The sequence below is a fragment of the Peribacillus frigoritolerans genome (genome assembly GCF_030676415.1).
Lineage (GTDB): Bacteria > Bacillota > Bacilli > Bacillales > DSM-1321 > Peribacillus > Peribacillus frigoritolerans_A.
The window spans coordinates 115,344-173,014 of record NZ_JAUUTW010000002.1 but is presented as its reverse complement, the minus strand read 5'-3'; the positions used below and the strand labels follow the sequence as shown (position 1 = coordinate 173,014).

The window sequence follows — 57,671 nt, the reverse complement described above, 5'->3', positions numbered from 1 at the left end:
TTTGCACCAATAATGGCTTTATTAGCAGGAACCTGCATACCTGTAAGGCGGCTGACCAAATCACTGGTCCTTTTAATTTCATTCAATACAAGATCCGTTCTCGCTTGATAGAAATCTTTACGGATGTAAAGTGCCATAGCCACTTCTTCGAGCGCCACATTTCCGGCACGTTCACCAATTCCGTTGATTGTGCCTTCTACTTGCGTAGCCCCGCCTTCGATGGCAGCCAATGAATTGGCCGTCGCCATTCCAAGATCGTCATGGCAGTGTGCGGATAAACTGACTTTATCAATAGAAGGAACATGTTCACGAAGGTATCTGAAAATGTTTCCGTATTCGATTGGAGCTGCATACCCTACAGTATCCGGGATGTTAATGACCTTGGCACCAGCTTGAATGACCGCTTCAACGATTTCAGCCAAGTAGTCAAGTTCTGTACGGCTTGCATCTTCTGCAGACCATTGCACGATCGGAAAACGTGCTGCCCCGTACTTGACCATTTCAACCGACCTTTCAACCACTTGCTGCTTCGACATTTTCAACTTATATTCACGATGAATGGGCGAAGTGGCGATGAACGTATGCAATCTTGGTTCTGCGCCGCCCCTTAATGAATCCCAAGCTGCATCAATATCTCCTTTTACAGCACGCGCCAGCCCTGTGACAGAGCTGTTTTTGATTTTGCGCGCGATTTCCTGTACGGAGTTGAAGTCCCCTTTGGATGCTGCCGGAAAACCGGCTTCGATAATATCAACACCCAATCTTTCAAGCTGATAAGCAATTTCAAGTTTTTCGGTAAAATTCAAATTTACACCGGCTGATTGCTCCCCATCTCGAAGTGTAGTTTCAAATATATTAATTTTTCGCAACGGCTACCACTTCTTTCTCTTTTTGTTGAGGTTTTACGAATGGCATCATTTTTCTTAATTCACGGCCAACCACTTCGATTTGATGTTGGTTTTCACGATTATTGATAGCATTGAAGACTGGACGATTCGCTTGGTTCTCCAAGATCCATCCTTTAGCGAACTCACCGTCTTGGATGTCTTTCAAGATCGCTTTCATTGCCTCTTTCGTAGTTTCCGTCACAACGCGTGGTCCAGAAACGAAATCTCCCCATTGAGCTGTGTCAGAAATGGAATAGCGCATGTTTTCCATACCGCCTTCATACATAAGGTCGATGATTAATTTAAGTTCATGTAAACACTCGAAATATGCTACTTCCGGTTGGTATCCAGCTTCTGTCAAGGTTTCGAACCCAGCTTTCACAAGGGACGTCAAACCGCCGCAAAGTACAGCCTGCTCTCCAAATAGATCCGTTTCCGTTTCTTCCTGGAAAGTAGTTTCCAAACCGCCAGCTCTTAAAGAACCGATTCCCCGAGCATACGCAAGGGCCAATTCTCTTGCTTCACCCGTAACATTTTGATAGATGGCGAACAATGCCGGCACCCCTGCACCTTGTTCATATGTACGGCGAACAAGATGTCCCGGACCTTTTGGAGCGACTAATAATACATCTACGTCTGCCGGCGGAACGATTTGATTGAAATGGACGTTGAATCCGTGTGCGAACATTAACGCTTGACCTGCACGCAATACCGGTTTGATTTCTTCTTGGTATACTTTCGGCTGAGTTTCATCCGGTAATAGGTTCATGATCACATCTGCCTGTTCAGCGGCTTCTTTCACTGTGTAAACATTAAAGCCGTCTTCCACCGCTTTATCGAAGGATTTACCTTTCCTGATTCCGATGATTACATCTACACCGCTGTCACGTAGGTTTTGTGCGTGTGCGTGTCCTTGTGAACCATATCCGATGACCGCTACCTTTTTATTGTTGAAAAAATTCTCGTTTGCTTCTGCGTTATAATATACTTTTGCCATAATAATTACATCTCCCTTTTCATCATTGTTTTTGTTTTTGTTTTTTTGTTTTGGTTTTTGTTTTTGTTTTATACGATTGTCGCACTCTTAGCGTGTGCAATTTGCATTCCACGTGGGATGGCGGCTGTCCCTGTCCTTGCCAATTCCTTGATGCCATATGGCTTGATCAGTTCAATGAAGGCTTCGATTTTATCCGATTCCCCTGTGATTTGAACTGTCAGGCTATCTTTACTGACATCAATAACTGAAGCCCGGAAGGGTTCGATGACTGAATAAATCTCGGCTCGGGTCTGTGTAGTCACCAATATTTTAATGAGTGCAAGTTCCCTCGCCACAATCGATTGATTCGTAATATCATATACTTTCAAAACATCGATCTGCTTATTCAATTGCTTGGTGATCTGTTCAATGACAGCTTCGTCATCAACATCGACCACAAAGGTCATCCTTGAAATGCCATCCTGTTCGGAAGGTCCGACAGTCATGCCTTCAATGTTATAATTTCTTTTCGTGAACAGGTTCGTAATCCGATTCAGGACGCCTGGCCGGTTGTTCACGGTGAGACTAAGAATTCCCTTCATTGATTAAACTCCTTCCATTTCATCAAGCCCTTTTCCTTGTGCTACCATCGGAAAGACATTTTCGTTTTGTTTTACCCGGAAATCAATCAACACCGGACCATCAGTCTTTAACGCTGCATCCAGGCAGTTGCTTGCTTCTTCCTCCGTCGTCACTTTGTATCCCGGAATTCCATATGCATCGGCCAATTTCACGAAATCCGGATGCGATTGAAAAATACTGTGTGAGAAACGGTTATCATGAAAGAGTTCCTGCCACTGTCTTACCATCCCTAGTGCCCCGTTGTTGACGATGATGATTTTGATTGGCAGATTCATTTCAGCAATGACTGAAAGTTCCTGCAGGCACATCTGGAATCCACCATCCCCCGATATGGAAAGCACCGTCGCTTTCGGATTCGCCAGTTGCGCTCCGAGAGCCGAAGGTAAGCCAAAGCCCATCGTCCCCAATCCACCGGAAGTGACCCATGAATTCGGTTTGTTAAACGGATAGTATTGCGCTGCCCACATTTGATGCTGTCCAACATCCGTCGTAACAATGGCCTCCCCATTCGTTTTTTCATGAAGCATCTGGATGACCCGCTGAGGTTTCAGTACGCCTTCTTCATGTGTATAACGCAATGGGAACTCTTCATTCCATGCAGTCAGCTGTGTTGTCCATTCATCAATTTCAGGTTTCTTGCCGTTTTGCGCAATCAACTCCGCCAGTGCTTCCCTGGCACTTCCGACGACCGGGATTTTTGTCGGCACATTTTTACCGATTTCCGCTGGATCAATATCGATATGGGCCACCGTTGCATGCGGTGCGAATTTCGCTAGATTCCCAGTCAATCGATCATCGAACCTGGCACCGATATTGATTAATAGATCACATTTCGATAACGCCATGTTTGCTGCATAGCAGCCATGCATACCACCCATTCCGATAAAGAGAGGATGTTCCGCCGGAAAGCCCCCAAGACCCAATAAAGTATGAACGACGGGAATGCCTTGCTGCTCGACATATTCCTTTAATAGATGGGAGGCCTTTGCATGCAGGACACCTGCCCCTGCAAGAATGACCGGTCTTTTCGCTCTGCTTACGGCTTCAACTAGCTTTCTGATCTGTAAGTAATTCGGCTTGGTCGTCGGCTGATAGCCAGGGAGATCCATTTCTGGCTCCTTATCCGTCGATACACCTTCTATAATGGCCATATCCTTAGGAATATCGATTAATACTGGACCGGGCCGGCCGCTTGAAGCGATATAAAAAGCTTCTTTTATAATGCGCGGAAGGTCTTCCGGCTTCCTTACCTGATAGTTATGTTTTGTAATCGGGGTAGTAATCCCCAGTACATCAGCTTCCTGGAAAGCATCCGAACCAATTACACTGGTTGCTACCTGACCCGAAATTACCACAAGAGGCAAAGAGTCAATCATTGCATCGGCCAAACCGGTGACAATGTTCGTTGCCCCTGGACCGGATGTGACTATGACCACCCCCGGCTTGCCGGTAATCCTGGCGTATCCTTCCGCTGCATGAATCGCACCTTGTTCGTGCCTAGTCAAAATATGAAAAAGTTCTGAACTGTAAAGCTTGTCATAAATCGGCAATACAGAACCTCCCGGATAACCAAAGATGACTTCAACATTTTCCTTTTTCAATGCATTCAGCAGAAATTCGGCACCACTATAATGTGTCTTTCCACTTTTCCGATCAGCAACAACTGACTTTTGTGTCATTTCGTAAAAACCTCCTTCACTTTTCCATTAAATGTTTTCCTAAGATTCAGAATTTTCAGCTTTTTAAGCATACAAAAAAGCCTTTTCACCCCAAATGTACTTGCACTTGGCAAGTTAAAGGGGTGAAAAGGCTTGATGAGCCACTCCACGGTACCACCCTTTTTCGCATGAAACTCCATGCGCACTTTGAATAGCCTACACTATTCTCTGTTTTGGTAACGGGTACTGGTACGCACCCGTTCAGCCCTACTAGTCTGACGTTCAAGCTGAAACTCCAAGGTGAGTTCATCTTTCGGGACAATACCGGCTCTCAGCTACCCGGCTCTCTGTGACTGCCTTTTTAAAAGACTACTTATCCTCTTCAATGCTTTTCGCATTATTCATATTTTTCGAAACGCTTATGTTTGATGTCTTGTATTTGTGATTATCTTACGTGTATTTCAGGTAGTAGTCAACAGGTTTTTTGAAATTTTTTGATAATTCTAAATTGAAAGATTTGTTGTATACGCTTACATACCTATCATGACCACATTTTATAAAAAAAGTTTTTTCAATTTTTAATTTTTAAAAACATCAGATATCCCATTAAAATTATTAAGTGATAACAAACTTCACCACTGAAATATCCTTGCACTGCCCACATGATGCCAGTCACTAGTAATGGTTTTCTCAAATAGCGGATCATCCATTTTCCCTTTCAGCTTCATTTTCACTGTTCGCTGACGCCACTCTTGATACACAGGATTCGGCCTCATTCCCTTTTGAAGATCTCTCATGGATAAACCACCTGACATTCCAAGATGCAGAAAATCACGGAACTATAAATTCCCTCCCCGAACAAATCCCAGCGATTTTGCCAGGGCTGCAACCCTTGTCCACTTTTCGCCCTCTCACAATGCCCGCTTGCCGTCATCACTAACCATGACAAAAAACTACAGTAAGTCCATAATTATGCAAGGATTGGCCCTCTCTTGCATAAGTCACGATTGGCTTGATCATTCGTCCTGCCTCGTTCATACAATTCATTTTGTTCAGGGAAACTCGATAACCAGCCGTTATTTGAAGAAATATCCCCGCTTCATAAGCTAATATAACCACTTCGAGTATCGTCCCGTTCACGACCGGGTCCATACCGATTCCCAAAGTATTCCTTTTCACGATTCAATAGGGTTTGTACTTTGATGGCCATCCTAGCACCTACCCTATATTAAATGCGAACAACACTGTAGATGGAAAGGCGTTTAATATTATTTTCTTGGTGGATTGAAGGGGTAAAGATTATCTAAAAAAAATGACAAAGGGCTGAACACAGGTGATATTAATCATCCCCTGGTCCAGCCCTCTGGTTCATTTAGCCAATACATCCTCGTATTCTGCATTTTTTTCAAATTGTTTTTGAACAAACGAACATACCGGAACAATTTTCAGTTTTTCCTCCCTTGCGAACCCAATTACCTTTTCAACAAGGGCATTTCCTACCTTTTGCCCGCGAAGCTTGTCAGAAACAACGGTATGATCGACCGTGATTTCATCATCACCTGATTTAAAGAATGTGATTTCCGCTAGTTTCTCACCAGATTCTTCGACAAAAAAAGAACTTTCACCTTTTTTGATATCCACCATCTTGACGACCTCCTTTAAGTTCCTTTTTATCATATCTCACAAAATGGAAATTAAACAAATATTTAAAACGTGATCGAAATTTAAAAAAGCAAAGTACTTCCAACTTTAAAGCTAGGATTGCCCATGTGAAGTTTATTCACAAACTGATGATGGCTGATAAATATTTCTTCAAGGAAGGCAAAGACAAAACTTGCTCGACCTTTTCCTTGCCGCTGATATACCCTTCCGGTAAAACCTTAGTTTTTCCATGGCTGACGTGTACAATACTGAATGAAATTATTTTAAAAGGTTTTAATTACTCTTACGTACCCAAAATGAAATACCATATTTTTCAAGCTTTCGATTTTTAATTACATTTAATTAATGGAAGAAATCTTTCCGTAACGATGTAAGAATAAGTATATAATACTAGAAACTGAAAAAACTGCCCTATATAGGTTAGGACAGTTTTAAGCTTTTATGAAAACAAAATATAAAATGATCATCAATAACAATATGACCATAAAAACAGCGATTAGAATTACGTGCGCACTTGAAGGCTGGAACGTTCCTTCATTGATTTGCCGCTTCTTCTGAAGATAACCGAATGTCGCCAGCACTGTAATCACAAGGCCCAATGCACACGCAAACATCCCCAGCACGATACTGATCAAGTCAATCCGGGCATCCCGATGCACACCAATCGTAAAATGCAGGCTTGTCGCAAGAAAACCAACCCCCACTATCGCAATCACCGTTCTTATCCACGCTAAGAAAGTGCGTTCATTAGCCAGATGCTGCTGGGCATATTTCAATTGGTTTTTCTCCATGTCATCACCTTAATCGAACGTTTTTGATCAACCTAAAAATCAGTCATCTTTTCAGGAGGGAAAAGGCCCTGAACATAGACCCGACAAACATTAGCCCTGCACCGCCGAGCAATAAATATATACATAGCGTTTTATCAATAACATTCAAAGGATAAAGCAAGGCCCCCAGCGCAATGATTGCTCCTATCCCCGTTATGGTCCATCCTATTTTTTTCATTCGCAACTCCTAAAATTAATTATTTAGTGAAGGTCCTCCACGGGTTTCCCCCTATAACAGGTCCCTCATTACTAGCTTAAACCATTTACAAACTAACAACAAGTGAGATCCCCTGATTATCTTCCCACAAAAAAAGAGCCATAAATGACCCCCTATTTTGAACACGCCCAAAATTCAGCCGTTCTTTTTATCCTTTTCCATGTATTCTTTTATTTTTCTTTCTTCCCACTCAGACCCGAAGTTTCCTTGTGCAAGGGTAGTAATTCCGTGTATCAGAACACCAATCCCCCACCCGCCAAGGGGATAAAGGAACCACCAATAACCAGGATTCGTTAAAAGGTTAATCGCAAACAACATGACATTCACCAATACATACACCGTTATATGAATGTAGAATGCCTTAAGGTTTTCGACTCTTTTTTTCGCCCGAAGATATCGATCTCCATTTTCCATCCCAGCACCTCCTAATCATAACACTAAAATATATTACCATTTGCTTCCATAATACCTTATTTATCATAAAGAAATAAGAATGAAATGCATCAAAGGTAAATCAGGAGCTGGGAATCGCGGAGAATCTCTAAAGGCCACGTACAAGTCAGTTGGATTTGATTCTATTGTATCCCCGTTCTTCGTATGGCTGTATTTTTTCCATCCACTTTTCTTCAAGTTTTTTCAATTCCCGTTTAGCATCAAAAAATCCTGTTTCTTTCGGCTTCAATATCTCCAGTACCTCAAAAGAAAAAGCATCTTTCCCATATTGGTTCCACTCACCTTGCAGCACTTTATTGGTGTTCGTTCCGACTTCCAATTCAAATTGTTTCCCCTTCAACGTCTTTAAATTCCCAGTGCTTCCGATAAAGACTTTATTATTTACCGTATTTCTGATTTGGTATACACCTGCTTCAACTTTCGTTTCTTTATATAATTGCTTCAATTCTTTTTTACGATCCATCTTTCTTGCCTCCAGTCTTCATTTCTTCAGCCAATATTGGCTCCCATCAGGCTTTCTATCCAAGAAGCCATATTCTATTAAATATCTTCTCAAAAGAACATGATCATGATAAACGGATCCCAATATTTGATTGATTTCTTTTTCTTCGTATTTCCGCTCATTTTCAAAACGGTTCATAACTTCTTGGAGAATGATCAGCCTTTGTTTTTCCTTTGGCGGGAAAGACTTTAATGATTCCTGACTGCCTTTAGGGAAGTATTTTTTCAGTACAGTCACCTTTTCTTCCTCGGTAACGTTATAACGATCATCGACCATCCTTGCTTTTTGATGGAGCGGGATAAATGCCGGCGCATGTTCATCTTTATCTTTCAAAAGTTCCATCAGGGCTAAAAACAACTTAGCCTGACGCTCTTTCTCTTTCAACACAAAGCGATGGTTCCGAATGGTGGAAGGACTGCCAATTCCCATTTCCTCCTGGACCTCAGCATCATTCTTCCCTTGGTAAAAAAGGCGAAGAAGGCGATTTTGATGGTCCGTGAGACCTGTAAGTTTTTTATCGAGATCAATCAAGTATTCAAAAACGGAGCGGTGTGCATGTTCAATATGAATTCGCATATACCTCTTTGCTTCATAAAGAACCCCATCTTTCGGGTATACTATCCCCTTTTCAATTGCATTTCCGCACAGCAAACAAACATATTGATTCTCACCTTCGATATACCCTTGTTTAAGCTCATCCTGAGATGCGCTCCAAAACATTTCAGCATCCTTCATAAAACAAACACTTCCCTAAAAAGTTTATAATATAATAAACATAATATTAATTTGTTTGCATTGTGTCAATGTTTTTTCTAATTTTTTTATAACTCCAGCAAAGTATCCAAAGATGACCTTGATTGTCAGAGGGGCTTCATATCATACAGCTGTCAGGCGAGTTCACCATCCATTAAACGATTCTAATGGCACTATGCCGATATAGCAGATTGAATAATAAGCGTAATTTCCCATGTCGAAATGGAGCCTTCTTTGTATAATTATCATCTCTCAATAATATGCTATATAAGCGTGAATAAGCTTTAGAGGAGGATATCTTATTGAAAGATGAAAACCATGCGATAGTTCCTTCAATCCATAACTCCGATTTACACAAGGCATTACATCATTTATCTGAACAATTCAAGGTATCACTGCCAGAATTACGCGATACGATTGAATTATTTATACAAAATGCGAAACAGATCAGTGAAGAAGATGATAAAAGTCCACCCGTCGAAGAGTTGAAGACGGCAATAATCAAAAACCGGGAAATCATTAAAAAAATCTCCAAACATTAAATAGGACTTGATAAAAATAAATAAAAAAGGCATCCAATTATGGATGCCTCAGACTGTAGACAAACTCTTGAAATAATTGAGTTTGCCTACAGTTTTTTAGTACTAGTACAATATGAACGTTGATTGGAACTCCCGGCACCCGCTTTCCGCGGGTGGTCGGGAGCCTCCTCGGCGCTCTTTGCGCCTGCCGGGTTTCTCCCTTGGACGCGTTTCCCCACTGGAGTCTCACACGCCTACAGTCTTTTTTGTTATAAATCAGAAGGATTAAAACTTGAGGTGAAGGGTGGTTTCCAATACTTAGGCATCCGATCATGGATAGCTTTTTTCCGAGGAGCATATGAAATTCCTAATATAATTCCTACGTTAGAGCTCAATAAGTATTAGCTAGGCACAAACTTAAGTATTCCTTCCAGATAAACACCTTGTTCTTTTCGTGTGCATTCCCTCAACTTGATTCTTCCTTCTTTTTCTAACTCCTTGGCTAATTGGACCACTTCAGTTCCATCTTCGGTTATTTCGACTGAGAAGAAATTACCCCGAGTGGAAGTTTGAATGAACTTGAATAATCTATCTTTATTCATTTAAACATCTCCTTATTTATAACAAGTTCGACATAAAAGGTCATCCACCTGCGATAAAAATGAAAAAAACTTCTTTCGTTGCACGAACAATAATGGTTCAAAGGATGCAAAACAAAGACATTCTTTTTACATTCATTCAAATTACCCTCATTAACTTAAAAAGTAAAAAAGCCAAAACCTTTAGAAGGTTTTGGCTTTTTAAGTTAGTGTCCCAGGAGAGATTCGAACTCCCGACCGACGCCTTAGAAGGGCGTTGCTCTATCCAGCTGAGCTACTGAGACATTTATGATATAAGTTGCGGTAAAACTTATGTATTACCTTAACTGTTCCCTTAGGACACTTCTTATTATAGTAGGATATCAAAAGAAAGTCAACGGTTTTTCAAAAAAAGTTTTTTTCTTTTTTTATGAACCAGGAAGCGGGGAAAAACGCTTCCTGTTCATTATACATGAAGTCATTCCATTTGATAAGCATTTCTTAGTTCCTCAACGATTTTTCCTTCAAGGTCATAATAGATGATTTCAAGTTGGTCATTTCCAATATCCAAAATGGCATAGGTTTTCTCTTTTCGTCCACGCGGCTGACGTATGCTTCCCGGATTGATGAAGAGCTTGCCGTCAATCAATTCGGAGCCTGCAGCGTGGGAGTGACCAAAGCAAATAATATCCGCCCCTGTCTCTTCACTTTTATAAGATAGGTTCATCAAGGTCCTATTTATGTTATAGAGGTGTCCATGCGTTAGGAAGAAACGCTTGCCTGCGATACTCTCCACAATGTCATTCGGATAAGCCGAATCATAGTCACAATTTCCACGTACGGCTAAGAACTCCGACATGTGAGGGTCATTTCTTTCCAACTCTGAATCACCGCAATGAATCATGGCAGCAACCTCTTGTTTATGACGGTCGGTAATCATGCTGATTTCATGAGTTAAGCCATGACTGTCACTCATTATTAGCACTTTCATCGTCACATTCCTTCTTCCCTTTTTAGAAATAGATCAAGTTTTTCATCTAGAGCCCTCAATGCGTTGGCACGGTGGCTGATTTTGTTTTTTTCCTCTTTTGTCAATTCGGCGTTTGTTTTGCCCTGTTCCTCAACAAAAAAGATGGGATCATAACCAAATCCATTCGTTCCTGAAGGCTGTTCTGTAATCAAGCCTTCCATCGTTCCCGATACCGTAATCGTTTCCTGGTTGGGTGACGCAAGTGCCAACGCGCAATAAAATCTCGCCGTTCTATCCTCTTTTGGCACGCCTTCCAGTTCCCGGAGGACTTTTTCCGTGTTTGCTTCATCACTTTTGGACTCTCCAGCATAGCGCGCAGAATATACGCCTGGACGGCCCTCCAATGCATCTACAATCAATCCGGAATCATCAGCAATGACAAAGTGGCCTAGCTGACGGGCAATGGCCTCTGCCTTCAGGATCGCATTTTCTTCAAAGGTCGTGCCTGTTTCCTCAACATCCGGAGCATCCGGTACATCGAGAAGTGTTTTGACTTCATATCCTTTAGCAGAGAATAAGCTTTCGAACTCCTTGGCTTTCCCTTTATTTTTCGTTGCAATGATTACTGTCTTCATTTCCATTTCACCCTTTTTTATTTTATCGGCACGAGAGCTTTTGGGGCTAAGAAAGATATTGCTGTAACTCGTTATATGTAAAAGCCGCTTCTTCTCCAGTGCCAAACGGACGGATTCAGCGCTGCCTTTCATGATTAACAACGGCCGCTGAATTTTCCAGATAAGTTAAGTCTAACACAACTCCCTCATCTGCAATAACCTGAAACTTATAAACTAACGTTTGTAATTTTCACTATGTTCAATATGGATATTAACTTTTATGTTATTTATTGAAGTCTTATCAAAGGAATTAATAATTTTATTATCCCACTTATTGACATGGTATCTGTATGCCTTTTCACTTATGTTAAAAAGGTCTGTATTGATTTTTCCCCCGTCTCCAATGTCTTCAAAATATCTTCCTTAACTTTTATTTCTACCTTTTTTTCGATTTTTTCGAAATCCAAGTTATCTATATTTTGTTTCAATATTCCATTTGCTCTAACCTCTAAATCATACAAAGGTTTCTTTTCTTGTTCCAAAACTATGATGTTTGTTTTGGGGTTCATGATTTCAACACTTACCTTTTGTTTGTTCAGGGAAAAAAACATCATTGTCGCCCTGTTTTCAACCCATTTTAAACCGATCAAATCTTGTTTACTTACGAACCCTTTATACTGTTGTTTTGATAAAACATAGCCGCCATTCAACGTTGGTATCTTTTTTTCTTTCCCCTTCTCTGAGTAATGATGCTCATTTATGACCAAAGAGGGAATTAAAATGGAACCAACCGGTTGATAAAATTCCGAAACCAGTTCACTGAAGTAATTTCCCCTTTCAAAAATTTATTTATGTAAAAACTTTCTCACGATACGGGAAATTGCTTGGCGGGGGTATTAGTTTTCAACTAATACAATAAGTAAGATTTATAAACAAGGGCTCTAACACTTGGTAATCAATGGTGGAGGTAAAAAAATAAGAGGCAGCTGGTAAGCTGCCTCATTGTGCTATATCTAAATATATTTAAAAACTACCTGTGTTGACTTTCTCTGGACGGACCACTGGTTCGGATAATTTCTTCCCTTCTTCATTAAGAACATCGGCGCTGCCCTGCACTTGCACTTCAACGCTTTCAATTCCTTTCTGTTCCGTTAAAGAAAGGACCAAGGCATCAAGTACTTCCTGTGATACCTTTTTCTCTTTAAAGCTTCCAAGGATATTTTCGTTAAAATTAAGGCTTACCTTACCTTCTGCCACTTTAGGCTCGTCAAGTAAAGCTACATCACTCATGAACCCTGTTTGCAGGTTAGAACCAGAAGGACTCTTCGTTAATTCCTGAATGACTGCTGTTACATTATCAGACACCGTTTCGCTGATCCTGCGCGTCACCGGAACATAATAGGTGTACTCCTCGTCACCGCCTACATAATAAACGGTCAGTGCTTTGGTATTGGAAATGTCGACAACGTCACTCGTATCGATATTGATTCCTGACGACCTTGAGATATTCTCATCTATCGGCGTGCCGTTGACCGGCATTTCGGAAATATCTTCCCCATTAATTCTCATTTGGATTTTATCCACCGAGTCGAATTGTGTCAGGGTCCATGTAATGGCTTGAAGGATTTTAAGTTCATCCTCTTTCTGATAGTTTTTGAACTCCGGCGAAAAGTCCGCCACAGCCACTCCGTCTTTGATGTTCACGCTTATTTGGGTATCGGCAGGAATGACGGCCCTGAACCCATTTGGAAGTTTATCCGTGACTGGTCCATTATCGACAAGGTAATCAAGGGCCTGTTTAGCGACAGCTTCCGATTTAGGAAGTTCCATTGTCTGCGGAACCACATACCCGCTTTTATCAATTAAATATAACTCCGTCTTCACTGTTTTCGATTCAATAGCGCCTTCTTCTCCATCAGTCGCTGGTTTTTCCTCACCATTCGTTTCTGTTTCTTTTAATGAAGATTCATCCTCGACTAATGATACATCCTTTGGTGGATCTATTTCCTTTTTCTCTTCACCGCCAAATAATCCGCAGCCTGAAAGCCAAAAAGAAGATGCCAGAATGGTCACAGCCATTGTTACTTTTGATTTATTGGACATAAAATCACTCCTAGGACAGTTTGTACTCCTATTTATACGAGCCCTAGGAAAAAATAGACCAATTATTTTTCTCTCTGATAATGGAGCTGGGCAATTTGCCCGTACTGCAGCATCTTTGTCAGCTTCATTGGGATTTCTGGACTTCCTGATTGGAACAATCGAATCCCATCCCCCAGTATAATCGGGATGATGGACAGGATCATTTCATCCACCTGCGTTTCCCTCATGAAATCACTCACTAATTCTGCACCGCCGACAAGCCAGATCCTTGAACCGCCTTTAAGTCTTCCGATGAAATCACCCACATCTTCGTTCACAAACTCCACATATCCTTCTTTCCCTTTCGCACTTCTTGAAAAGACATAGCAGGCTTTATCTTGATAGGGAAATTCTTCTGCCAAAGTATGAATCTGTTGATATGTCTTATTTCCCATAATCACCGTATCGATACTATTATAGAAATCTCCGTATCCATTGTCCCCTTCCCCGTCTGTCCCTTCAAGCCAATCAATGCTTCCATCTTCTCTAGCAATATATCCATCCAGGCTTGTAGCTATATACATAACAATATGCTTTTTCACTTTTTCCCCTCCTGAAAAAAAGACTTCCAAAAGGAAGCCTTATAAGTGATCAATTTTAATTGTTTCGATGGTATTGGCATGAATACCGAGCCAGCTCGACGCGATGGAACCAAACATATCTCTTGAACCGGTTGTATAAAAGCGATGAACTGGACGGAGCTTGCTTTTATTGATTAATTTATAGTAATCCAAAATGACACTTGCCTCACGTGCCGTCTCTTCCCCAGAGGAAATGACTTGTATTTCATCCCCCATATAGGAAGAAATTACAGGCCCCAGCAGTGGATAATGGGTACAGCCAAGGATTAGTGTATCGATTTTCGTTTTCTTCAACGGGTTCAAGGTTTGTGCCACGACCCGATTGACGATCCCCCCTTGAAACTCCCCGCTTTCTACGATAGGGACAAATTTCGGGCATGCTAAACTATCTACTTTCACATCGGAATTGATGGAGGCAAGTGCATCGTCATAAGCTTTGCTTTTTACTGTGCCTTCCGTACCAATAACGCCTATATGCAAGGAATCAGAAACTTTCAATGCCGCCCTTGCGCCTGGATGAATGACACCCAACACAGGAATCGGAAGTGTTGCCCTGATTTCATCCAGTACAGCTGCAGTCGCTGTATTGCAAGCGATGATCAGCATTTTTATATCCTTCTTCATCAAAAACCTCGTCATTTGCCATGTAAAGGTTTGGACATCTTTTTTGGTCCTCGGCCCATAAGGGCATCTTGCTGTATCACCTAAGTAAATTATATTTTCATTTGGAAGCTGACGCATGACTTCTTTAGCTACTGTCAAGCCGCCTACCCCTGAATCAATGATGCCTATCGGTTGTTTCAAAAAACTCGCCTCATTTTTCTTTCATTTCTAGATGTAGTTTTGCCAGAATCCCTCTGAGGGACATGATGTCAGATTCGTTGAAATTGACTAACACGCCACTCAAGTACTGCTGCCGTTTATTAATCACTTCTTCGATAATCCGTTCACCTTCTTCAAGAAGGTGAATTCGAACCACACGCCGGTCCTTTTCATCCCTGACACGCTGGACAAGCTGATGTTTCTCCATGCGGTCAATCAGATCCGTCGTTGTGCTGAAGGCGAGAAACATCTTCGTGGACAATTCGCCAATCGTCATGTCACCCGATTCAAAAAGCCATTGCAAAGCCACGAATTGAGGAATGGTAATTTTATAATCATGGAGAATTTCTCTTCCCCTTTGCTTAAGCCATGTCGATACATAGCGCAATTCCCTCTCGATATCGGCTACATATGCCGCCTGCTTCTCTTCATCCATACACACAGCTCCCCACTTCATGAAACTTATCATACTACCATTTTGGATGAAAGTGAAATGATTTTCAAGATTGATTGTCTGGAATCATATTGAAACCACCAACATAAAAATAAGCAGCATCCAAAGAAGTCAAAACAACCAAGTTGTTTTGCCCTTCCTTATATGCTGCCAATGAACGGGAGAGAAAATATTTATAAGGCTTACGTATTAAGAGTTAACACATTAAAGCTTAAGTTCTCCCATACGAAGGAGTTCTATGACTGCCTGCGAACGTCCTTTAACTCCAAGCTTCTGCATCGCATTCGAAATATGGTTTCGAACTGTTTTTTCGCTAATAAACAATTCACCTGCGATTTCTTTTGTTGTTTTGTCTTGTACTAGTAACTCAAATACTTCTTTTTCTCTTTTGGTGAGTAGTGGCTTATGAGTGAATTCGTTCTCCTTCAAGTAATGTTACCCTCCTTGCCTTCACCAGCATAAAACCCGGAGTGGGTGTCTATTTAGTCAAGATATAGTATGTCGACTAGGGCAATGGAGTGACTCTTTTACTTGTCTAAATGGAAATATTTTCAGGAATGTTCCAGCTCAGTATGCCACATCGATCGCTTCATTTCTTCCGTCCATGGTACCGGCTTTCCGGTTGACTTGGAGACTTGTACAATCGTCCCCCTGCCCGTTAAACAAATTGAACCATCTTGTTTGGTCCCCATATAATGTATGTCCACTGAAGAATTTCCGATATGGTCAGCTTTCACATGGATTATCAATTGATCATTGAAAAACATCTGCTTCAGGTAATCACACTGTAAATTGGCAACAACCGGCATCTCACCACATTTAGCCGAGGTCCAATCCTTCATGAACCCCATACTGTTGAAATACTCAATCCGAGCCTCCTCAAAATAAGTAAAAGGAATCGTGTTATTCAAGTGCCCAAACATATCAGTTTCCGAAAAACGGACCTTAATCTCATGTTTAAAAGAAAAATCATTGATCCACTCCGTTATATTATCGATATATGATATTCTGCCCATCTTGGCACACCCTTTCTGAATTGAATGACTATTCACTCATTTTATAAGAAAATAATGATATTGAAAAGGCTTTTCTATTGAAAGCAGGTTAATTTTATCAAGCTCACTTCACAAATCCTTCACAGTTGGCCTGGTGCCGGATTTACACTTCAACCCCAGTTATCAATCGTTTATGATTCTCTCGATTCCCAACCAAGTCTGCGTATGTAAAACAATGAAAAAAGAACCCATATCATAAGATACAGGTTCTTTCATGTTCATTATTAAACTTCGTCGCTGCCGAAGAAGTTACGGAATTGTTGGATCGTAGTATCACGGTTCAACGCTGCAATCGAAGTCGTTAATGGAATGCCTTTAGGGCAAGACTGCACACAGTTTTGTGAGTTACCGCAGTTTGCAAGTCCTCCATCACCCATGATCGTATTTAAACGTTCTGCTTTGTTCATCGCACCCGTTGGATGTGCGTTGAATAAACGAACTTGTGATAATGGTTGTGGCCCCATGAAGTCTGAATTGCTGTTTACGTTCGGACAAGCTTCCAAACAAACACCGCAAGTCATACATTTAGATAACTCGTAAGCCCATTGGCGTTTCTTTTCTGGCATACGAGGTCCAGGTCCAAGATTGTACGTTCCATCGATAGGAATCCATGCTTTTACCTTTTTCAATGAGTCGAACATACGGCTGCGATCGACTTGCAGGTCACGAACAACAGGGAATGTACGCATTGGAGCTAGACGAACCGGCTGCTCCAATTGATCGATAAGAGCTGTACATGATTGTCTTGGTTTACCATTGATAACCATTGAACAAGCACCACATACCTCTTCAAGACAGTTCATGTCCCATGCGATTGCTGTAGTGTGCTTGCCTTGTACAGTTACTGGATTACGACGAATTTCCATTAGAGCGGAAATTACGTTCATATTCGGGCGGTACGCTAATTCGAATTCCTCATCATAAGGAGCTGAATCCGGTGTATCTTGACGAGTGATTATAAAACGGACTGTTTTAGTCTCAGATTTAGTTTCAACCATTTTTTTGCTCCCCCTCTTTAGTGTTTCGTAGTGTAGTCACGTTTACGCGGTGCGATCAGTGATACATCAATATCTTCATAATGGAATTCAGGTGCTTGATCCATGCCTTTGAATGTTGCCATAGTAGTTTTCATGAATTCCTCATCATTACGTTCTGGGAAATCAGGTTTGTAATGCGCTCCGCGGCTTTCGTCACGGTTTAACGCACCAATTGTGATTACACGAGCCAATTGCATCATGTTTTGCAGCTGTCTAGTGAATGCAGCTCCTTGGTTACTCCATTTAGCCGTGTCATTGATGTTAATTTTCTTGTAACGTTCCATCAGCTCAAGAATCTTGTTATCCGTTTCTTTCAGCTTGTCATTGTAACGAACTACAGTAACATGCTGTGTCATCCACTCACCAAGTTCTTTGTGAAGGACGTACGCATTTTCGTTACCATCAAGAGACATGACTTCATTCCATTTCTCTTGTTCTTGTTTTTCGTACCCTTCATACAATGAAGAAGGAATGGATTCTGAAGTTTTATCAAGGCCTTCAATATATTTAACGGCATTCGGTCCAGCGACTGAACCACCAAAGATTGCAGAAAGAAGTGAGTTCGCACCAAGACGGTTACCGCCATGTTGTGAGTAGTCACACTCACCTGCAGCGAATAACCCTTTGATGTTAGTCATTTGGTCATAATCAACCCAAAGTCCGCCCATAGAATAGTGAACGGCAGGGAAAATTTTCATTGGAACTTTACGAGGATCTTCACCCATGAATTTCTCGTAGATTTCAATGATTCCGCCAAGTTTAATATCAAGTAATTTAGGATCTTTATGTGATAGATCCAGGTAAACCATGTTTTCTCCATTGATGCCAAGCTTCATGTTCATACATACGTCGAAGATTTCACGAGTCGCGATATCACGAGGTACTAGATTACCATAAGCAGGGTATTTTTCTTCAAGGAAATACCAAGGTTTTCCGTCTTTATATGTCCAGATACGTCCACCTTCACCACGAGCGGATTCACTCATTAGACGAAGTTTGTCATCGCCAGGGATTGCTGTCGGGTGAATTTGAATGAACTCACCATTTGCATAATTTACACCTTGTTGATAAACGATGGAAGCTGCTGAGCCTGTATTGATCATTGAGTTAGTTGATTTACCGAAAATGATTCCAGGGCCGCCGCTTGCCATGATGACTGCGTCTCCAGGGAATGATTTGATTTCCATTGAAGTCAGGTTTTGAGCTACGATACCGCGTGCTGTTTGCTCATCATCGATAACAGCTCCAAGGAATTCCCAGCCTTCGTATTTCGTTACAAGGCCTTCCACTTCATAACGGCGAACCTGCTCGTCCAATGCGTAAAGTAATTGCTGACCAGTTGTTGCACCAGCGAATGCTGTACGGCTATGTTGAGTACCACCGAAACGACGGAAATCAAGAAGACCTTCCGGAGTACGGTTGAACATTACACCCATACGGTCAAACATGTGGATGATCGATGGTGCTGCATCGCACATCGCTTTAACCGGCGGTTGGTTAGCCAAGAAATCTCCGCCATAAACTGTATCGTCGAAGTGGATATATGGAGAATCCCCTTCACCTTTTGTATTTACTGCCCCGTTGATTCCGCCTTGGGCACAAACTGAGTGAGAGCGTTTAACAGGCACTAAAGAAAATAAATCAACCTGTTGTCCCAGCTCTGCTGCTTTGATCGTAGCCATTAATCCAGCTAGACCTCCACCAACGATAACTATTTTACCTTTACCCAATTCTGTCACTCCCTTATTTCCATTAGCCAAGCTATGTTTTTCCTAATACTTATTAATGAACTCTATCTTCTTATACGAAAGCGAAAATTGCGCTAAGTCCGATATAAGAAAGAAGAACGAAAACGATCAATGTAAAGTAAGTCATGATTCTTTGCGATCTTGGTGAAACTGTCAGACCCCAGCTCACTGCAAAAGACCATAATCCATTAGCAAAGTGGAAGATTGCCGAGATAATACCAACAATATAGAACACAATCATGAATGGACTAGAGAAAATATCTGCCATCATGTCAAAGTTAACTTCAGCACCCATGGCTGCTTGAATTCTAGTTGCCCATATATGCCAAACAAGGAAAATCAACGTTATGATTCCAGTTAGACGTTGCAGCATGAACATCCAGTTACGGAAGAAACTAAATCTGCCTAAATTGTTTTTTGCTGTAAAGGCAATATAAATTCCGTACACAGCATGGAAAATGAGCGGTAGATAGATGACGACCCATTCTACCAAAATCTTCACGGGCGTATACTCAATTAAATGAACTGCCCCATTAAAAGTCTCTTCTCCTTTTGTTGCCATAAAGTTTACCGATAAATGAAAAATTAGGAATAGACCAATTGGAATTACTCCTAGAAGTGAATGAAGCCTGCGATTCCCAAACTCACGATTCTTTGCCACTAAGTGCCCCCCCTTAATTTGTGAAAAATCATGCAAAGATAATCTGGTGGCTACCTTTTATCTCCGCGTGAAAATACAGTATAGAGTCAAAAAAACTCCTCTATACTTCCTTTACAATTATGTGACATGTCCATTTTACTCCTGACTTCTATGTGCGTCAAGAAAACGGATACAAGAAATCTCTTTTTCAGAATAGATTTTATTGGATTAAATTGGATAATTTTTGTTTGTCAAGATGATATTTTGAAGAAATTTCTAATTTAACTATTAATATCTCGGTATAATTTCTCATTTTTTTCCAATTGCGATTTAAATAAATAAAAAACAGTATAATTTGCAAAAGAAATACGTTTATAATAGATTTACAGAAAGAGGCGATAAATTATGAAAAAAAATATTGCTGCTGCGATAGAAGAAGAGATTCAAACTGAAGAAATTCAAACTGAAGAATTCAAAGTTCCAGCTTTCGGATACGAATTAATCAGAGAAGTTCTATTGAACGATATTCTTGGAAAAGACTCTAATCAAATCCTCTATTGGGCAGGTAAACAATTAGCAAGAAAATTCCCATTGAATGGCGATCAGGAAGTTATTGAATTTTTCCAAAGCGCTGGATGGGGCAATCTGGAAATCTTGAAGTTTACGAAACACGAGATGGAATTATCCCTGTCGGGTGAAATAATCAGCCGCCGCCTGGATTTACACCCTGATTGTCACTTCCAACTTGAAGCCGGTTTCCTTGCCGAGCAGTTTGCACTGCAAAAAAAATTCCTCAGCGAATCAACGGAAGAAATCAAACGCCGCGCAAAAAAAGTGATATTCACCATCCAATGGGATCCCAGAGATCCAATCTAATGAGCCCTTAAAACAGACTTACCCTTTTTACCGGAAGTCTGTTTTTTATTGGACTCCAACACTTAAGCTAGCACTTTTGCATGCTGACCTAGTTTAAATGCTTCATGAAGAGATTCAACCGCCTTCACCATTTCCTTTTCATTGACGACGGTCGAAACTTTAATTTCCGATGTGCTGACCATTTTCACCTGGATGCCTGTGTTGGCCATCACTTCAAACATCTCGGCAGCCACTCCCGGATTGGATACCATACCAGAACCGACGATGGACACTTTGGCCAACCCGCTCTCCGTTTCGACTCGGTCGAATCCCAATTGTTCTTTATTATTTTCCAGCACGATCAAGGCCGCTTCCGTATCTTCACTTTTTGTGGAAAAAGATAGATTCGTCGTATCCTCCGCAGTCATGCTTTGAATGATGATGTCCACATTAATCCGGTTTTTCGCAAGTGTCGTGAAAATTGTGGATAATGAACCAAGTGATTGGGGCAAACCATATATTGTAACCCTAGTAATACTGTCTTCAAAAGCAATGCCGCGTACAATTAAGTTTTCTTCCATAGTTGCTTCCTCCTCAATGATCGTTCCTGATTCTCTCTCCATGCTTGAACGTACTTCAAGCGGAATTTGATAATTTTTTGCATATTCGACTGCCCTTGGATGAAGGACGCCGGCCCCCAGGTTGGCAAGTTCCAGCATTTCATCGTAAGAAATGGATTGGAGTTTTCGTGCGCCTTTTATGTAGCGCGGGTCCGTTGTGAAAACGCCGGTTACATCCGTATAAATATCGCATCTATCCGCATTCAGCGCTGCAGCGATGGCAACCGCCGTCGTATCGGAACCGCCTCGCCCTAAGGTAGTGATTTCCCCATTTGCATCACTCCCCTGGAAACCGGCTACGACCACTATTTTCTTCTCTTGAAGCTGAGCTTGGATCCTTGAAGCATCGATGTTTAAAATCCGGGCATTGCCATGAACGGATTCCGTTTGCATGCCAGCCTGCCAGCCAGTATACGAAATGGCTTCATATCCTTCTTCAATCAATGCCATCGTTAACAGGGAAATCGTAATCTGTTCCCCAGTAGTCAATAGCATATCCATTTCCCTTTTGCTCGGGGTTCCGGAAATATCCCGGGCCATGGAAACCAATTGGTCCGTGGTTTTCCCCATAGCTGAAACAACGACGACTACCTCATTTCCATTCTCTGCCTCCTCGATTACCCGATTGGCAACATTTTTGATTTTTTCTACGCTACCGACGGATGTTCCGCCGAATTTTTGAACGATTAATGCCATCCTCATGCACCCTCTCTACCTTTTTAGGCAATAAAAAAAGCAATGAGAAATATCTCATTGCTGTGATCACATATCTAATACTGTAAACACAGTGAGATAGCTCTCCAGGGTATAACCCCTGACAATCCGCCATTTATTAAATGTCGGACCAGGAAAACAAGGTATGAGTCTTGTCTTCCTTCGGCGTCATCCCCTTTCAAAACCTTTCATGGAAGCTCATACTTCTCCAGGTTTTTACTCTTGAATTCCGCACCTCTATCAGCACTTTTAAGTTGTCTAATTAAAAATTCCTTTTAATCATAGCATAGAGATTAATCGGTAGCAAGATTATTCTTGTAATTTTCTAACGATTCCCTCGGCTACCCCTTTTGGCATGCCAGCTTCCATGATTTCCTCGGCTGTTGCCTCTTTGATTTTCTTCAATGATCCAAAATGTCTTAATAATTGCTTCCTTCGCTTTTCCCCGACTCCTGGAATATCATCAAGCTGGGAGTGAACCGCATTTTTCCCGCGCAGCTGGCGATGAAACGTAATCGCGAACCGATGCACTTCATCCTGAATTCTTTGCAATAGGTAAAATTCCTGGCTCCGTGAATCAAGAGGCACGAGTTCAAGCGGATTTCCGATCATCAATTGCGATGTCCTATGCTTTTCATCCTTAACGAGGCCAGAAAGTGGAATATCAAGGCCCAATTCATTTTCCAGAATATCCCGAACGACTTCGACATGTCCCTTTCCGCCATCAATGATGATCAAGTCCGGAAGCGGAAGCCCTTCTTTCAATACTCGAGAATACCTTCTTCTGACCACTTCACGCATCGATTCATAATCATCAGGCCCCTGAACCGTCTTGATTTTATATTTTCGGTACTCTCTTTTTTCCGGCTTCCCATCAATGAACACGACTAGAGCGGAAACAGGGTCACTTCCCTGGATATTGGAGTTATCGAAAGCTTCAATTCGATGCGGGGTGTAGATACCCAGTTGGTTCCCGAGGTTTTCCACCGCATTGATCGTTCTTTCTTCATCCCTTTCAATCAAAGAGAATTTTTCCTGAAGGGCGATGGAGGCATTTTTATTCGCCAATTTAAGCATGTCTTTTTTCGCTCCCCGTTTCGGGTGAATCGTTTTGACACCAAGCAGCCCTTCGGCCATTTCGGCATCCACTGATTCAGGCAGCAAGATTTCCTTTGGTTTAAAGTGGTTCGTAATCTCGTAAAACTGACCGAGGAATGTAAGAAGTTCCTGTTCGGGTTCATCGTAGACCGGAAAAAGTGAAACATCCCTTTCTATCAATTTACCCTGCCGGACAAAAAATACCTGAACGCACATCCAGCCTTTATCATAGGCAAAGCCGAATACATCCCTGTCGACGAAATCGGTCGTCATCATTTTCTGCTTCTCCATCGTAATATCGATGTGGGCAATCTTGTCCCGGAACTCCTTGGCCCTCTCAAAATCAAGCTCTTCTGATGCCTCTAGCATTTTTTCAGTCAGTTCTTTTTTTATTTCAGTATGCCCTCCGTTCAAGAACCGGTTGATATCATCCACCATTTTTTTATATTCCTGTTCCTCTACTTCATATACACATGGGGCCAGGCACTGGCCAAGGTGATAGTAGAGACAAACGCGATCCGGTAAAGTATTGCATTTCCTTAGGGGATAGATGCGGTCGAGCAATTTTTTCGTTTCGTTAGCTGCAAATGCATTCGGATAAGGACCGAAATATTTCCCTTTGTCTTTTTTGACTTTTCGCGTAATGATGAGACGTGGGTGGCGTTCCGCAGTCAGCTTGATGAAAGGATACGTCTTATCATCCTTTAGCATGACATTATATTTTGGATCATGTTTTTTGATTAAGTTCAACTCTAAAATAAGAGCCTCGATATTGGAAGAGGTGACGATGTATTCGAAATCCTCAATCTCATTCACGAGCCGAAATGTTTTTCCATCATGAGATCCCGTAAAATAAGAACGGACACGATTTTTCAACACCTTCGCTTTGCCTACATATATGATCGTTCCCTGACGATCTTTCATTAAATAACAACCAGGCTGATCGGGAAGAAGGGCAAGTTTATTCTTAATTTGTTGATTCATGCATTCAGCCTCCTGTTCTCCCATTTTTACAATCATTATATATCAAGATAGCGAAAAAAGCTTCAAGTCCGCAGACTTGAAGCTTTTTTCAGCTAACTTACTATTACGCGTGTTTTGCAATAAGTTCAGCAAGTGCTTCTTTAGGTTGGAAACCAACAACCTTATCAACCACTTCACCGTCTTTAAGGACGATTAATGTCGGGATGCTCATCACACCGAATTTTCCAGCTGTTTCTTGGTTTTCATCTACATCCACTTTTACGATTTTTGCTGTATCGCCAATTTCAGTATCAAGCTCTTGAAGAACTGGAGCGATCATTTTACAAGGTCCACACCATGGAGCCCAAAAATCTACAAGAACGACACCTTCGCTAGTATCTGTTGTGAAAGTTTGGTCAGTTGCATTTACAATAGCCATATATATTTCCTCCTCAAATTTACTCAAATAACTAAAAACAGTATACCATTGTTGTTCGAATCGATGCTAATATTTTGCTTCAGTGGTAGGATGTCCAAAAAAAGAGTAAATATGCAGGCCGAAATCCTTGCCGATTAACCAAATAAAGGGGCAAGACATATCGGCTTATGCCAAATGTCTTGCCCCTCATCTGTATTATTTCTCTTACGCGTTAACTTTAAGTTTTTTGAATTCTTCCGTAAGTAATGGAACGACTTCGAAAAGGTCTCCGACAATTCCATAATCAGCCACATTGAATATGTTAGCTTCCGGGTCTTTATTGATGGCAACGATAACCTTGGAGTTGGACATCCCCGCTAAATGCTGGATCGCACCAGAAATTCCGCAGGCGATATAAAGGTCAGGTGTTACGACTTTACCCGTTTGCCCGATTTGCAAAGAGTAATCGCAATAGTCCGCGTCACATGCTCCGCGGGAAGCTCCTACCGCTCCGCCAAGAACTTGTGCCAGTTCCTTTAATGGTTCAAAACCATCTTCACTTTTCACGCCCCTGCCACCTGCGATGACTACTTTCGCTTCTGAAAGGTCGACCCCTTCACTAGCTTTTCTAACAATATCTTTAATGATTGTGCGTATATCCTTAATATCCACACTTAATGTAGAAACATCACCAGAGCGGGACTCATCTTTCGCTAATGGTTCGATATTGTTCGGACGGATCGTCGCGAATATCACGCCATCCGTAACAATTTTCTTTTCAAATGCTTTACCGGAATATATCGGGCGGGTGAATACGATATTTCCGCCTTCTTCGTCAATGGATGTAACGTCTGAGATCAAACCTGATTCAAGCTTTCCAGCCAATTTAGGTGCAAGGTCTTTTCCTAGGGCCGTATGTCCAAAGAAAATCCCTTCTGGCTTTTCCTGCTCGATGACGGCAAGCAAGCTTTGCGCATATCCATCTGAAGTATATTGTTTCAATTGATCATTTTCGACTGCAACAACCCGGTCTGCGCCATACTGGATCAATTCATTTCCAAAATTTTGAACACTGTCACCAACTAAAACACCTACGATTTCCCCGCCATCTGCAGCAAGTTTAGCCGCACCGATAGCTTCAAATGATACATTTCTTAGTGAACCGTCACGAACTTCGCCCAATACAAGAAACTTTCTAGCCATTTATAAAAACCTCCTGTGCTCTATTTTTCTTTTTGTCGTGTGTCGTTGTTTTGAAAAGTACCGTACCGATTAAATCACTTTTGCTTCACTGCGTAATAATTGAACAAGTTCGCTAACTTGATCACCGATTTCGCCGTCCAATACTTTTCCAGCTTCTTTTTTAGCAGGAAGGTAAATTTCAATCGTTTTTGTTTTTGCCTCAACATCTTCTTCTTCCAAATCCAGGTCATCCAATTCCAATTCTTCAAGCGGTTTTTTCTTCGCTTTCATGATTCCTGGCAATGAAGGATAACGTGGCTCATTTAGCCCTTGTTGAGCTGTCACCAACAATGGAAGGGATGCTTCGATCGTTTCAGAGTCCCCTTCGACATCACGGATAACGCTTACATTTCCATTTGCGATGTCCAGTTTAGTAATGGTTGTAATATAAGGAATTTCTAAAATTTCGGCAACGCGTGGTCCCACTTGACCAGAACCGCCGTCGATTGCAACGTTCCCTGCAATGATCAAATCGGCATCTTTACCCTTTAAGTATTCGCCTATAATCTTGGCAGTCGTGAATTGGTCGCCATTTTCTATGTCGTCTTCTATATTTATCAATACGGCTTTGTCAGCACCCATTGCCAGCGCTGTGCGCAATTGCTTTTCAGCCTCTTCGGTTCCGACAGAAATAACCGTTACTTCGCCGCCTTGTGCATCACGCACCTGGATTGCTTCTTCAACTGCATACTCATCGTATGGATTAATGATGAATTCTGCTCCGTCCTCATTAATTTTCCCGTTGGATAGTGTAATTTTTTCTTCTGTATCAAATGTTCTTTTCAGCAGTACATAAATGTTCACGATAATACCTCCCGAATGATTTGAGTTTTGAAGATTATGAATTTTATTGATATATAGTATTGTTCTACAGATTTCATCAAAATCCTGCATGATATATAAAAATAGTTATTTATACCGAATCATCATTTCCCTTTGAATACAGCTTCCCTTTTTTCAATGAAAGCGCCGATTCCTTCTTTTGCATCAGCGGTATCGAAAGCTTGGCCAAAGAGGGCGGCTTCCCTTTCCACACCTTTATGGTAGGAATCATGCTTGGAATAATTTAATAGCTCAATGGCCGACTTTAAAGCCAGCGGGCTTTTCTTGGCAATTTTATTGGCTAGTTCCTTCGCTTTTGGAATCAGTTCTTCATCCGTGAAGGCATGATTCGCCAATCCGCATTGCACAGCTTGGATTCCTGAAATCGGTTCACTTGTAAACAGCATTTCAGCTGCTTTCGCCATGCCCACATAACGAGGAAGGCGTTGAGTCCCAGCAAATCCAGGGATTAAGCCCAACTGCAGTTCTGGCAAACCCAGTTTAGCCCTTTCGGTTACCAAACGGATGTGACAGGCCATAGCCAGCTCCAATCCTCCGCCAAGCGCTGCTCCATGGATGGCTGCAATGACCGGTTTTGGAAAAGATTCGATTTTCTCAAATACAGATTGACCATTCTTGGTCAGCTTCTCGAAAGCTTTCCCGTTTTTCACTTCCGTAAACTCTTTAATGTCTGCTCCTGCAGAGAAGAATCTTCCTTCACCATGAAGAAGGACAACCCGTACGGCTTCGTTTTTCTCAATTTGATCGAAGGCCTGTGAAAGCTCTCCGATGATAGCCGAAGAAAGCGCATTTGCAGGTGCATGATCAATCGTTATAAAAGCCACATGATTTTCGACAGAAAGCTTAAGATATTCCATATCAATCCCTCCAGGCATCTAGTCAAACTTTTTTGAAAATTCAATATGTACCGCTTCCAGTCAAATCCAGAAGCAGAATTAACCGATTCTTTCGAGGATGGCTAGCCATCCTCTATTTAAATCGTTAACTTTTCAGGCCACAGCCGCCAATTAGAAGGCGGTGAACATCTGGCGCAAGGTCGGGGAGCGAATACTTTTGCTCATTCATGACCCAAGTCGTCACTGTTTCGTCAATCGTTCCAAAAATCATCTGCCTTGCAAGTAAATTATTTAAATCAGGCAGGAATTCGCCGTTCTCTTTTCCTTCTATAAGGATCTGATCGATTAAATTTAAATACCCTCTTAACACATCATTAATTCTTAGGCGCAATTCTTTATTCGACTGTCTTAATTCCAACTGAGTGACAATTGCTAAATTCACGTCTTCTGAAAGGTTTTGAAAATGTTTTTGGATGAGCACATGCAGTTTATCCGAAGCAGTGGTCTTTCCTTTTAGTTCTTCTTCGATCTGTTCCACAAAATAGCCCATCTTTTCATGAAATAATGATATTAAGATATCTTCTTTATTTTTAAAATAAAGATATATGGTGCCATCCGCTACACCTGCCTGCTTGGCGATTTTGGATACTTGGGCTTGATAGTAACCATTTTGGGCAATGACGATAACGGCCGCATCAATAATTTGATTATACTTTGGTCTGTTGCTTTTCACTGGATGTCCCCTTTCAGAAAATGAATGAACCATCATTCATATTTCTATCATAAAATGACGACCCTTTACTGTCAAGCAAAAACTTCTAGGAGTCCTGTCATTCCACTTCTGTTCATTGTACAGCCCCCATCCATAGCTTGTCCAGTCGTTCTGCAAAACACGGAGCTCTCTTCCGCTGCTCCGTTAAAGGGGGGGGCTTGTTTAAGCTTCTTTTCTTTCCTCGGATACTTTTTTCTGTTCTTCCTCGATAAGAACTCTTCTCAGGATCTTTCCTATCGTCGTTTTAGGAAGTTCATCCCTGAATTCATAGCTGCGCGGCACCTTATAGGAAGCCAGGTTCTTTCTGGCAAATTCATCCAATTCCTCTTCAGTGGCCCTGGCATTTTTTTTCAGTACGACATAGGCCTTGACGGTCTCACCTCGATATGGGTCAGGGATACCTGCCACAACTACTTCCTGTATAGCCTCATGCTCGTATAGCACCTCTTCCACTTCACGTGGATATATATTGAAACCGCCTGCAATGATTGTATCCTTTTTCCTCTCGACGACATAAAAGAACCCCCGCTCATCCATGTAACCCAGATCGCCAGTAAGCAGCCAGCCATTTTTAAAGGTTTTTTCCGTTTCATCCGGACGGTTCCAATATCCTTGCATTACCTGTGGTCCTTTTATGGCAATCTCGCCTATTTCATTCGGAGGAAGCTCTTCAAAGGTTTCCAGGGACAGGATTACCGAGTCGGTATCTGGCCATGGCAGTCCAACGCTTCCTTTTACACGCGGCTGATCCCAAATGAAATTGGCATGGGTTACCGGTGAGGTTTCAGAAAGTCCATAGCCTTCAACAAGCTTCCCGCCAGTAATTTTCTCAAACTGCTCTTGTACCTCTAAGGGCAATGATGCAGAACCGCTTATACAGGCATTGATGGAAGAAAGGTCATATTTAGCGATATCCGGATGGTTCAAGAGGCCGATATACATCGTTGGCGCTCCTGGAAACATGGTCGGTTTCTGTTTTTGGATGGTTTTAAGTGTCGCTTCCACATCAAACTTTGGCATGATGATCATCGTGTTCCCTTCCATGACGGAAAGAACCAAGACTGTAGTCATACCGTACACATGGAAGAAAGGCAGAATCGCAAGGATCCTTTCCTCACCGCGCTTATTTTTATAAAGCCAGGCATTGCACATTTTCGTATTTGCCAGCAAGTTCTTATGGGTAAGCATGACCCCTTTTGGAAAGCCTGTTGTCCCACCTGTATATTGCAAAAGGGCAAGGTCATTATCCACATCGACCGGCACAGTGACCTCTTCAGTGATCTTTCGTTTCATGATTTCGGAGAATAAATGATGATTCCCTTCATGCTCCACATTGATGACAATGCCGTATTGCTTTTTTTGAATAAAAGGATAGATAAGATTTTTCGGGAAAGGTAAATATTCCTTGATAGCGGTTACAATTATATGTTCTATATCCGTTCTTGATGCCACTGCAGTAACACGGGGAAATAAAATATCCATCGCTAAAATAATTTTCGCTCCGGAATCTTTCATTTGATATTCCAATTCACGTTCAGTATAGGTTGGGTTCGTTTGAACCACGACTCCGCCTGCCATCAATATCCCAAAAAAGCTTATGACACCCTGAGGGCAGTTAGGAAGCATGACGGCAACGCGTTCACCTTTTTGAAGACCGATACTTTTTAAATAGGCTGCAAACTTTAAAGCAGATTCATGCACTTCCCGGAAAGTTAATTCTTTTCCCTGGAAATGAATCGATACTTTATCAGGGAATTCTTCGGCTGATTCCTTCAAAAAAGAATAAAGAGGTTTATCTTCGTACGACAAAACAGCGGGTATCTGTTCCGGATAAATAGCTTGCCATGGCTTATTGCTCATTTGCCCCCTCCTTCTGAATATTCTCAATACTCTTAATCATTATAATACAATCGGCATTTTCTTACAATTGCCGAATTTCAGATATAAAGACCTTATGAAGATAAGCAAGACAGTATATATGCCCTATACCAAGCACCAGGGAATATTGGATGAAACACTTAAAAAGGGAATCAAAAAAAGGAGTGGTTCTACTCCTTAGTTTTAATTCTATACCAATACTTATATTTTTCTTCAAATCCCAATTTTCCGTACAAGCTTAGAGCAGGCGCGTTCGTTTCTATCACCTGAAGATACGCATTTTTTGCTCCATTTTCTTTACCCCAATGCAATAGATTACGAATGAGTATTGCACCATTTCCTTGGTTTCGAAAGGTTTCATGAGTAATGATATTGTACAGGCCTATGTATTCGTCTTCCAAAACACCCAGTCCACTTGCTGTCGCGGTTCCACCCTCATCAGTCAACAACATAAAGCATGTTTTTGGAATGATATTCCTTAACATCTTTTTCAGGATGGTTTGATCATGATCATTGATATTACTTAGTAGGCAGAAATCGTGAAACCAGTCATCATGTAAATGATCATACTTTATGACATGGGTTTCATTCGGTGATTCTATTTCTGCCAAATTCAATACTTGGACACTTGTTGTTCCCTCAAGGACATACCCAGACTCTTCCAGTACACTATCCAAGTTGATAGGCTTTGCCTGTGGAGTCATTTTGTACACTGCCTTATCATTCCTTGCAAAATATAATTGTTCACAATTCAATATTTTCTTTTTCACATTTTCATTCGATAAATAGATGGGGGTGATAGAATTCGCCCGTTTCGTATATCCATCCGCAAATCGGATAACCCATCCGTCATAGATTTGCGTTTGCATGGCCGGTAAAGCATTCAGCGATAATTCTTCAATCTTTTGTATCAATTTGGACTGATCCATAATCCTCTCCTTTTCCGAAAAGTCTATTTGGCCATTATTATTATACATACCCCCCACTCTTTTTAATAGAAATCAAATAAAAGAAGCGGCACAATGGCCGCTTCAATTGAAGAATGTCATATAAATGATTCCTAACAGAAAAAAGATTCCGCAACAAACAATTAAGACTTTTGCAAGTTTCTCCACAGCTTACTCCCTTTCATGAAGGGCATTAAGAAATTCCAGCGCCGATGACGAAAGATAATGCGATTGATATGATCATCGATAGGAATCCCACTGCCCGATTATCTTTTTGTATCTCTTCATCTATTTTAAATCCAGGAGTCATAAATTCAAAAATGAAATAACCGATCAACAGCAGGACAAATCCGTATACGCCCCAGCCAATCATGGTAAGAAGCGAATTCTGATGGAGAATGGACTGTTGGAATACATAGGCGATCCCAAATATTTTACCACCTGTTGCCAACGCGACAGAAAGGTTTCCCTGTTTGATTTCCTCCCAGTTCTTGTACTTTGTGACAAGTTCAAAAATGGCTAAAAAAACAATCATGCACAGAATAACGACACTGTAACGAGCAGCTATATATACATATTCATTTTCCCACATGTTCTCCATGGTCCAACTCCCGAATGGTAACTAGCCACCCGGCTTGGCTGAATAGCCGGAGTGACCACTTTCCTTTATTTAAATTCCACCACCGTAACACCTGTTCCGCCTTCACCGGCTTCACCGAAGCGAATCCTTTTGACAGAGCGGTGATTTTTCAAGTATTCCTGGACCCCGGACCGAAGAGCACCCGTTCCTTTACCATGAATGATGGAGACACTCGAATAACCGGCCAAAAGAGCATCATCAATGTACTTCTCCACTCTTGATATTGCATTTTCAAAGCGTTCTCCACGGAGGTCAAGTTCGACGCTAACGTGATAATCGCGGCCTTTGATCGTGGTAAGCGGCTTTGTTTCTTTTACTTTTGTGGCTTTGATGAATTCCAGGTCAGACTCCTTCACCTTCATTTTCATGATGCCGATCTGAACCTGCCATTCATTATTTGAGACCTTCTCAATCAAGTGTCCTTTTTGACCAAAGCTTACGACCTTTACTTCATCTCCAGGTTTCAAACTTTTATCCAGCGGCCTTGCAGCAGCTTTATTTGATGTTTTTTTCACTTTAGGAGCTGCTTCTTCAAGCCGTTTTTTGGCATCGATCAGTTCATGTTCTTTAACATCGGCGTGCTTTTCAAGTCGCAGTTTACGTAAGTCGGCAATAATCGCTTCCGCTTCCTTTTGTGCATTTTCAACGATTGCCGCTGCCTCTTTTGCTGCCTTTTCGACCATCGCGTCCCGTTCTTCATGATATTCACCAATTTGCCTTTGAAGGTCTTTATGAAGAATTTCCGCCTGTTTCAGGTGATTCTTGGCTTCCAGCTCCTCTTCTTCGGCCTTCTTGCGGCTGTCTTCAAGGGACGCTATCATATTCTCCACTTTATTCGTATCCTCACCAATATGGCTGCGGGCGTTGCTTATCACGCTTTCTTCCAAACCAAGGCGCTTGGAAATTTCAAACGCATTACTCCGCCCTGGTACACCAATCAACAGTTTATAGGTGGGACTCAAGGATTCAACATTAAATTCAACGCTTGCATTAATGACGCCTTCCCGATCATATCCATAAGCTTTTAATTCCGGGTAATGTGTCGTTGCAATCACACGTGCTCCGCGCTTATACACTTCATCCAAAATGGAAATGGCCAAAGCGGCACCTTCCTGTGGGTCAGTTCCCGCTCCAAGCTCATCGAATAAAACAAGGCTGTCATAATCGACATGCTTAAGGATATCGACAATATTGACCATATGCGAAGAGAATGTACTTAAGCTTTGTTCAATCGACTGTTCATCGCCAATATCGGCATAAACAGAGGAAAACACAGCCGTTTCAGAACCATCCAGCGCAGGGATTTGCAGACCTGACTGGGCCATTAACGTACAGAGGCCAATCGTTTTCAGGGTAACGGTCTTACCACCTGTATTCGGACCGGTGATGACGATTGTCGTAAATTCATCACCAAGAAAAATGTCATTGGCCACGACAACATCACTCGGAATGAGCGGGTGTTTCGCTTTGAATAATTTAACGCGTCCCTCATTATTCAGAATCGGCTTGGATCCTTTTATCGATTTTGCATACTTTGCCTTGGCTACAAGGAAATCGATTTGTGCAAGAACTTTGACATTATGAAGCAATTCAGGCGTGAACGCACCGACTTTTTCCGATAGTTCGACCAATATCCGTTCTATTTCCTGTGTTTCCTTCACTCGGGTTTCCTGCAGGACATTATTCAGTTGAACGATTGCTTGCGGTTCAATGAACAACGTCTGCCCTGATGAGGATTGATCATGAATGATCCCGCCATACACACTGCGGTATTCCTGTTTTACCGGGATGACGAATCGGTCATTCCGGATGGTGATGATGGCATCGGATAACATTGTTGATGCATTGGAAGAACGGATCATGCTTTCTAGTTTTTCCCGGACCCGGCTTTCGTTCGTCCGAATCTGGTTTCTTAGGGAACGAAGCTTGTCGCTGGCAGAATCCATCACTTCGCCATGTTCGCTTATTGCATAGGTAATTTCCTGCTGCAAATCAATCAATGGATGAAGGGAATCGATATATTCGGCTAAAAGCGGAACATCAATTTCCTGTTCTGCGAGTTCTTCGAAGAAACGGCTGAGGATCCTGCCGGCACGAATCGTACTCGCAAGTTCCATCAATTCCATCGGTGAGAGCATTCCGCCAATCTGTGCCCTTTTTGCATGTGGTCGGATATCAAAAATCCCGCCCAATGGCAAATTACCTTTCAACCGGACGATTTTGGCTGACTCATCTGTTTCTTCCTGCCATCTCGACACCTCTTCAAAATCCGTGGAAGGCATCAATTGCTCTGCCTTCTCTTTTCCTATGGATGAGGAAGCGTGTGAAATTAATTGTTCTTTTATTTTATGAAATTCCAATGTCTTTAAAGCTTTATTATGCATGGAGTTAAGGCTCCTCCTTATTTATGGGCAAATAGTTAATCATTTCTCTTTAAAAACGCTAATAATCCATCCGTGTCCCTTGCATTTAGAACCGTTGCTTCTTTAATCCAGCCCTTTTTGGCCGACGAGACCCCAACAGGCATATGTTCAAGCATGTCGATGCTGTGGGCATCCGTATTGATTACGATTGGAACGCCTGCTTCCTGTGCTTTGCGCAGATGGGGAGGTGCCAAATCCAATCGGTTTGGATTCGCATTCAATTCCAAGGCAGTATTCGTTTCACGGGCCAGTTCGATCAGCATCTCTATATCAACATCATATCCGGTGCGTCTGCCGATGATCCTTCCCGTTGGATGTGCGATGATATCGACATGAGGATTATTCAGAGCCGTTTTTAAGCGCTCCATGATCGTTTCCCGAGGCTGTGAAAAGCTTGAGTGAATCGATGCGATCACCAAATCCATCTCAGCAAGCAGCTCATCGTCATAATCAAGTGTCCCATCAGGAAGTATGTCCATTTCAATCCCTGAAAGAACGGTAAAGTCAGCGTATTTTTCATTTAGTTCATGGATGATCCGTTTTTGTTCACGTAAACGTTCCACGGTCAAGCCGTTCGCCACTTTCAGATATTGCGAATGATCGGTGATGGCCATATATCGATAACCTTTTGCACGGCATGCTTCAATCATTTCTTCAATCGTATGAGCTCCATCACTCCATGTGGTATGCATATGCAGGTCACCTTTAATGGCCTCTAAAGATATGAGAGGTTCATTAGCATCATAATGCTCCACTTCGGTTCCGTCTTCACGTATTTCTGGCGGAATGAAAGGAAGACCAAAATGATTATAAAATTGTTCTTCTGTTTCAAACGTCAATACATCACCAGTTTCAGCCACTTCCACCCCATATTCGCTGATTTTCTCTCCGCGATCTTTAGCAAGCTGGCGCATCCGCACATTGTGATCCTTCGAACCTGTAAAATGATGGAGTGTCGTGATGAATTCCTTATCCTTCACGATTCGGAAATCGACAGAAATATCATATTCATAATCAAGCACGACCGATACCTTTGTATCACCGGCCGCAATCACCTGCTTTATCCCCGTTAATGCAAGCAGTTGATCCTTAACTTCTTCGGGATGATCTGTCGAGATGATGAAATCGAGGTCCTTGATGGTCTCCCTCATACGCCGGATGCTGCCGGCCCTGGAAGAACGGATGATGTATTCCATGTTAGCAAGGGCCGTTTCAATATCATCCGCAATCGGCCTCATGAAGGCAAGGGGCAGTCGATCGGGCCTTGAACCCGCCTCGGCAATTGCAGACAGGATCTTCTCTTCCGTTTTTTTGCCGAAACCGGCAAGCGCCGCGACCCTGCCTTCTTCACAGGCGATTTTAAGATCATTTACATCATTGACATGCAGCTCTTTATGAAGCTTGGCAATTTTCTTCCCGCCCAAACCTTGAAGCTGCAAGAGTGGAATCAATCCTTTTGGCACCTGCTCCTGAAGCTCTTCAAGTACAGTCGATTTCCCCTCATTTATATACTCTTCGATGACGGATGCCGTTCCTTTCCCGATTCCATTTAAAGCGGTAAAGTCTTCGATGGCCGACAGGCTCCGGTCATCCGTTTCCAAGGCGCCCGCTGCCTTCCGGAAAGCTGAAACCTTGAACGGGTTCTCTCCTTTTAGTTCCATATATATTGCAATTTTTTCTAATAGTTTAATGATATCTTTTTTATTAATTGTCATTTAATTCACCGCCGAAAAAATTAGTAGGGTGTCCCCTGTTCACTTTCTTAAAGATACCTTTCTTGGAGGTAAAGTACAAGCAGTCCGATTCTTAACTTTCGAATCAAATAGGGGGAAGTTACAGGCTGCTACATAAAAAGGGGCCTCCCCCGTTCAAAGTATAGGAATTCAGGACTTTGAGAAAGGGAGGCAGGCCCTCTTATACTGACATTAAGATTGTTTTACATCATGAAACCAAAGTTCCTTCACTTGCTCGGAAAGGAACGGCGTATGTTTCACGATCGATTCTGCCAAAAATGAGCCCGTTAATGGTTTCTGGATGGAATCCATTGGCAGCATGGCAGCTATATATAATATAATAAACATGATAAGATAGACTTCGAGAAAACCCAATATCCCTCCACCCCAGCGATTCAGCTGCTTTAATATCGGAAGATGGGTAATGAAATTGAGCATGGATCCTATCATTTGCCAAAGAATCTTGGCAGCAAAGAAAATGATTGCAAAGGCAATTGCATTGTAATACGCCGTATCAAGGCCGACTGTATCGAAAAACATATTAAGGGTCGACGAATCACCCATCGTTGGGAATGGAATCCACAACTTTAAATTGGGAGCAAGATCTCCGTAAAATACATAGGCGACGATGAAGGCTACAATGAACCCTGTCATATGAACCGTTTGTAAAATGAAGCCACGCTTTAAACCGATTAATAAACCGATTAAAAGAATGGCCAGAATTGCTAAATCAAGCATGTACTCAGTCCTTCTCTCTCTTTAATTCCAGTTGAAGCTGGTCTAGTTCATCTTTTAATTTAATATATTCGTGGATGGTATTCACGGCCGTTAGCACCGCTAGCTTGCTTGTATCCAAATATGGATTTTTCATCCTGATCTCTCTCATTTTTTCGTCAACCATCGAAGCGACCAGGCGCATATGACTTGCGCTTTCTGTGCCGACGATTGTATATGGTTGTCCGTATATATCAACTGTTGTTTTATTTCGTTTATCGTCTGACAAAATGATGCCCCCAATCTAAACAATCCTAATTCTATCATATCATGAAGTTTTTCGTCATGAAAGAGAGTACAACGTCATTTCTTGCATTAAAATTTCAATAATTTGTCAAACGAAAGCGGATTTAGGAAGAAGATTACCTAATAAACAAAATGAAGTTAGGAGCTAACCCATTATGTCCCATGTTGTTTTACTTATCAGTCCTGAACAAATAAAGGCGATGAAGTCCCATTATTCTTCATCCTTGGCCGCCAAGCTTCCGCCGGGGAGCATCTTTTCCGCCAAACCGCCGCTATGTACGGTGACGGCCTATAAATCCGGGAAGGTCCTTTTTCAAGGTAAGAATGCAGAACTAGAAGCGGGAAAATGGCAAAAAGGTACCACTGCTGCGGCTCCAAAGAAAAAAACGGCATCATCTGCATCAGTCAAGGTCCATCGATATTCGCCGCCTGCAAATATCGGAACCATGTCAGTGATTGGTTCCGATGAAGTCGGAACAGGAGACTATTTCGGCCCGATCACCGTCGTAGCCGTATATGCAAAAAAGGAGCAACTCGCCCTATTGAAGGAGCTTGGTGTCCAGGATTCCAAAAATCTGAAAGATCCACAGATCATCGAAATTGCCAAACAGATTAAGGATGTAGTACCATTCAGCCTGCTCACATGCGACAACCCAAAATATAATACGCTGCAGGCAAAGGGAATGTCACAAGGAAAAATGAAGGCACTCCTCCATAACCAAGCAATTAAGCACCTCATGCAAAAAATCCAGCCGGAACAAGCGGAGGCGGTCCTTATTGATCAATTCGCTCAACCAGAGGTATTTTTCAATTACCTAAAAGGCCAAGAACTATTCCAAGCTAATGCCACCTATCTATGCACAAAAGCGGAAGGCATTCACCTTGGAGTAGCAGCCGCATCCATCCTGGCCAGATATGCATTCGTCAAACGCTTTGACTCACTGAGTGAAAAAGCTGGATTCAAAATCCCAAAAGGTGCCGGATTTGCAGTCGATGAAGCCGCCGCAAGATTGATTCATGAAAAAGGAATCGATTCATTACACGAATTCACGAAAACCCACTTCGCCAACACAGAAAAAGCGAAGCGACTTTATCAACAGAAATATCATAAATAGAAGAAAGCGGCTGATCTTCCGGAACAGCCGCCTTTTTCTCGTGAGTTTACGCGGTTTATACGTGAGTTCGCGCGGTTTACTCGTGAGTTTGCGCGATTTACTCGTGAGTTTGCTCCATTTACTCGTGAGTTTGCGCGGTTTACTCGTGAGTTTGCTCCATTTACTCGTGAGTTTGCGCGGTTTACTCGTGAGTTCGTGCGGTTTACTCGTGAGTTTGCTCCATTTACTCGTGAGTTTACGCGGTTTACTCGTGAGTTCGTGCGGTTTACTCGTGAGTTTGCTCCATTTACTCGTGAGTTCGTACGGTTTACTCGTGAGTTTGCGCGGTTTACTCGTAAATTCTAAAAAGACAGCTCCCCATGATTCAGGGAGCTGTCTTTTGGGTTTATCCTCTTAGCTCTGCGCCAGCTTTTTCTTTAACGGCTTCAAGCACTTTATCATGTGCTTTTGTAATGTCCTCGTCCGTTAGAGTACGTTCCGGGTCGAAGTATTTCAGTGAGTAGGCAATGGATTTCTTGCCTTCCTCCATTCTTTCACCTTCGTATAGGTCGAAGATGCTTACTTCTTTCAGCAGTTTGCTACCGGCTTCTTCAATAATATCCTGAATGTCCCCGGCTTTCGTAGCTTGATCCACAACGAGCGCGATATCGCGTGTGGTTGATGGATAGCGCGGAATGGTTTGGTACGCAATCGGCGCAACTTCTGCTTCGGCCAATGCTTTTAAGGAAAGTTCGAAAATGTATGTTTCTTTAATATCCAAGTCTTTTTGGACAGTTGGGTGCACTTGGCCGATAAAGCCGATTACTTCACCATTCAATAGTACTTCCGCTGTCCGTCCTGGATGCATGTCGTTGATTTCCGCTTGGCGATAGCTGATTTGATCAGCTAATCCAAGTGTGTCGAATAACGCTTCGATCACGCCTTTGGCTACAAAGAAATCCACTGGTTTCTTTTCACCTTGCCATAGATGTGACTCCCATAGGCCGGTGATTGCTCCAGCAATATGTTCTTTTTCTTCAGGCAGTTCTTGTTCGTCACGCTTAAAGAATACCGAACCGATTTCATACAGTGCCAGTGAATCAATTTGGCGGGCATTGTTATATTTCACGACTTCCAGCAATTGAGGCACGATGCTTAAACGCAGCTGGCTCCGTTCTTCACTCATTGGCATTGCTAATCGTATGGATTCTCTTGCTTCCAATGCGAATTGGGACGCTTTTTCCTGGCTAGTCAGTGAATAGGTCACCGCCTGATAAAGGCCTGCGCCTTCAAGTGTACGGCGTGCCTTCCGCCGTTTAATTTGATAGTCAGTCAATTGGCCTGGGGTAGCAGAACCGATCGGCAGTGTAGCGGGAATGTTATCATATCCATATAAACGTGCAGCTTCTTCGACTAAATCAGCTTCAATCGTAATATCACCACGGCGCGTCGGGACTGTGATTGTGAATGTTTCATTGTCAAGCTCAACGCCGAATTGCAGACGTTTGAAGATCGATTCCACAACTGATACGGTCATGCTTGTTCCAAGAAGTGTGTTGATTTTTTCAAGAGTGATGCTAATGACCGCAGGTTCCATTGTCAATTCGTCAACTTCTGCTGCTCCTTGTAAGACTGTTCCGCCTGCATATTGTGCAATCAATTGTGCAGCACGTTCCCCAGCTTCACGTACACGGGCCGGGTCGACACCTTTTTCAAAGCGGGCACTGGCTTCACTGCGCAATCCATGGTCCTTTGAAGCTTTACGAACTACAGTACCTGCAAAATATGCACTTTCAATAATGATGTTTGTCGTATCATTTTTGACTTCGGAATCCGCTCCGCCCATCACACCAGCTATCGCTACAGGCTCGCTGCCATTTGTTATCACTAAATGGTCAGCTGTCAAAGTGCGTTCCGCTTCATCCAATGTTACGATTTTTTCAGCATCCTTCGCTCTGCGGATGACGATTTCCTTTGAACCAAAGCGGTCATAGTCAAAGGCATGGAGCGGTTGGCCGTATTCAAGTAAAATGTAGTTCGTGATATCCACCACATTATTATGAGGTCGGATACCTGCAGACATCAACCTAGTCTGCATCCAAAGCGGTGAGGGTCCGACCTTAACATCCTTGATGATTTTAGCCATGTATATCGGGTTATCTTCTTTCGCTTCAACTTTGACACTGATATAATCAGTTGCCTTTTCAGCAGCCTCTTCTTTCCCGACAACCGGCCATTTCACTTCCCGGCCTAGAATGGCTCCCACTTCGTATGCAACACCAAGCATGCTCAATGCGTCGGAACGGTTTGGAGTTAAGCCAAGTTCCAGCACTTCATCACTTAAACCAAGTTCCTCCAATGCATCTTTCCCTACTTCCACATCATTAGGGAAGACGAAGATACCTGTAGCATAATCCTTGGAAACTAGCTTGGATTCGAAGCCCAATTCTTGAAGCGAGCAAATCATCCCGTGCGATTCCTCTCCGCGAAGTTTCGCTTTCTTGATTTTGAAATTACCTGGAAGGACTGCGCCAACAGTAGCTACTGCGACTTTTTGGCCTTTATCGACATTCGGTGCTCCACAGATGATCTGAACGGGATTTTCGGCCCCGATATCAACTTGGCATTTATTCAATTTATCCGCATTTGGATGCTGTTCACGTTCAATGACATGCCCGATGACGACCCCTTTTAGCCCTTCACTTTTCTTTTCTACCCCTTCAACCTCAATGCCGCTTTTCGTGATTTTGTCAGCTAGCTCCGTCGCATTGATGCCTGAAAGGTCAACATAATCTTGTAACCATTTATATGACACAAACATGGTAGGTCCTCCTTTTTAAAATAAAAATTTATGCTTCGTGATGATTGAATTGTTTTAAGAATCGAACATCATTCGTATAGAAATGACGGATATCGTCCACACCGTATTTCAACATGGCAATCCGTTCCACGCCGATTCCAAATGCGAATCCAGAGTATTTCTTGGAATCAAAGCCAGCCATTTCAAGGACGTTCGGATGAACGATCCCGCCGCCAAGCACTTCGATCCAGCCTGTTTGTTTACATACGCTGCAGCCTTTACCACCACAGATTTTACAAGAAATATCCACTTCGACGGAAGGCTCCGTAAATGGGAAGAAACTTGGACGAAGACGGATTTCACGGTCTTGCCCGAATACTTTTTTCGCAAATACGTCTAACGTTCCTTTCAGGTCGCTCATGCTGATGTTCTCACCGATGACCAAGCCCTCAATTTGCTGGAATTGATGGGAGTGTGTGGCATCATCGTTATCACGGCGATATACTTTTCCTGGGCAAATGATTTTAACAGGACCTTGACCTTTATGTTTTTCCATCGTTCTGGCTTGAACAGGTGAAGTGTGCGTACGCATCAGGATTTCATCCGTGATGTAGAAGGAATCCTGCATATCACGTGCCGGATGGCTTTTTGGCAAGTTAAGTGCCTCGAAGTTGTAATAGTCGCTTTCGACTTCAGGACCTTCCGCAACGGTATAACCCATACCGATGAATAAGTCTTCGATTTCTTCCACGACACGTGTTAATGGGTGTAGATTCCCTTTGTTAACCGGACGTCCAGGAAGTGTGACGTCAATCGTTTCAGTTGCTAGCTTTGCATTGACTGCCGCAGTTTCAAGTGCTTTTTGTTTCTCCTCGATCTTTGTTGCGATCGCTTCCCGTACATCATTGGCTAGTGCCCCGATTTTCGGGCGTTCTTCGGCAGATAATTTACCCATGCCGCGCAATACCTCAGTGATTGGCCCTTTTTTCCCTAAATATGCAACACGGACTTCATTCAGTTCTTTTAATTCGGAAGCGGCGGCAACTTTTTGCAACGCTTCTTCCTGCAGTTCTAGTAAACGTTCCTGCATCATGTCTTCCTCCTTTATTTTCCTTTTGTAAAAATGAACACAAAAAAACCCCAATCCCTAAAGGGACGAGGTTTATGTATCGCGGTACCACCCTTATTAGTGCACAAACAAAAAAACTTCTGCACTCACTTCATTAAAAATAACGGCTCTTCACCGGAACATTTTTCGGACATCCTGTCTTCCCAATGCCAACTCGAAAGGTGAATTCCCTTAAGCAGTGCCATAAAAATGCTTTCAGTCAAGGCATTTTTTCCCTGGATATGGTTAACTTAAGCTACTACTCTTTGTCATCGTTGTTTTCATTATAAAATTCTGTTTTATTATATTATAATTCTTCGGCCGTTTCAAATCGATTTTCGTAAATAGTACATTAAAATCCCGGCAGCGATCCCCACATTCAATGATTCGCTTTTTCCGTAGATGGGAATATAAAGGTTTTTAGTCGTTTTCTCCAGTAATTCCTTCGATACTCCTTGGCCTTCATTACCGACCAGCAGGGCAAATCGGGAAGACTTTTCCACTTCTTCAAATGGCGATGCGCCTTCTAATGCCGTGCCATAAACCGGTGTGCCGCTTTGCTTCAGCTCATCGATGATTTCCGAAAGGTTCCCTTTAATGACAGGCATATGGAAGAGGCTCCCTTGCGTCGAACGGACCACTTTGGGGTTATACAAGTCAGCACACCCTTCGCCAAGTATGACCGCATCGATTCCAGCTGCATCCGCTGTCCTGATCATCGTTCCAATATTCCCCGGATCTTGTACGGCATCGATCAACAATAGTTTATCCGGATTGATGGACGCCATGCTCGTTGATTTCTGTTCACAAACCGCAGCAATTCCCTGCGGGGCTTCGGTATCACAAATCGCCTTCATAATATCATTTTTCACATAAATGAGTTCTGTGCCTTCCACCTTAAAATGGGCAGGCATTTCAGTTTCTTCATTGATGATCACTTCCAAGACGATTTCTTCTTTTAAGGCTTCTTCAACTAGGTGAAAACCCTCGACTAAATATTTACCTGTTTTATCTCGTTCTTTTTTCGTCAAAAGTTTTTTCCATTGCTTAACTTGCGGGTTTTTTACGGATTCGATATATTTCAAGGGTAAACGCTCCTTTAACTTCACACTGATTTTCCTATTATAACGCAATTCACATACATATTGCATGCGAGTTTGTGAAATGCTATTAATGTCAGTCATTATGTGTTAGAGGAGGAATAATTATGAATTTAAACTTACGTAATGCGATCATCCAAAATGTATCTGGAAATTCGCAAGAGCAGCTGGAAGACACGATTGTCGATGCCATTCAAAATGGCGAGGAAAAAATGCTTCCTGGATTGGGAGTATTATTCGAGGTCATCTGGCAAAATTCATCTGAGCAGGAAAAACAGGAAATGATCACTGCCCTCGAAGCAGGATTAAAAAAATAACAGCCTTCAAAGGCTGTTATTTTTTTAATTTCGCTTCGCCAGCCTTCCGTTCTTCGATGGAGACTTCTTCATCAAGCAGCAAGATGAATTTTTTTGCGCTCACTTCTTCAAGCATCGCTTTTGTCTCAGCAAAAGAGTAGCCGTATTTCGTGAAAAAGCTGCGTAAATCTCCAGATCCTTCATCTGTGAAGTAGTGGAAGATTTTTAAAAAAAGAGTGTCCTCCTTATCCTGATTGGCGATGATCAGTATATCCGTATGTTCATTTCCAAGCTGCACATGATTTTTTATATCAGCTGCTACCGTCATTTGGGTGCCAGATACGCCTTTAGCTTTTAAGTCTTGAATTGCAGCAAGTAGTTCCGGATTAGAGTCAAAAACACCATATACGTTTTTTTCCATGTTTCTCCCCCTCCTTGTTACTTTACTTAAAATAAAATTCCTTTGTCATTATACCTTGCAGCTTTAACAATAAACAAGCAAATAGTCTATGGAGAATTCCTAACTAATGAACGAGGGAACCCTTTACCTATAGGGATTCAGATGAAAATTATCTACAGTTTTTTTAAGGGTTTGTACAATATGAACGTTGCCTCCAGGCACTCGCTTTCCGCCTGCGGGGTCTCCGTCGGCGTGCTTTCCCCGCAGGAGTCTCGCACACCCGTTCCAACACCTTTGTTTTGAAATTTAGATTGAACCCCCTTTTGTCTACAAACTGAAATAACAGCCTTGTGCAGGCTGTTATTTTGCGTATTATAGATTGTCGGTATTAATTCGATTTTTGATGTATTCATCCTTCAATCCTACATCTTGCTGCCCGCTGGCATTCGGGCTGAAGGTCCGATCCAGTGATCCTTGAGCATCCAGGGCTTTGTCAGTATTAAATTTTTCTGTGGAGTTCCCCTTGATTTCCCTTTCTTGAGCTCGCTTCGTATCCAGCTCTTCATTTTCAAAGATGTTGGCAGAATTTCCGTGAAGCTCTTCGCTTCTTCCTGGCTGTGCTTCCACTTCCCTTGTTTGATAGGCATTCGCTGTTGTTTCAGGAAAAAGGTTCGGGTCCGGATTGTTCACCACCCCTGTTTTAAGCGGATTCTCTGCAGGTAGCTCGTCCGTATCCTGCAGGCCATTTGAATTTAAGCCTTCTCGTGCCGATACGGTTTCCGCTTCGTCTAAAAGAATCAGGAATTTTCCGGCCTCCACTTCATTTATATAAGCGGTGGCTTCACTATCGGCAAGCCCTAAGTCACCTAGACGGTTCCTTATATCTTCAGAACCCTCGTTCAGGAAAAAGTGTTTCATCTTATCAATGAAGGAACCCTCGTTCGAGTTAGTAACGACGTCTACATCCGGATCCCGCTTTTGATTGACGAAACCCAAATCTTCTTCCTTATCAGCCATTACCGTTATTTCCCCTTCATGGACGCCCTTTTCCTTGAGGGATTGTACAGCCTGGATTAGTTCTCTTTCCGTACTAAAAACACCATATAATGTTTTTCCCATGCATCTTCCTCCTCTTATTATTCCGATATTTCTTCTTATGTGTATTTATACCCTGATGGGTGCTAATTAAACAAAAAATGGTCCATTCAAAGGTTCGCCTCCCCTAGATTCAACCTTTAATCAGTCTTTAAAATCAAAAAGAAACCTGCAGTTTTTAAAACTGCAGGCCATTTCCTTCACTCTTAGAAGCGGTCGGTTCTACGTTCAGCTGCCTTTTTCTCATTTACGATAGATTCATCTGTACTATCAAGCTGGATATCTTCCTTTTTAAGAGTATCCTGAACTTGTTCCGTTTCTTGTACAGCATGTTTCTTGATGACAATTTCATCTGTGACAACCGGTTTTTTCGAAACTTGTAATTTTTCTTCAACGACGGGGATCCGTAATGTTTCTCCATCTTCAATGCTTCCAGTTTCCAGATTCGCTTCACGTCCTGAAACTGATCTATGCTCGACGGTCACTTCTTCGTGTTCAACAGGGACATTAATCGATTTATGTTGTTCATTGACTTCTTTGTTAATGACGACTTCTCCAGTCTGAACTCTTTCTTTGTCAATGTTCAGCTGTTCTTCCCGAAGTGTAAGCGTCCTTTCATCCTCTGGCAATTCACGGCCTTGGCCGTTGACTCCATAAACATCTTCTAATGCATCGGTTTTTTCAGTGCCATTATATAGTTGGTTGGTGGAGTTTGTATCAAGCCTTGTACCGGCAGTATCCATTTTTCCGGTCGTGAATTGATCTCTTGACGTTCCAAGATGGCCTTCACCTTCTTCAACCAGAACCAGGACTTTTCCATTTTCTACATCAAAGACATGTTCAGCCGCATCACTATTCGAAAGACCTGCATTCGCCAATCTTGTTGAAAGGTCTGCCGTATCTTCCGGCATGAAGAAACGTGCCACCTTGTCCATAAATGATTCGTCATTAGGAACATTCGTCATTGTATGAACATCCGTTTCGTGTTGATGATTCGTGAAATCCAACGTTTCTTCCTTGTCTGCGACGACCGTAATATCGTCCCCTTCAAAACCCTTTGCCTTAAGTGCGTTAATTGCTTGGATCACTTCTGCATTTGATTCATATACTCCATATACTGTTTTATTCATTTTACATTCCTCCTTAGGTTTTGTTGTTTCGTTTAGTGGATGCTATATATAAACACTACCCGCCATGTTCCTAAATAAACGAGGAATCCATATTTCATTTTTGTTATATTATTTACAATTCGTTCTCAGTACAGAACGCTATTTCAATTGAAATCCAGGTTTTACAAGGGTTTCCCCATTTACAAAAATGTAATGTTTAACCAAATAATACTATTTCATTTTTCTTCAAATACTTTTTGTAATCTTTTTTCTTCTATTATAATGCCACAGCCTTTATTAGCAGGTCCGCTATATGCACCGCTTTCGTACATTCCCCCAAGTTTTCCCTCTCGATCCCCAATTGCATTTGCAAGAGACAGCCAGGGTTTGCCGTGACAACGATATCAGCCTGTGTCGATTTCGTGTGCTCCATTTTAGAGTCGAGAATATTCATGGACATCTCTGATTCAACAATATTATAAATCCCAGCGGAGCCGCAGCATCGATCGGCATCCTTCATTTCCCTGAAATCGATTCCTTCTATCGATTGAAGGAGAATTCGCGGTGCCAAGGAGGTGTTCATCACATTCCGTAAGTGACAGGAATCCTGAAAAGTTACGGATTGAGCTGGCAGTTTCAGGCGAACTTTTTCTTGAAAACGCAAATCAACAAGAATCTGGCTGATATCTTTCATCTTATTTTTAAATGCGATTGCACGGTCGTGCCATTCCCGTTCACCTTGGAGCAAATGGTCATAATCTATGAGAAAAGCTCCACAGCCGCCGGCATTCGTAATGATATAATCAACGTCCTCCGCTTCAAAAGCTTCTATATTACGCTTGGCGAGTTGCTTTGCACCTGCTTTTTCACCACTGTGCCCATGCAGCGCCCCGCAACATGCCTGGGATTTCGGAATCACGATTGCACATCCGGCCAGCTGAAGAAGCTTTAGTGTGGCCTTGTTCGTTTCCAAAAACATCGTATCCATCAAGCAGCCGGAAAAGAAAGCCACCTTTTTGAGCGGCGTTCCGATTGCAGGCAGATCGGTTGGCCTATTTTTCATTTCTGATTTTTTCGGGACTTTCGGCAGCACTTTTTCCATGGTTGCCAAATTATCCGGAAGCAGGTTGAGGACTCCCGTTTTACGGGCCATGTATTGCAGGCCTGATCTCTGATAGAAGCCGAGCAAACTTGTCATGGCCTGCATTCGCTCCTGGTGCGGGAATAATCCACTAAAAACGGCCTTGCGAATTGTTCTTACAGGGTAACTGTGCTTTTTATTCTGATGGATGATATCCCTTGCTTCTTCAAGTAGATGTCCATATTTCACACCTGAAGGACACACAGGCTCACAAGCCCTGCAGCCGAGGCAAAGACTCAACGAACGTTCTACATCCTCATCGGGCTCAATCACACCATCCGCCACCGCTTTCATTAGGGCAATCCGGCCCCTTGGTGAATGGGATTCCTTCAGCCCCGATTCTATGTATGTCGGGCAGTGGGGTAAGCAAAAGCCGCAGCGCATACAATTCAACAATTCATCTTCATTCATTTTTTCCGCGAATTGCATGGCTATGGTTTCCCTTTCCTGAACTGTCGTCATGAAGAAACCACCACCCTTTTCCTGGTTTCCTTGGCAAATACTTTGCCGGGATTCATGATGTTATTGGGATCGAAAGCTTGTTTAATCGCTCTCATGGCATCCATCCCTTCTTTCTTCAGCTTCCATTCAAGATAAGGGGCCTTCATCGCTCCTACACCATGTTCACCGGTAATCGTCCCGCCAAGTTCGATAGCTACGGCAAAAATGTCGGCAAAAGCGAGCTCCACCCTCTCCATTTCCTCATGATCACGAGCGTCGGTAATGCAAGTTGGATGCAAGTTCCCATCCCCAGCATGACCGAAAGTGCAAATGTCCACGTTATGCTTGTCAGCGATCTCATTAATCGCTCTAACCATTTTGGCAATTTCCGACCGGGGAACGGTGGCATCTTCCAAAATCGTCGTCGGCTTGAGACGTGCCAATGCGGAAAGGGCTGTCCGTCTTGCCGTTTTCAAGGCGACAGCGGCAGATTCCGTTTCGGCAATTTCCACGGAAACCGCCTTTTCCTCTAGACAGATATCGGCCATCCTTTTCATATCACGTTCCACCACTTCAGGCGGACCATCCTGTTCAATCAGCAGGACGGCTTCCACATTGGTGGGCATACCGATTTTCGCGAAATCCTCTACCACGATCAACGTCGGCCGATCCAGAAATTCCAATGTAACAGGAATGATTTTATTTGAAATGATCTTGGCCACTGACTGGGCTGCAGCATCCAGATCTTGATATAAGGCAAGCATCGTCTTTGTCGTTTCCGGCATTGGGATCAGCTTTAAGGTCGCTTCCGTAACGATGCCCAAGGTCCCTTCCGAGCCGACAAAAAGTTTCGTTAAATCATATCCAGCTACATCTTTGGCAAGCTTGCCCCCTGTTCGAATGATGTCCCCATTCGGAAGGACCACTTCAAGACCGATGACATAATCACGGGTGACTCCGTACTTTAATCCTCGCAGTCCACCAGAGTTCTCATTAATGTTGCCGCCAATCGTGGAGATTTTCATCGAACTTGGATCCGGCGGATAAAACACCCCCTTCTCCTCAACTGCTGAAATCAAGTCCAATGTGATGAGCCCAGGCTGGACAGTCGCCGTTAAGTTCTCCTCATCTATTTCAAGCAATGAATTCATTCGATTGAATAAAAGGACAAGCCCCCCCTCTGTCGGGCAGGTGCCTCCGCTTAAATTCGTCCCAGACCCGCGTGGAACGATCGGAACATTGTATTCGTTGCAAACTTTGACGATGGCTGCGACCTCAGCTGTGCAGCCCGGTTTAATGACAGCATCCGGCATCGCTTGAAACCCTGGCGTTGCATCATATGAATAGACTAGACATTCCACTTTCGAGTCATCGTAATTCCCCTGACCGACGATGGTAAGAAGTAGCTGCTTAACCTGCTTTGTTAACATGTACATCCTCCTCATATAAACATAGGAAATTCGAGATTTTTTATATGATTTAAGTATAAGAAATAAAACACTCAACCTTCTATGTATGAACATATAGAATTTAGAGCATTCCATAGAATTAATTTGTATGTTTATCCAATACACTTAATGCTAGATACATAGTGACTAAATCGGCTAGCTTCCTAGGGTTCAGCCGGGCCAAATCTTCTATGCGCTTTAGCCTGTAATGGAGGGTATTGATATGGATATGCAGGGCTGCGGCGGTCTCCTTCAAAGATAGGTCACATGCAAAATACATGGAAAGGGTTTTAAGCAGCTCCTCATTAGGTAGCAGCTCTTGAATCGTCCGGGATAAATATTCCTGTCTTGTTTCAGCGGAAACTTCATCAAGCAGGACCTCAAGCTTCAAGTCCTCGTCAAAGATAATCCCCGATGAAGGAACCGCGATTTTCAAGGAACGTTCCGCTTTAAAAAACGCTGACCTGAAAGCGGATCCTGATGCACGCGGACTAACTCCTTCACACACTTTATAACCCGAACTCTCTTCCAGCTTTTTTTGCAGTTCACTTAATTTCTTTAATTGCTGGATTTTTGAACCGATGAAATCGGCCATTGAAAGAATGACGAATTGGTTCCTCCCCCAACGGACTGCAATGTCATTGGGATGCTGCTGTCTTATGTATACCTGAAGCGTTCTCCACACATGAGGTTCAATGATTTCCTCAGTCTTAAATTCACCAAGGGTGATGATCCGGTCTGCATGAACATCGACCCCAAGCAACTTGGCCTTCTGAAGGAAGAGCTCATTGAACGTCTGCAGCTGATGCCATTCAAATACAAAGAATTCCATCAGACGTGATTGGGATTCTGCTTGTTCGATATGATAGCTTTCCTGAATGAACATCTCCGTCATCTTTTTTAATAGTTCCGCATAGGGGGAAACATGTTTGGGGTCGCCTGTGATACCAATGACACAAACGGCTTCCTGGTTGAAGAAAATAGGCAGGTTTATTCCTGCCTTCACTCCTTTCCAACTTCGTTCATCCTGTTTATTGATGATCAATTTCTCACGATTGTTGAAAGCGTGGATGGCTCCTTCATGAAATGATCCAATACGGCTGCTATCGGTGCTCGCGATAATCGTGCCAGCATGATCAATAATGATGATTTCCTCATCAATCAGTTTTCGAACCTCACGAACCAATTTTCCTGCTACAGCTGCCAATTGCATGATTTGTCCTCCTTTTTTTGAATGAGCTTGAAAAATATTTCGAGGCTCCCCTATGAAAAGGGAGCCTCATTCTACTTATGGAATCATCCAGGAAAGGACGCCATTTTGCAAGATGGTAATCACACAAACAAGCAGCAATAAGAATAAGCTATGTTTGAGCGTGAATCTCAATAATTCCGATTCCCTGCCCGCCAATCCAACGGCGGCACAAGCAATCGCTATCGATTGTGGTGAAATCATCTTTCCGGTGACCCCTCCGGAAGAGTTCGCCGCTAGTGCCAAGACCGGTTCCATCCCCACTTTAAGAGCGGTCACTTTCTGCAGACTGCCAAATAAGAGGTTGGCTGATGTATCCGATCCGGTAATGAAAACACCAAGCCAGCCGAGAACCGGTGCGAAGAACGGAAATAAATCACCCGATTTTGCAAGGGTCATCCCTAATGTTGTCGACATGCCTGAAGCATTCGTTACATAGGCAAAAGCCACCACGGTAGAAATCATCAAGATTGGTTTTGCCAACTCTTTCATCGCTTCAACAAAGGTGCTATAAAAGTCTTTTGCAGACATGTGTGCGATGAACTTCGTTACGATGGCAGCCAGTAAAATGGCAGTCCCGGCTGCACCGAGCAGTTCTATTTTATAGAAAGCCGCAATCGGTAATCCATTGCTTCCGATTATCTCATTATGCAGACCAGGGACTTCGATTTGGAAGGTTAATAGTTTCCCGATTTCATTGATTCCGCCAAGCAACACATTATTGCCTTCATAATGTCCGGAGAGTGCCGGCTTTATTGGATTCATCCCCCATATTGTTATGAAAAGCGTTAAGAGAAGGAATGGTGACCAAGCATGGAATATCTGCCATTTCGTGTATTTTGTTTCCGCTTCGGCTGTATATAAAGGTTCGACAGCTGCTGCCGTTTCCTCGGATGCAAAGCGAAAGATCGTTTTAGGTTTCCAGAATTTAAGGAAGATCGCCAATGCAAATAGTGACACTAACGCGGAAAGGATGTCCGGTAATTCGGGCCCAAGAAAATTTGAACTTAAGTACTGTGTGATGGCAAAGGAAAATCCGGAAACCAAAATTGCCGGCAAGACTTCAAGCGACCTTTTCCACCCAGTCATTATTAAAATCAAATAAAGCGGAATGAAAACCGAAAGGAATGGCAATTGGCGGCCTACCATTTTTGAAATCTCCATGGCGGCTATGCCAGTAGGGCCTTCCATGGCGATGATCGGGATTCCAACCGCCCCGAATGCTACCGGAGCGGTATTCGCGATCAAACAAATCCCGGCTGCATATAGCGGGTTAAATCCGAGACCCACCAAAAGAGCGGCTGAAATGGCGACCGGTGCTCCAAATCCCGCGGCACCTTCTAAAAAGGCCCCGAAAGAAAATGCCACCAATAATGCCTGAAGGCGGCGGTCTTCCGTAAGCGAAAGCACCGAAGAACGAATAATATTGAATTGTCCGCTTTTAACAGTCATTTTGTACAAAAAGACGGAAGTGATGATTATCCATCCGATTGGGAGCAGCCCATATACGGCTCCTTGTGAAGCAGACATCACTGCTTTTCCTGCAGGCATTCCATAGATCAAAACAGCCACTGCAAGAGCTACAAGCAACGTGGTTATACCTGCAATGTAACCCTTCATACGTTTGATGGTAAGTGCCCAGAAAAAGTAAAGAATGGGAATGAGTGCGGCAAGAGATGATAAAACTAAATGATCGGTGATCGGCGTAAAGTTTTGTGTCCATGTCATACATTTCGACTCCATTTCCTATAAATTTTTAAAAAATTCAGAAATCAATCGCTAATTGAAACCCCTTACATATTCAAATATTCAAAGTCATCAGATGACTTGATGAGTACTCATTAAAATTAAATGATTGAAAATATAAAATCAAGATTTTTTTTTATTTCTTGTTGATTTTTTGACCTTCTGGAAGTGTCAAAGATCATTTGTGTTATATAATATTAACCAGAGAAACTCATAGAAAATAGAGGTGCTACTACTTGGTATATAAAAAAATAAAGCCGAAAAAAATTTATGAAGAAGTCAGCGATGAACTTTATGAAATGATTCGGTCAGGCAGCCTGAAACCAGGTGAACAATTGGATTCCATTCAGCAGCTTGCGGAAAACTTCCAAGTCGGGCGCCCGGCCATCCGCGAAGCATTAAGTGCATTGAGTTCAATGGGTCTTATTGAAATAAAACAAGGTGAAGGGACATTCGTCAAAACCTTCGACCCCACCATCATGAACCATCCCTTGTCTGCCGCCCTTTTGATGGATCAAGACAATATCAAACATTTACTGGAAGTTCGAAAAATACTAGAGTCCGGTACGGCAGAAGTGGCAGCGAAGAAGAGAACGGAAGAAAACCTTATCGAACTCAAGGAAAGGCTTTTTGATATGGAAAAGGTATCAGATGATGAAGAGCTAAGTGATAAAGCGGATATCGCCTTCCATGTTGCAGTGGCAAACGCATCACAAAATGAGCTGCTGATTACATTGATGAACCACGTTTCAGAATTAATGACGGAAAAGATGCGTGATATCCGTCGGATTGCGCTTTATTCCGAAGAGATGACACTTAAGCAGCTTTACCAGCAGCATGTCAGGATTTATGATGCAATAATGGCACAGGATGAAGACGGAGCCCGCAGTGCCATGCTGTTTCACCTTCAAAGCGTCGAGGAATCACTGGACCGGGTCATCCAAAAAAATCAGCAAAAGCATAGTTGACCTTCCTTTAAATTTCAAAAATACCCTATACAAAAAAGGATTAAATTGATATATTATTTTGAAAACGATTACTTCATTTAAAAAATCTTGGAAATTGGTATATTCTCATAACCATTTCCTTTTTCCATTTTCTAGTCATCAGATGACCTGTTAACCTATTTGAAAAAGGAGGAGTTCAGATTGAAAGTTACTCTCTTTGCAACATGTTTAGTGGATTTGTTTCAATCCAATGTCGGCAAAGCGACAGTGGAGCTACTCGAGAGATTAGGCTGTGAGATCGATTTCCCTGAGTCCCAGATATGCTGCGGACAGCCCGCATATAATAGCGGGTATACGAAGGAATCGAAGGAAGCCATGAAAAAGATGATTAAAACGTTCGCGGATGCTGAATACATCGTAACCCCTTCCGGTTCCTGCGCAGCGATGTTCAAGGAATATCCGGTCCTTTTCAAAGGCGATGCCGAATGGGAAAAGAAAGCGGCAACATTAGCGGCTAAAACATATGAATTGACCCAATTCATCGTGGATGTCTTAAAAGTGACCGACGTCGGGGCGACCCTTAAGGGAAAGGCCACTTATCATACTTCATGCCATATGACACGGCTGCTTAAGGTGAAGGAAGCACCTGCCATTTTGTTAAGCCATGTCAGGGGGCTGGAAATGACACCACTTCCCGATGCCCAAAACTGCTGCGGGTTCGGTGGGACCTTTTCGGTTAAGATGGGTGACATTTCCGGGCAAATGGTCGAGGAGAAAGTCTGCAATATTGAAGATACCGGGGCCGATTTTTTAATCGGCGGGGATGCAGGATGTTTGATGAATATCGGCGGACGGATCCAAAGGAAGGGGCAACCGGTGAAAGTGCTTCATATTGCGGAAGTCCTGAATAGTATTTAAAGAAAGCGAGGAGGGAAAAACTTATGGCTATGAAAACCAGCTCTGCCAAATTTAAAGACCGGGTGGATGAAGGAATACATAATGATTTTATGCGATTGGCTGTATCGAGTGCCCAAGAACGATTACACGGACGGCGGCTGACTGCCGTTGATGAATTGGGAAGCTGGGAGGATTGGCGTTCCCTTGGGGAAGAAATCCGGCAGCATGTGCTTAGTAACCTTGATTTCTATTTGCACCAGCTTGCAGAAAACGTTTCGAAAAGGGGCGGTCATGTCTTCTTCGCTGAAACCGCTGAAGAAGCAAGCGGATACATTAAGGATGTCATTGTAAAAAAGAATGCCAAAAAGGTCGTGAAATCCAAATCGATGGTCACGGAAGAGATCAATTTGAATGCAACTCTTGAAGCAGTTGGCCTCGATGTCGTTGAAACGGACCTTGGTGAATACATTTTACAAGTGGATGATCATGATCCCCCTTCCCATATCGTCGCACCTGCTCTCCATAAAAATAAGGAGCAGATTAGGGATGTTTTTAAAGAAAAGCTTGCCTATACGCAAACCGAAAAACCGGAAGAGCTTACCGCCCATGTGCGGGGCATTCTGCGGAAAGATTTCTTAAGCGCCGATGTAGGCATTACCGGCTGTAATTTTGCGATTGCGGAAACGGGCTCGATCGGTTTGGTGACGAATGAAGGAAATGCCGATTTGGTCACTGCCCTCCCAAAAACGCAAATCACCGTGATGGGAATGGAACGGCTTGTGCCTACATTCGATGAATTCGAAGTCCTTGTCAGCTTATTGACGAGAAGCGCTGTCGGCCAAAGGTTGACCAGTTACATTACCGCACTTACCGGTCCTCGTGATGAAGGCGATGTAGACGGACCCGAGGAATTTCACCTTGTGATCGTAGATAATGGACGCTCCTCCATTTTAGGAACTGAGTTTCAATCCGTTCTTCAATGCATTCGCTGTGCTGCCTGTATAAATGTCTGCCCGGTTTATCGCCAGGTTGGCGGTCATTCATATGGTTCAATCTATCCGGGACCAATCGGGGCCGTGCTTTCTCCCTTACTCGGAGGGTATAATGATTTCAAAGAGCTGCCATATGCCTCCACTCTATGTGCAGCCTGTACAGATGCCTGTCCGGTAAAGATTCCTCTCCATGATTTACTGAGGAAGCATCGTGAAGTCATCGTTGAAAAGGAAAAAATGGCACCATTTTCAGAAAGGATGGCCATGAAAGCCTTTGGAATTGGTGCGGCCTCGCCTATGCTTTATAAGTTCGGCTCCAAAATGGCCCCATCAGCGATGTCTCCTTTTAAATCGGGGGATATCATCTCGAAAGGACCGGGACCACTCAAAACTTGGACGGAAAGCCGCGAGTTCCCTGCTCCAGGGAAAGAGAGCTTTCGGGACTGGTTCAAAAATCGGGAAAAAGGAGGGAAACCATCATGAATGGAACCATCCATAATGAAGGGACATTTTTAAACAATATAGCCAAAAACCTGGGAAGGGCTCCTATTACGGATGGCATCTCCGTTCCGGAATGGAAGCACGCCCCCCAAAAAGAGGTTTTGAAACATGCGACACCAAATGATCTTGTCGCGGAATTGGAGGAGCAATGTAAACGGGTGCATACTCAGTTTCACGTTACCGACTCCAAGCAAGTGATGCATTGTTTAAAAAAGGTGATCGGGGAGCTTGGAAACGGACCCTTGATCATCCCTAAGGACGATCGATTTTCCGACTATGGGTTAGAGGGTATCTTAAAGGAAAAAGATGTCCATATATGGGATCACCAAGCCGGGAAAGAAAATATTGAAAAAGCAGAAAGTGCTAACATCGGAATCACATTCAGTGAGATGACACTAGCAGAATCAGCGACCGTCGTCTTGTTCAGCGACAAGGACCACGGCCGTTCCATCAGCTTCCTTCCTTCCTGCCACGTTTCCATCATTCCAAAAAGCACCATCGTTCCGCGAATGACCCAGGCTGCTGCGGCCATCCGTTCAAAAGTTACCCGGGGCGAAGTCGTTCCTTCCTGCATCAATTTCATAACAGGGCCGAGCAATTCGGCTGATATCGAAATGGACCTTGTCGTCGGCGTCCATGGACCCATCAAAGCGGTCTATATAATCGTCGAAGATAAGTAGAAATAAGGAAAAGAAAATGGAGAGGACCTGATTAGGCCTCTCCATTTTTAACTTTCACTATATTACTCGTAAATGATCCGATCAACCGCTTCACGATCGAGGCGTTTGATCACTTCGACAATGAGCTTAACTGCATTCTCATAATCATCCCTGTGAAGCATTGCTGCATGTGAATGAATGTAGCGTGTGGCAATCGTGATCGCCAGTGCGGGAACGCCATTTGCCGTTAAATGGATGGATCCAGCATCCGTCCCGCCGCCTGGAATCGATTCATATTGATAAGGAATATTCATTTCATCAGCCGTGTCGGTGACGAAATCACGTAATCCCTTATGTGCCACCATCGATGAATCATAGATGACGATTTGCGGGCCTTCCCCCATCTTACTCATCGCTTCTTTTTCGGAAACCCCCGGTGTATCACCAGCAATGCCGACATCGACGGCAAAACCGATATCCGGCTGAATTTTGAATGTGGATGTTTTGGAGCCACGCAGGCCGACCTCTTCTTGCACAGCGCCAATTCCATAAACTACATTAGGATGGTCGCTGTCTTTCAGCTGTTTAAGCACATCAATGGCGATTGCACAGCCAATTCGATTGTCCCAGGCTTTGGCGAGCAGCATCTTTTCATTATTCATGACCGTGAATTCAAAATATGGCACAGCCATATCCCCTGGCTTGACGCCCCATTCCTTAACCTCTTCTTTGCTGGATGCACCAATATCAATAAACATATCCTTAATATCAATCGGCTTCTTCCGCGCCTCCGCTGAAAGGATATGTGGCGGCTTGGAACCGATAATGCCAGTTATATCGCCTTTACTTGTAACGATCGTCACGCGCTGGGCCAGCATTACCTGTGACCACCAACCCCCTACCGGCTGAAAACGCAAAAATCCTTTATCATCAATTTGGGTGATCATGAAACCGACTTCGTCCATATGCCCGGTAACGACGATTTTCGGTCCGTTTTCATCACCCGTTTTCTTGGCAATCAAACTTCCCAGGCCATCTGTCGATATTTCATCCGCAAATGGTGTTATGTATTCGGTCATCACTTTTCTTACTTCACTTTCATTTCCCGCAATGCCTTTAGCATCCGTTAAGTCCCGAAGCATCCTTAACGTTTCATCCAATTGAGCCATCCTTTTACCTCCCTATAACTTACATTACAAGAATAATTATACAGATAATCGATTGCATAAACAATCAGCAATCAGTAGCCTTGCTTTTGCCTTTCGTAATTCACTTCATTTTTGCTTACATATGCTTTTTCCACATCCACTGCTGAAAATCCTAGCAGCTCCCCTAAATGTAAATACGCAGCAAAAACCTTTTGGAAAGATGACTCTGTCAACTGTGTGCGAAATTCACTGATGTAGCCGTAAATAGCAGTAAATTGAACCGTCAAATCCTCCTGATGCACCTTGAGGGCGGATGGAACTTCCGGTACAAATCCCCGTTCGATCCCAAGTGACAAAATGAAATGAATGCCATCCACGTATTCAGCCAAAATCGTTTCTTTATCAGAGGGGCCTTTAAGACTCCAGAATTTAAAACATCTTGTTTCATTGGCAAGCTCCCCAAGCTCCACTAAAAGAGCAAGTATCTTCCGTTCCACCAAGTCTTCAGCACCCAAATCATGCTTTGATTGTATATGCTCATCCAAAGCTGCCTGCATTTCCATTAATTTACCTATATTCATTTTCATCACTTCTTTCTATCGTCTTCCCCTAAATTATATCAAATAAATGAAACTTATTAAAAACCCATACGTAAATGAAGGGAATCACTCTGTTTAAGGAGGTAGCTCCATGGTATTGATCATGCGGTTCATTCTTTTGGCTCTCATCATTTTCTTAATATATACAATCATCAAA

At 42.8% G+C, this 57,671-nt stretch carries 60 protein-coding genes, 1 tRNA gene, 1 pseudogene, 1 riboswitch and 2 other annotated features (2 of these 65 cut by a window edge); of the genes and pseudogenes, 9 read left to right on the top strand and 53 right to left on the bottom strand.

Features of this window, described 5'->3' with window-relative positions:
* The 12 genes from Q8G36_RS02830 to Q8G36_RS02775 form a co-directional block, all read right to left on the bottom strand.
* Positions 1 to 869, bottom strand: partial view of a 2-isopropylmalate synthase gene (locus tag Q8G36_RS02830; protein ID WP_305158893.1) — the 5' portion only. The gene continues 667 nt to the left of window position 1, outside the view; 869 of the gene's 1,536 nt are visible here — the first part of the coding sequence; its start codon is at positions 867 to 869; the stop codon falls past the left edge of the window.
* A complete protein-coding gene (ilvC, locus tag Q8G36_RS02825) occupies positions 856 to 1,884 on the bottom strand; it encodes a ketol-acid reductoisomerase (RefSeq protein WP_305158892.1) in 1,029 nt (342 codons plus the stop codon). Before ilvC ends, Q8G36_RS02830 begins: the two co-directional genes overlap by 14 nt.
* A 68-nt stretch (positions 1,885 to 1,952) precedes the next feature.
* Positions 1,953 to 2,465: an acetolactate synthase small subunit gene (gene ilvN, locus Q8G36_RS02820; RefSeq protein WP_101222819.1), complete on the bottom strand. Its 513-nt coding sequence runs from the start codon at positions 2,463 to 2,465 to the stop codon at positions 1,953 to 1,955.
* 3 nt (positions 2,466 to 2,468) lie between these two features.
* Positions 2,469 to 4,184: an acetolactate synthase large subunit gene (gene ilvB, locus Q8G36_RS02815; RefSeq protein ID WP_305158891.1), complete on the bottom strand. Its 1,716-nt coding sequence runs from the start codon at positions 4,182 to 4,184 to the stop codon at positions 2,469 to 2,471.
* A 115-nt stretch (positions 4,185 to 4,299) separates the two neighbouring features.
* Positions 4,300 to 4,558, bottom strand: a binding site (T-box leader).
* Positions 4,559 to 4,795: 237 nt separating this feature from the next.
* Positions 4,796 to 4,960 carry a hypothetical protein gene (locus Q8G36_RS02810; RefSeq protein WP_305158890.1) on the bottom strand — a complete coding sequence of 55 codons (165 nt, stop codon included), beginning with the start codon at positions 4,958 to 4,960 and terminating at the stop codon, positions 4,796 to 4,798.
* Between the two features lie 139 nt (positions 4,961 to 5,099).
* Positions 5,100 to 5,327 (bottom strand): hypothetical protein, encoded by a 228-nt coding sequence (locus tag Q8G36_RS02805; RefSeq protein WP_305158889.1) that lies wholly within the window; start codon positions 5,325 to 5,327, stop codon positions 5,100 to 5,102.
* Positions 5,328 to 5,531: 204 nt separating this feature from the next.
* On the bottom strand, positions 5,532 to 5,807 hold the full coding sequence (locus Q8G36_RS02800) for a GNAT family N-acetyltransferase (protein WP_081395481.1): 276 nt from the start codon (positions 5,805 to 5,807) through the stop codon (positions 5,532 to 5,534).
* Positions 5,808 to 6,256: 449 nt separating this feature from the next.
* Positions 6,257 to 6,616 (bottom strand): YidH family protein, encoded by a 360-nt coding sequence (locus tag Q8G36_RS02795; RefSeq protein ID WP_305158888.1) that lies wholly within the window; start codon positions 6,614 to 6,616, stop codon positions 6,257 to 6,259.
* Between the two features lie 43 nt (positions 6,617 to 6,659).
* Positions 6,660 to 6,833 carry a hypothetical protein gene (locus tag Q8G36_RS02790; protein WP_170971560.1) on the bottom strand — a complete coding sequence of 58 codons (174 nt, stop codon included), beginning with the start codon at positions 6,831 to 6,833 and terminating at the stop codon, positions 6,660 to 6,662.
* Positions 6,834 to 7,007: 174 nt separating this feature from the next.
* Positions 7,008 to 7,286, bottom strand: a complete 279-nt coding sequence (locus Q8G36_RS02785) for a 2TM domain-containing protein (protein ID WP_305158887.1) — start codon at positions 7,284 to 7,286, stop codon at positions 7,008 to 7,010.
* A 145-nt stretch (positions 7,287 to 7,431) separates the two neighbouring features.
* Entirely contained in the window at positions 7,432 to 7,788 is a 357-nt protein-coding gene (locus Q8G36_RS02780) for a GIY-YIG nuclease family protein (protein ID WP_305158886.1), read from the bottom strand.
* A gap of 18 nt (positions 7,789 to 7,806) precedes the next feature.
* The gene (locus tag Q8G36_RS02775) at positions 7,807 to 8,562 is read right to left on the bottom strand and encodes a DUF2087 domain-containing protein (RefSeq protein WP_305158885.1); all 756 of its coding nucleotides are present in this window, start codon (positions 8,560 to 8,562) and stop codon (positions 7,807 to 7,809) included.
* 320 nt (positions 8,563 to 8,882) lie between these two features.
* Between Q8G36_RS02775 and Q8G36_RS02770 the strand changes: the two genes are divergently transcribed.
* Positions 8,883 to 9,122, top strand: a complete 240-nt coding sequence (locus tag Q8G36_RS02770) for a hypothetical protein (protein ID WP_305158884.1) — start codon at positions 8,883 to 8,885, stop codon at positions 9,120 to 9,122.
* A 380-nt stretch (positions 9,123 to 9,502) separates the two neighbouring features.
* Here the strand turns inward: Q8G36_RS02770 and Q8G36_RS02765 are convergent, their stop codons facing one another.
* The 14 genes from Q8G36_RS02765 to Q8G36_RS02700 all read right to left on the bottom strand — a co-directional run bounded on the left by Q8G36_RS02765 (position 9,503) and on the right by Q8G36_RS02700 (position 19,763).
* Positions 9,503 to 9,703, bottom strand: coding sequence for a hypothetical protein (locus Q8G36_RS02765; RefSeq protein WP_048688856.1), 201 nt, complete (start codon positions 9,701 to 9,703; stop codon positions 9,503 to 9,505).
* A gap of 207 nt (positions 9,704 to 9,910) precedes the next feature.
* Positions 9,911 to 9,984 (bottom strand) — tRNA-Arg (locus Q8G36_RS02760).
* A gap of 173 nt (positions 9,985 to 10,157) precedes the next feature.
* A complete protein-coding gene (locus tag Q8G36_RS02755) occupies positions 10,158 to 10,670 on the bottom strand; it encodes a metallophosphoesterase family protein (protein ID WP_305158883.1) in 513 nt (170 codons plus the stop codon).
* 2 nt (positions 10,671 to 10,672) lie between these two features.
* Positions 10,673 to 11,284 carry an XTP/dITP diphosphatase gene (locus Q8G36_RS02750; RefSeq protein ID WP_305158882.1) on the bottom strand — a complete coding sequence of 204 codons (612 nt, stop codon included), beginning with the start codon at positions 11,282 to 11,284 and terminating at the stop codon, positions 10,673 to 10,675.
* Between the two features lie 341 nt (positions 11,285 to 11,625).
* Complete coding sequence (locus Q8G36_RS02745) at positions 11,626 to 11,973, bottom strand: Ger(x)C family spore germination C-terminal domain-containing protein (RefSeq protein ID WP_305158881.1); 348 nt, start codon at positions 11,971 to 11,973, stop codon at positions 11,626 to 11,628.
* 313 nt (positions 11,974 to 12,286) lie between these two features.
* Positions 12,287 to 13,366 (bottom strand): GerMN domain-containing protein, encoded by a 1,080-nt coding sequence (locus Q8G36_RS02740; RefSeq protein ID WP_305158880.1) that lies wholly within the window; start codon positions 13,364 to 13,366, stop codon positions 12,287 to 12,289.
* 62 nt (positions 13,367 to 13,428) lie between these two features.
* Positions 13,429 to 13,947 (bottom strand): dihydrofolate reductase family protein, encoded by a 519-nt coding sequence (locus Q8G36_RS02735; protein ID WP_305158879.1) that lies wholly within the window; start codon positions 13,945 to 13,947, stop codon positions 13,429 to 13,431.
* 39 nt (positions 13,948 to 13,986) lie between these two features.
* Positions 13,987 to 14,790, bottom strand: coding sequence for a glutamate racemase (racE, locus tag Q8G36_RS02730; RefSeq protein ID WP_305158878.1), 804 nt, complete (start codon positions 14,788 to 14,790; stop codon positions 13,987 to 13,989).
* Positions 14,791 to 14,800: 10 nt separating this feature from the next.
* On the bottom strand, positions 14,801 to 15,244 hold the full coding sequence (locus Q8G36_RS02725) for a MarR family winged helix-turn-helix transcriptional regulator (RefSeq protein ID WP_305158877.1): 444 nt from the start codon (positions 15,242 to 15,244) through the stop codon (positions 14,801 to 14,803).
* Between the two features lie 222 nt (positions 15,245 to 15,466).
* The gene (locus Q8G36_RS02720) at positions 15,467 to 15,691 is read right to left on the bottom strand and encodes a helix-turn-helix domain-containing protein (protein ID WP_028392149.1); all 225 of its coding nucleotides are present in this window, start codon (positions 15,689 to 15,691) and stop codon (positions 15,467 to 15,469) included.
* Positions 15,692 to 15,813: 122 nt separating this feature from the next.
* The gene (locus tag Q8G36_RS02715) at positions 15,814 to 16,278 is read right to left on the bottom strand and encodes an acyl-CoA thioesterase (RefSeq protein ID WP_305158874.1); all 465 of its coding nucleotides are present in this window, start codon (positions 16,276 to 16,278) and stop codon (positions 15,814 to 15,816) included.
* 263 nt (positions 16,279 to 16,541) lie between these two features.
* Complete coding sequence (gene sdhB, locus Q8G36_RS02710) at positions 16,542 to 17,315, bottom strand: succinate dehydrogenase iron-sulfur subunit (RefSeq protein WP_048689018.1); 774 nt, start codon at positions 17,313 to 17,315, stop codon at positions 16,542 to 16,544.
* A 17-nt stretch (positions 17,316 to 17,332) separates the two neighbouring features.
* Positions 17,333 to 19,084: a succinate dehydrogenase flavoprotein subunit gene (sdhA, locus tag Q8G36_RS02705; RefSeq protein ID WP_305159030.1), complete on the bottom strand. Its 1,752-nt coding sequence runs from the start codon at positions 19,082 to 19,084 to the stop codon at positions 17,333 to 17,335.
* Between the two features lie 70 nt (positions 19,085 to 19,154).
* Positions 19,155 to 19,763, bottom strand: a complete 609-nt coding sequence (locus Q8G36_RS02700; protein WP_305158871.1) for a succinate dehydrogenase cytochrome b558 subunit — start codon at positions 19,761 to 19,763, stop codon at positions 19,155 to 19,157.
* 384 nt (positions 19,764 to 20,147) lie between these two features.
* Here Q8G36_RS02700 and Q8G36_RS02695 point away from each other — a divergent pair, with 384 nt between their 5' ends.
* Positions 20,148 to 20,618 carry a YslB family protein gene (locus Q8G36_RS02695; protein ID WP_305158870.1) on the top strand — a complete coding sequence of 157 codons (471 nt, stop codon included), beginning with the start codon at positions 20,148 to 20,150 and terminating at the stop codon, positions 20,616 to 20,618.
* Between the two features lie 62 nt (positions 20,619 to 20,680).
* Here Q8G36_RS02695 and Q8G36_RS02690 read toward each other — a convergent pair whose 3' ends face one another.
* From Q8G36_RS02690 to zapA, 14 genes are all read right to left on the bottom strand, one after another.
* Complete coding sequence (locus tag Q8G36_RS02690; protein ID WP_305158869.1) at positions 20,681 to 21,913, bottom strand: aspartate kinase; 1,233 nt, start codon at positions 21,911 to 21,913, stop codon at positions 20,681 to 20,683.
* Positions 21,914 to 22,002: 89 nt separating this feature from the next.
* Positions 22,003 to 22,179, bottom strand: a riboswitch (Lysine riboswitch).
* 61 nt (positions 22,180 to 22,240) lie between these two features.
* Positions 22,241 to 24,013 (bottom strand): excinuclease ABC subunit UvrC, encoded by a 1,773-nt coding sequence (uvrC, locus tag Q8G36_RS02685; protein WP_305158867.1) that lies wholly within the window; start codon positions 24,011 to 24,013, stop codon positions 22,241 to 22,243.
* Between the two features lie 103 nt (positions 24,014 to 24,116).
* Positions 24,117 to 24,431: a thioredoxin gene (gene trxA / locus Q8G36_RS02680; protein ID WP_034308995.1), complete on the bottom strand. Its 315-nt coding sequence runs from the start codon at positions 24,429 to 24,431 to the stop codon at positions 24,117 to 24,119.
* 204 nt (positions 24,432 to 24,635) lie between these two features.
* Positions 24,636 to 25,613, bottom strand: coding sequence for an electron transfer flavoprotein subunit alpha/FixB family protein (locus Q8G36_RS02675; RefSeq protein ID WP_305158866.1), 978 nt, complete (start codon positions 25,611 to 25,613; stop codon positions 24,636 to 24,638).
* Positions 25,614 to 25,682: 69 nt separating this feature from the next.
* Positions 25,683 to 26,456: an electron transfer flavoprotein subunit beta/FixA family protein gene (locus Q8G36_RS02670; protein ID WP_305158865.1), complete on the bottom strand. Its 774-nt coding sequence runs from the start codon at positions 26,454 to 26,456 to the stop codon at positions 25,683 to 25,685.
* Between the two features lie 122 nt (positions 26,457 to 26,578).
* Entirely contained in the window at positions 26,579 to 27,352 is a 774-nt protein-coding gene (locus tag Q8G36_RS02665; protein ID WP_305158864.1) for an enoyl-CoA hydratase, read from the bottom strand.
* A 124-nt stretch (positions 27,353 to 27,476) separates the two neighbouring features.
* Positions 27,477 to 28,064 carry a TetR/AcrR family transcriptional regulator gene (locus tag Q8G36_RS02660; RefSeq protein ID WP_305158861.1) on the bottom strand — a complete coding sequence of 196 codons (588 nt, stop codon included), beginning with the start codon at positions 28,062 to 28,064 and terminating at the stop codon, positions 27,477 to 27,479.
* A 201-nt stretch (positions 28,065 to 28,265) separates the two neighbouring features.
* Positions 28,266 to 29,963 carry a long-chain-fatty-acid--CoA ligase gene (locus Q8G36_RS02655; RefSeq protein ID WP_305158859.1) on the bottom strand — a complete coding sequence of 566 codons (1,698 nt, stop codon included), beginning with the start codon at positions 29,961 to 29,963 and terminating at the stop codon, positions 28,266 to 28,268.
* A gap of 188 nt (positions 29,964 to 30,151) precedes the next feature.
* Positions 30,152 to 30,910 carry a GNAT family N-acetyltransferase gene (locus tag Q8G36_RS02650; protein ID WP_305158857.1) on the bottom strand — a complete coding sequence of 253 codons (759 nt, stop codon included), beginning with the start codon at positions 30,908 to 30,910 and terminating at the stop codon, positions 30,152 to 30,154.
* Between the two features lie 211 nt (positions 30,911 to 31,121).
* Entirely contained in the window at positions 31,122 to 31,529 is a 408-nt protein-coding gene (locus Q8G36_RS02645; RefSeq protein ID WP_034309012.1) for a DUF350 domain-containing protein, read from the bottom strand.
* A 65-nt stretch (positions 31,530 to 31,594) separates the two neighbouring features.
* Complete coding sequence (locus tag Q8G36_RS02640) at positions 31,595 to 33,952, bottom strand: endonuclease MutS2 (RefSeq protein ID WP_305158853.1); 2,358 nt, start codon at positions 33,950 to 33,952, stop codon at positions 31,595 to 31,597.
* A 35-nt stretch (positions 33,953 to 33,987) separates the two neighbouring features.
* Positions 33,988 to 35,706, bottom strand: coding sequence for a DNA polymerase/3'-5' exonuclease PolX (gene polX / locus Q8G36_RS02635; RefSeq protein ID WP_305158851.1), 1,719 nt, complete (start codon positions 35,704 to 35,706; stop codon positions 33,988 to 33,990).
* A 210-nt stretch (positions 35,707 to 35,916) separates the two neighbouring features.
* Positions 35,917 to 36,462: a CvpA family protein gene (locus tag Q8G36_RS02630; protein WP_048678970.1), complete on the bottom strand. Its 546-nt coding sequence runs from the start codon at positions 36,460 to 36,462 to the stop codon at positions 35,917 to 35,919.
* A 4-nt stretch (positions 36,463 to 36,466) separates the two neighbouring features.
* Positions 36,467 to 36,727, bottom strand: coding sequence for a cell division protein ZapA (zapA, locus tag Q8G36_RS02625; protein ID WP_048678967.1), 261 nt, complete (start codon positions 36,725 to 36,727; stop codon positions 36,467 to 36,469).
* 172 nt (positions 36,728 to 36,899) lie between these two features.
* On the opposite strand from zapA, the gene rnhC reads away from it, so the two are divergent.
* A complete protein-coding gene (gene rnhC, locus Q8G36_RS02620; RefSeq protein WP_305158847.1) occupies positions 36,900 to 37,859 on the top strand; it encodes a ribonuclease HIII in 960 nt (319 codons plus the stop codon).
* Here rnhC and Q8G36_RS29120 read toward each other — a convergent pair.
* The 4 genes and pseudogenes from Q8G36_RS29120 to Q8G36_RS02600 form a co-directional block, all read right to left on the bottom strand.
* Positions 37,850 to 38,029, bottom strand: a pseudogene (locus tag Q8G36_RS29120) (hypothetical protein); the annotation flags it as partial. The gene rnhC and the pseudogene Q8G36_RS29120 overlap by 10 nt on opposite strands.
* 215 nt (positions 38,030 to 38,244) lie before the next feature.
* Positions 38,245 to 40,659, bottom strand: coding sequence for a phenylalanine--tRNA ligase subunit beta (pheT, locus tag Q8G36_RS02610; protein ID WP_305158843.1), 2,415 nt, complete (start codon positions 40,657 to 40,659; stop codon positions 38,245 to 38,247).
* 28 nt (positions 40,660 to 40,687) lie between these two features.
* Positions 40,688 to 41,728, bottom strand: a complete 1,041-nt coding sequence (pheS, locus tag Q8G36_RS02605; protein WP_305158841.1) for a phenylalanine--tRNA ligase subunit alpha — start codon at positions 41,726 to 41,728, stop codon at positions 40,688 to 40,690.
* A 58-nt stretch (positions 41,729 to 41,786) separates the two neighbouring features.
* Positions 41,787 to 42,028, bottom strand: a binding site (T-box leader).
* 44 nt (positions 42,029 to 42,072) lie between these two features.
* Complete coding sequence (locus tag Q8G36_RS02600; RefSeq protein ID WP_305158840.1) at positions 42,073 to 42,831, bottom strand: TrmH family RNA methyltransferase; 759 nt, start codon at positions 42,829 to 42,831, stop codon at positions 42,073 to 42,075.
* A gap of 122 nt (positions 42,832 to 42,953) precedes the next feature.
* Between Q8G36_RS02600 and sspI the strand changes: the two genes are divergently transcribed.
* Positions 42,954 to 43,163 (top strand): small acid-soluble spore protein SspI, encoded by a 210-nt coding sequence (gene sspI / locus Q8G36_RS02595; RefSeq protein ID WP_057911488.1) that lies wholly within the window; start codon positions 42,954 to 42,956, stop codon positions 43,161 to 43,163.
* A 16-nt stretch (positions 43,164 to 43,179) separates the two neighbouring features.
* Here the strand turns inward: sspI and Q8G36_RS02590 are convergent, their stop codons facing one another.
* The 7 genes from Q8G36_RS02590 to Q8G36_RS02560 form a co-directional block, all read right to left on the bottom strand.
* The gene (locus Q8G36_RS02590) at positions 43,180 to 43,563 is read right to left on the bottom strand and encodes a general stress protein (RefSeq protein ID WP_305158838.1); all 384 of its coding nucleotides are present in this window, start codon (positions 43,561 to 43,563) and stop codon (positions 43,180 to 43,182) included.
* A gap of 351 nt (positions 43,564 to 43,914) precedes the next feature.
* Positions 43,915 to 44,661: a general stress protein gene (locus Q8G36_RS02585; protein WP_305158836.1), complete on the bottom strand. Its 747-nt coding sequence runs from the start codon at positions 44,659 to 44,661 to the stop codon at positions 43,915 to 43,917.
* A 182-nt stretch (positions 44,662 to 44,843) separates the two neighbouring features.
* Complete coding sequence (locus Q8G36_RS02580) at positions 44,844 to 45,767, bottom strand: YsnF/AvaK domain-containing protein (protein ID WP_305158835.1); 924 nt, start codon at positions 45,765 to 45,767, stop codon at positions 44,844 to 44,846.
* Positions 45,768 to 46,023: 256 nt separating this feature from the next.
* Complete coding sequence (locus Q8G36_RS02575) at positions 46,024 to 47,349, bottom strand: (Fe-S)-binding protein (RefSeq protein ID WP_305158834.1); 1,326 nt, start codon at positions 47,347 to 47,349, stop codon at positions 46,024 to 46,026.
* Positions 47,346 to 48,758 carry a glycolate oxidase subunit GlcD gene (glcD, locus tag Q8G36_RS02570; RefSeq protein ID WP_305158832.1) on the bottom strand — a complete coding sequence of 471 codons (1,413 nt, stop codon included), beginning with the start codon at positions 48,756 to 48,758 and terminating at the stop codon, positions 47,346 to 47,348. The genes Q8G36_RS02575 and glcD overlap by 4 nt, the downstream gene beginning before the upstream one ends.
* 118 nt (positions 48,759 to 48,876) lie before the next feature.
* On the bottom strand, positions 48,877 to 49,989 hold the full coding sequence (locus tag Q8G36_RS02565) for a PucR family transcriptional regulator (RefSeq protein WP_305158830.1): 1,113 nt from the start codon (positions 49,987 to 49,989) through the stop codon (positions 48,877 to 48,879).
* A 75-nt stretch (positions 49,990 to 50,064) separates the two neighbouring features.
* On the bottom strand, positions 50,065 to 51,753 hold the full coding sequence (locus tag Q8G36_RS02560) for an L-lactate permease (protein WP_305158829.1): 1,689 nt from the start codon (positions 51,751 to 51,753) through the stop codon (positions 50,065 to 50,067).
* 254 nt (positions 51,754 to 52,007) lie between these two features.
* Here Q8G36_RS02560 and Q8G36_RS02555 point away from each other — a divergent pair, with 254 nt between their 5' ends.
* From Q8G36_RS02555 to Q8G36_RS02540, 4 genes are all read left to right on the top strand, one after another.
* Positions 52,008 to 52,739 carry a FadR/GntR family transcriptional regulator gene (locus tag Q8G36_RS02555; RefSeq protein ID WP_305158827.1) on the top strand — a complete coding sequence of 244 codons (732 nt, stop codon included), beginning with the start codon at positions 52,008 to 52,010 and terminating at the stop codon, positions 52,737 to 52,739.
* 180 nt (positions 52,740 to 52,919) lie between these two features.
* The gene (locus Q8G36_RS02550; RefSeq protein WP_305158826.1) at positions 52,920 to 53,636 is read left to right on the top strand and encodes a (Fe-S)-binding protein; all 717 of its coding nucleotides are present in this window, start codon (positions 52,920 to 52,922) and stop codon (positions 53,634 to 53,636) included.
* Between the two features lie 23 nt (positions 53,637 to 53,659).
* Entirely contained in the window at positions 53,660 to 55,090 is a 1,431-nt protein-coding gene (locus Q8G36_RS02545; protein WP_305158825.1) for a LutB/LldF family L-lactate oxidation iron-sulfur protein, read from the top strand.
* Positions 55,084 to 55,788, top strand: a complete 705-nt coding sequence (locus Q8G36_RS02540) for a LutC/YkgG family protein (RefSeq protein WP_305159029.1) — start codon at positions 55,084 to 55,086, stop codon at positions 55,786 to 55,788. Before Q8G36_RS02545 ends, Q8G36_RS02540 begins: the two co-directional genes overlap by 7 nt.
* Positions 55,789 to 55,850: 62 nt before the next feature.
* On the opposite strand, the gene Q8G36_RS02535 is transcribed toward Q8G36_RS02540, so the two are convergent.
* Positions 55,851 to 56,936 carry a M42 family metallopeptidase gene (locus Q8G36_RS02535; protein ID WP_305158824.1) on the bottom strand — a complete coding sequence of 362 codons (1,086 nt, stop codon included), beginning with the start codon at positions 56,934 to 56,936 and terminating at the stop codon, positions 55,851 to 55,853.
* Between the two features lie 71 nt (positions 56,937 to 57,007).
* Positions 57,008 to 57,496: a dUTP diphosphatase gene (locus Q8G36_RS02530; RefSeq protein ID WP_305158823.1), complete on the bottom strand. Its 489-nt coding sequence runs from the start codon at positions 57,494 to 57,496 to the stop codon at positions 57,008 to 57,010.
* A 109-nt stretch (positions 57,497 to 57,605) separates the two neighbouring features.
* On the opposite strand from Q8G36_RS02530, the gene Q8G36_RS02525 reads away from it, so the two are divergent.
* Positions 57,606 to 57,671, top strand: the beginning of a protein-coding gene (locus tag Q8G36_RS02525; RefSeq protein ID WP_305158822.1) for a sigma-w pathway protein ysdB. 315 nt of this gene lie beyond the right edge of the window; 66 of the gene's 381 nt are visible here — the first part of the coding sequence; it begins with the start codon at positions 57,606 to 57,608; its stop codon lies off the right edge, out of view.

Excerpts from the sequence above, each read along its gene's own strand:
- Q8G36_RS02765 (WP_048688856.1), bottom strand. The coding sequence starts at position 9,703 with ATGAATAAAGATAGATTATTCAAGTTCATTCAAACTTCCACTCGGGGT.
- Q8G36_RS02780 (WP_305158886.1), bottom strand. The coding sequence starts at position 7,788 with ATGGATCGTAAAAAAGAATTGAAGCAATTATATAAAGAAACGAAAGTT.
- Q8G36_RS02585 (WP_305158836.1), bottom strand. The coding sequence starts at position 44,661 with ATGGGAAAAACATTATATGGTGTTTTTAGTACGGAAAGAGAACTAATC.
- trxA (WP_034308995.1), bottom strand. The coding sequence starts at position 24,431 with ATGGCTATTGTAAATGCAACTGACCAAACTTTCACAACAGATACTAGC.
- uvrC (WP_305158867.1), bottom strand. The coding sequence starts at position 24,013 with ATGAATCAACAAATTAAGAATAAACTTGCCCTTCTTCCCGATCAGCCT.
- glcD (WP_305158832.1), bottom strand. The coding sequence starts at position 48,758 with ATGTTAACAAAGCAGGTTAAGCAGCTACTTCTTACCATCGTCGGTCAG.
- Q8G36_RS02790 (WP_170971560.1), bottom strand. The coding sequence starts at position 6,833 with ATGAAAAAAATAGGATGGACCATAACGGGGATAGGAGCAATCATTGCG.
- Q8G36_RS02630 (WP_048678970.1), bottom strand. The coding sequence starts at position 36,462 with ATGCTTGATTTAGCAATTCTGGCCATTCTTTTAATCGGTTTATTAATC.
- rnhC (WP_305158847.1), top strand. The coding sequence starts at position 36,900 with ATGTCCCATGTTGTTTTACTTATCAGTCCTGAACAAATAAAGGCGATG.
- Q8G36_RS02755 (WP_305158883.1), bottom strand. The coding sequence starts at position 10,670 with ATGAAAGTGCTAATAATGAGTGACAGTCATGGCTTAACTCATGAAATC.
- Q8G36_RS02800 (WP_081395481.1), bottom strand. The coding sequence starts at position 5,807 with ATGGTGGATATCAAAAAAGGTGAAAGTTCTTTTTTTGTCGAAGAATCT.
- Q8G36_RS02775 (WP_305158885.1), bottom strand. The coding sequence starts at position 8,562 with ATGAAGGATGCTGAAATGTTTTGGAGCGCATCTCAGGATGAGCTTAAA.
- Q8G36_RS02740 (WP_305158880.1), bottom strand. The coding sequence starts at position 13,366 with ATGTCCAATAAATCAAAAGTAACAATGGCTGTGACCATTCTGGCATCT.
- Q8G36_RS02725 (WP_305158877.1), bottom strand. The coding sequence starts at position 15,244 with ATGGATGAAGAGAAGCAGGCGGCATATGTAGCCGATATCGAGAGGGAA.
- Q8G36_RS02750 (WP_305158882.1), bottom strand. The coding sequence starts at position 11,284 with ATGAAGACAGTAATCATTGCAACGAAAAATAAAGGGAAAGCCAAGGAG.
- Q8G36_RS02690 (WP_305158869.1), bottom strand. The coding sequence starts at position 21,913 with ATGGCATTAATCGTTCAAAAATTCGGCGGAACATCCGTCGGTAGCGTA.
- Q8G36_RS02530 (WP_305158823.1), bottom strand. The coding sequence starts at position 57,496 with ATGAATATAGGTAAATTAATGGAAATGCAGGCAGCTTTGGATGAGCAT.
- ilvB (WP_305158891.1), bottom strand. The coding sequence starts at position 4,184 with ATGACACAAAAGTCAGTTGTTGCTGATCGGAAAAGTGGAAAGACACAT.
- Q8G36_RS02675 (WP_305158866.1), bottom strand. The coding sequence starts at position 25,613 with ATGGCTAGAAAGTTTCTTGTATTGGGCGAAGTTCGTGACGGTTCACTA.
- Q8G36_RS02810 (WP_305158890.1), bottom strand. The coding sequence starts at position 4,960 with ATGAGAGATCTTCAAAAGGGAATGAGGCCGAATCCTGTGTATCAAGAG.
- Q8G36_RS02785 (WP_305158887.1), bottom strand. The coding sequence starts at position 7,286 with ATGGAAAATGGAGATCGATATCTTCGGGCGAAAAAAAGAGTCGAAAAC.
- polX (WP_305158851.1), bottom strand. The coding sequence starts at position 35,706 with ATGACAATTAATAAAAAAGATATCATTAAACTATTAGAAAAAATTGCA.
- pheS (WP_305158841.1), bottom strand. The coding sequence starts at position 41,728 with ATGCAGGAACGTTTACTAGAACTGCAGGAAGAAGCGTTGCAAAAAGTT.
- sdhB (WP_048689018.1), bottom strand. The coding sequence starts at position 17,315 with ATGGTTGAAACTAAATCTGAGACTAAAACAGTCCGTTTTATAATCACT.
- Q8G36_RS02795 (WP_305158888.1), bottom strand. The coding sequence starts at position 6,616 with ATGGAGAAAAACCAATTGAAATATGCCCAGCAGCATCTGGCTAATGAA.
- Q8G36_RS02560 (WP_305158829.1), bottom strand. The coding sequence starts at position 51,753 with ATGACATGGACACAAAACTTTACGCCGATCACCGATCATTTAGTTTTA.
- Q8G36_RS02715 (WP_305158874.1), bottom strand. The coding sequence starts at position 16,278 with ATGGGCAGAATATCATATATCGATAATATAACGGAGTGGATCAATGAT.
- sspI (WP_057911488.1), top strand. The coding sequence starts at position 42,954 with ATGAATTTAAACTTACGTAATGCGATCATCCAAAATGTATCTGGAAAT.
- Q8G36_RS02655 (WP_305158859.1), bottom strand. The coding sequence starts at position 29,963 with ATGAGCAATAAGCCATGGCAAGCTATTTATCCGGAACAGATACCCGCT.
- Q8G36_RS02645 (WP_034309012.1), bottom strand. The coding sequence starts at position 31,529 with ATGGAGAACATGTGGGAAAATGAATATGTATATATAGCTGCTCGTTAC.
- Q8G36_RS02545 (WP_305158825.1), top strand. The coding sequence starts at position 53,660 with ATGGCTATGAAAACCAGCTCTGCCAAATTTAAAGACCGGGTGGATGAA.
- Q8G36_RS02535 (WP_305158824.1), bottom strand. The coding sequence starts at position 56,936 with ATGGCTCAATTGGATGAAACGTTAAGGATGCTTCGGGACTTAACGGAT.
- ilvC (WP_305158892.1), bottom strand. The coding sequence starts at position 1,884 with ATGGCAAAAGTATATTATAACGCAGAAGCAAACGAGAATTTTTTCAAC.
- Q8G36_RS02665 (WP_305158864.1), bottom strand. The coding sequence starts at position 27,352 with ATGGAATATCTTAAGCTTTCTGTCGAAAATCATGTGGCTTTTATAACG.
- Q8G36_RS02575 (WP_305158834.1), bottom strand. The coding sequence starts at position 47,349 with ATGACGACAGTTCAGGAAAGGGAAACCATAGCCATGCAATTCGCGGAA.
- Q8G36_RS02640 (WP_305158853.1), bottom strand. The coding sequence starts at position 33,952 with ATGCATAATAAAGCTTTAAAGACATTGGAATTTCATAAAATAAAAGAA.
- pheT (WP_305158843.1), bottom strand. The coding sequence starts at position 40,659 with ATGTTTGTGTCATATAAATGGTTACAAGATTATGTTGACCTTTCAGGC.
- Q8G36_RS02695 (WP_305158870.1), top strand. The coding sequence starts at position 20,148 with ATGAAAAAAAATATTGCTGCTGCGATAGAAGAAGAGATTCAAACTGAA.
- ilvN (WP_101222819.1), bottom strand. The coding sequence starts at position 2,465 with ATGAAGGGAATTCTTAGTCTCACCGTGAACAACCGGCCAGGCGTCCTG.
- Q8G36_RS02565 (WP_305158830.1), bottom strand. The coding sequence starts at position 49,989 with ATGCAATTGGCAGCTGTAGCAGGAAAATTGGTTCGTGAGGTTCGAAAA.
- Q8G36_RS02580 (WP_305158835.1), bottom strand. The coding sequence starts at position 45,767 with ATGAATAAAACAGTATATGGAGTATATGAATCAAATGCAGAAGTGATC.
- Q8G36_RS02590 (WP_305158838.1), bottom strand. The coding sequence starts at position 43,563 with ATGGAAAAAAACGTATATGGTGTTTTTGACTCTAATCCGGAACTACTT.
- Q8G36_RS02650 (WP_305158857.1), bottom strand. The coding sequence starts at position 30,910 with ATGGATCAGTCCAAATTGATACAAAAGATTGAAGAATTATCGCTGAAT.